Raw genomic sequence first — 46,751 nt, forward strand, 5'->3', positions numbered from 1 at the left:
CGAGATTCCGCTGTGGGAGTTGCTGGGACACACCGATTCGTGGGAGCTGACCGTCACCGAGCGAGACCCGTTCGCGGCCGAGGTCCTGGTCCGACTCCCCGACGCCGAGGAGTCGTTGCTGGTTGGCCTCGACGCCACGCTGGACGTCGAGATTCTGGACGACTCGCGGGGACTATCTCGGGACCCGGCTCAGGCGGGCACATCGAGTCAACTCGATGACTAAAACGTGGTTTAGTTACTGTTCTGTTATAATATCAATTCTATGATAATACTTATCCCCGGTGGCGGCGCAGTGCCGGTATGGCAGCGATAGAGACGACGAACCTCACGAAGCGATACGGCGAGTCCGTCGTCGCGGTCGACGACCTCGACCTGACCGTCGAGGAGGGCGAAGTGTTCGGCTTCCTCGGCCCGAACGGGGCCGGGAAGTCGACGACCATCGACATGCTCATGGACTACGTCCGGCCCTCGGGCGGGTCGGCGACGGTCCTCGGGTACGACGCACAGACCGAGACGCAGGCGGTCCACGAGCGCGTCGGCATCCTCCCCGACGGGTACGGGCTCTACGACCGGCTCTCGGCCCGGCGGCACCTCGAGTTCGCCATCGACCTGAAGGGAGCCGACGACGACCCCGACGACCTGCTCGACCGGGTCAAGCTCGACGCCGCGGCCGCCGAGCGACCCGTCGGCGGCTACTCGAAGGGGATGACCCAGCGCATCGCGCTCGCGCTCGCCCTCGTGGGCGACCCCGACCTCCTCGTGCTCGACGAACCCTCCAGCGGCCTCGACCCGAACGGGGTCCGGCTCGTCAGGAACATCGCCCAGGAGCACGCCGCCTCGGGCGGCACGGTGTTCTTCTCCAGTCACATCCTCCCGCAGGTCGAGGCGGTCTGTGATCGCGTCGGCATCCTCAACAGGGGGAAACTCGTCGCCGTCGACACCATCGACGGGTTGCGGGATACGCTGGAGACGGGCTCGGTCATCAGCGTCACCCTCGACCGGTTCCCAGACGGGCTCGACCTCTCGTCCATCGAGGGCGTGACCACGGTCAACACCGACGGCCAGACGATTGAGGCCAACTGCCGGACTCCGGAGGCGAAGCTCGCGGTCCTCGACGAGGTCCGGGCGGCCGGGGCAGCTGTCCAGGACTTCGGCACCACCGAGGCCACGCTCGAGGAGCTGTTCACGACGTACACCGGCGACGCCCCACCGGTCGCCTCGGAACCCATGGAGGCACAGCGATGAACCCGAATCGCATCTCGACCATCGCCCGGAAGGAGGTCGACGACAGCGTTCGCTCCCGGTTGCTCTGGGGAATCATCGGCCTGGTGGCCGTGCTGACCTCGTTCGCGGCCGCGATGCTCCAGTTCGTCCCCGGTGTCGAGGCCGACGCCCTCGCGGGCATCAACGGCGCGACCGAGCTGGCGACCTTACTCGTGCCGATCGTGGCACTCGTCGCCGCCTACCTCGCCATCGCGGGCGAACGCGAGTCCGGGAGCGTGAAGGTCCTGCTCGGGTTCCCGCCCTCCCGCGCCGAGGTCGTCGCCGGGAAGTTCCTCGGCCGGGCGGCGCTCGTGATCGTCGGCATCTCGGCTGGCTACGCGGTCTCCGGCGTCGTCACGCTGCTCGTCTATGGGTCGCTCCCGGTGGTCGCCTTCGCGGCGACCCTGGCACTCACGGCGCTCTTGGGGGCGGTGTTCGTCGCCATCGCGGTCGGCCTCTCTGCCCTGAGCGCGACGCGCTCGCGGGCGATGACCGGCTCCATCGCGGTCTACCTCGTGCTGACGCTGTTCTGGGACTTCGTCCCGCAGGGGACCTACATGCTCGTCGAGGGGTCGTCGCCGACCGCACCGCTCCCGGGCTGGTTCCTTCTCCTGCAGAGCCTGAGTCCGACCGGCGCGTACGGGTCACTGGTGACGGCCGTGGTCAGTTCGGAGGTCGGCGTCCCCGGACTCCCCGCACTCGTGGCTGGTGCGTTCCCGTTCTACCTCGAACCGTGGTTCCTGCTCGGGCTCCTGGCCGCGTGGGCGGCGGTCCCGCTGCTCGTCGGCTACCGGGCGTTCGAGCGCGCAGACCTGGCCTGAAGCCAGTTCAGAGTTCTTCGATGTCGTCGACGACGGCCTCCTCGTCGTCGAAGTCGACCGTCGCGCCACCTTGCATGAACTCGTCCTCGTAGGTGTCTCTCCCCCACTCGGCGATGGCCTTCTGGAGGACGGTGAACCCGTTCTCGGTCCCCTCGTCGACGCTCTCGACGATGGTCCACTCCTCGGCCTCGGGCTCGAAGCCGACGGCGTGACCCTTGCCCGAGTAGATGAAGAACAGCGCGAAGACGCGGTCGATCTCGGGCACGTAGTTCCCGGGGACGACGGTCAGTTCGGCGTCCTGCTCGGCCAGCGACTGCACCTCGTCACCCGTCAGTGGCCGCGACGGCAGCGAATCGATGGTTCCCATGGCTGGTCGTGGGTGAAGCGGCGGGAAAAGTGCGGTGTTCCCCGGCGGAACTCAGTCGCGGTGACCCCAGCGGTTGCCGTCCTCGTCGTACCGGGCCGCCGAGATGCGCTCGAACTGGTCTGCGTCGAGTGTGACCTCGGTCGCACCGACGTTCTCCTCCAGCTGCTCGGTCGTCCGCGCCCCGACGATGGGGATGCAGGTGAACTCCTCCTGGTCCATCAACCAACGGAGGGCGACCTGGGCGGGGGTCGCGTCCACCTCGTCGGCGACGCCCCGGATAGCTTCGAGGACCTCCCAGCCGCGTGCCGAGAGATAGAAGTTCGAGAACCGTTCGTCGAAGCTCCCCCGGGAGCCGTCGGGTGCTTCCACCTTCGTCGGGTCGTCCGGGTCGGCCCGCTCGTACTTCCCGGTGAGGAAGCCCCCGGCGAGCGGCGAGTAGGGACAGACGGCGAGGTCCTGGTCCGCGCAGACGTCGAGGTAGTCGGCCACGTCGTCCCGGTAGGCCGCGTGGAACAGCGGCTGGGTCACCTCGAACCGTTCGAGTCCTTCGACGTCGGACTTCCAGAGCGCCTTGGTCAACTGCCAGGCGGCCATCGTCGACGCCCCGAGGTAGTTCACCGTCCCGTCTTCGACGAGCTGGGTGAGCGTCTCGAGGGTCTCCTCGATCGGTGTCTCGTCGTCCCAGCGGTGGATGTAGTACACGTCGAGGTAGTCGGTTCCGAGGCGGTCCAGCGTCCCCTCTATCTGGGTTCGGATGTGCTTCCGGCCGAGGCCGGCGTCGTTCGGCCCCGGTTCGCCCCAGCCGTCGAAGGGGAAGTAGACCTTCGAGGCGAGGACGAAGTCGTCACGGTCGCGCTCGGCCAGCCAGTCGCCGATGTACTCCTCGCTCGTCCCGTTGGGGTTCCCGTAGACGTTGGCCGTGTCGATGAAGTTCCCGCCGTGTGCTTCGAAGGTGTCGAGCAGTTCGTGTGCCTCCTCGCGGTCGGTCTCGAGGACGCCGCCGGTCTCCCGGCCGAAGCGCCAGGTGCCGAAACACAGTTCCGAAACGCTGGTCCCCGTCGAACCAAGTCGTCGGTAGTCCATACGCCCGAGTCCTCGACGGGCGACCAAAAGGGTGGGAGTAGCGGAAATCGAGCGTTACGCTACCCGCTCCAGAATCGTCGCGATACCCTGCCCGAACCCGATGCACATGGTCGAGAGCGCGGTCTGTGCGCCAGTGCGCTCCATCTCGTGGACGAGTTTCGTGATGAGTGCGGAGCCGGTCGACCCGAGCGGATGCCCGTGCGCGATTGCCCCGCCGTTGACGTTCGTCCGGTCCCACGGCGCGCCGGTCTCTTCCAGCCAGGCCGCGACGACGCTGGCGAAGGCCTCGTTCACCTCGAACAGGTCGATGTCGTCGACGGTCATGTCGGCCTTCTCGAGGACGTTCTTGGTGGCCGGAATCGGGCCAGTGAGCATCATCACGGGGTCGACCGCGCAGACCTCGGTCTGGACGATGCGGGCCATCGGTTCCCAGCCCTGTTCTTCTGCCATCTCGGCCGAGCAGACGAGCGTGGCCGAGGCCCCGTCGACGATGCCCGAGGAGTTGCCGGCGTGGACGACGCCCTCACCCTCCTCGCGGAAGGCGAGCGGGATTCCTTCGAGCGTTTCCACGTCGGTCCCGGGCCGCGGATGGCCGTCCTTCTCGACGGTGATCTCCTCGCCGTCGAGTTCGGTCTCGACGGGCGCGATCTGGGAATCGTACTTGCCCTCGTTCCACGCCTCGCCCCAGCGCGACTGCGAATCCACCGCGATCTCGTCGAGGTCCTGTCTCGTGAAACCCCACGTCTCGGCGATGCGCTCGGCGCTCTCGCCCTGGGGAATCAGCTCCTCGTACTCCTCGAAGTAGGTCTCCGTCATCGAGCCGCCGTCGGTGCCCATCGGCTCGCGCGTCATGTGCTCGACGCCGCCCGCGACGACCACGTCCTGGAAGCCCGCTCTCACCTGCCCGGCGGCGAAGTTGATCGCTTGCTGGCCGGACCCGCACATCCGGTTGAGCTGGACGCCGGGGGCTCCGTGGCGACCTTCGTAGGACGCGCCGGGGCCGGCGTCTGGGTCGACCTCGTCGCTCCAGCCGGCGACGAGTGGGGCGATTCTGGCGATGTTCGAGCCCTGGTCGCCCTTGGGGGTGACACAGCCCAGTATGACGTCCTCGACCAGGTCGGTGTCGAGGTCGTTGCGCTCGGCGAGTGCCCGCAGCGGTGCGGCCGCAAGGTCCTGTGGGTGCGTGTCGCGGAACGCGCCGTCGCGCTTGCCGAACGGCGTCCGGACCGCGTCCACGATGACTGCTTCTCGCATGGTCTCAACTAGACAACGATTTACTTGTTTCTTTCGCCCGGGATTCGGCCGCCCCGGAACCGGACGACCCCGTAAGTAATCCTACTTGAATGCAGTGCATGTTTCCCAATAACCGATAAAATTAAGATACCGGGGCAGAAACGTAGGAGTACATGACCCGGACTTACACTGTGGGCAACGAGGCCCGCACTGGCGGTGACCACCGGTACGCCGCACACGGTGACGAAGCCTCCACTGGAGTCACGGGTACGCCGCTCTCCTGCTAACGTCGGCTCCGTAACGCCGGCTGTCGTCGACTCCCTGACAGCCGGCTGTCTGCGCTGCCGTCACTCGGCCCTCACTTCCAGAGTGCCGCGTGCCGCCCGCCGCACAGATGGCCGCATCGCCTGTCGACCGCCCAGTCACACATCCACATCCACGATGACCGAATTCACGTTCGACCCGGACCCGGCACAGGCACACTACAACGTCGCCCACCTCGTCGACGACCGCACGCATCTGTACCACGAGTACGACATCGACCGCGAGTTCGATGCGGGACTGACCGACCCCCGGACCGGCAAGGAGGACGCCCCGCCCGACTACGGCCAGCGCCGCGCCGCGATGCTCGACTTCTACGGGCACCGCTGTGGGCGCTGTGCCTGCCGCGTCGGCGACAGCACGACACAGGAGCTGGAGGTCGGGTACCTCTACTCGCTCGCCATGGTGACCGGCCGCGGCGACGAGTGGGCCCTCGACAACCTTGTGGCGGTGTGCGAGCCGTGTTACGACCTGCTCACGACTGACTGCCCCGAAGACATCGGCGCGTTCGGGACGCAGTACGAGACCGCCCCGCAGTTCCCGGTGTGGACCTGTGACCCCCGCGTCGCGGTCGAGCGACTCCCGCTCACGGGCCGTGAGGTCTGGCTGCGCGAGCAGCTGGCGAGCCGGGTCGCGGTCTCCTGTGACCAGGAGACGGGTGTGAACCAGCCCGTCGCCCGGGATGCCTGTCTCGCCCGGACGACGAGTGCGGCGGTCGCGGTCGCCCTCGGCGAGGAACTCATCCTCGACGAGTACGGGTCGTGCTCCACGATGCAGCGCCGCCTCAGCCAGCGCTGGGAACTCCTGACGGCGCACGAACGAGCTACCTACCGTGACCGGGCGGTCGACGAGGACACGGTTATCGGCGGCGGCTTCGAACCGTGTGTCGACCTGCAGGAAGCCTGAGCCGGGGAGAACCCCCGCTGACGGTTCGGCCCTCCATCGGCCCCGCTGACGGTTCGGCCCTCCGCCGACGATTCGCCCCCTACGTTCTCTGCTGCACCGCCGGCAGATGCATGGTCACCGCACTTCCGCCGAGGTCGGACTCGGCGAACGTCACGCTCCCGCCCGACGCGGCGACGATGTGTCGAACGAGCCAGAGACCGAGACCGCTGGCGTGCTCGAGCTGCGTTATCTCCCGTTCACCGAGGACGACCGCGAGTTCCTGTTCGGGAATGCCGGGGCCGTCGTCGGCCACGGTCACGTCGGCCACCTCCTCCGAGAGCTCGACCTCGACGACCACCGTCGGTGTGTCGGCTCTGTTGTGCTCGACCGCGTTCTCGACGACGTTCATCAGCGCGACTTCCAGCTGCGGATGGGCGTACACGTGGGCCGTCTCCGGCCCGTGGAACCGGACGTCGACGCTGGCGTATCTGCGCTCGACCGTCTGGAGCACGGACTCGGCCGCGGACGTCACATCGACCGTCGGGCTTCCGTCGGCCTCCGAGAGTCGCTCGAGGACCTGGGCCTTCTGGGTGAGTTCGACGACGGTGTCGGCTGCGTTGAGGAGGGACTGGGCGTAGGCCCGTTCCTCGCCGTCCAGCGTCCGGGTGAGCGTCTCAGCGTACCCGCTGATGACCGTCATCTTGTTCCGGAGGTTGTGACGGAGGATGCGGTGGAGGACCTGGAGCCGGCGCTCACGGTCGACCTGTTCCGTCACGTCGGTGTAGACGCCGAACGCGAGGGTGCCATCGTCGGTTTCGCGGTACGGGACGCCACGGAAGAGGAACTGGCGTTCACCGGTCGCCGTTCGACGGACGACCCGGCGCTGGTTGACCAGCCCACGTTCGGCGCGCTCGTCGAGCTGCCGACCCACGTCTGCGTGTTCCTCGGGAAGGACGTAGTCGTTCAGCGACTCGCCGATGACGGTCTCGGCGTCCCACCCGAACGTCTCCTCGAACCCCGGGTTCACCCGACGGACGATGGGTGTCCCGTCGTCGATCTCGGCCTCCACGATGGCGTCCGGTATCGTCTCGAACAGGTGCGAGACACGGTCACGTTCGGCCGCCAGCCGTTCCTCGGTGGCCGCGAGTTCACTCAGGTCTCTGACGACACCGACCGTCCCGACGAACTCCGACCCGCTCATGCGGAGCGTGACCTCGATCTCTGCGGGGAACGTCTGGCCCTGTCTGGTCCGGAGTTTCGTACGATACTGGGCCGTATTTCGGTCGTCGGACGCGAGGAGGTCCCGTATCTCCTCGCTCCCGGTCTCGACGTTCTCGTCGGCCAGCACGACGCTGACGTGGGTCCCGACGAGCGTCTCCCGGCGGTAGCCGAGTCGCTCTAAGAGGCGGGGTGTCGCCAGTACGACCCGCCCGTCGGAATCGAGCGCGTACACCATCTCGGGGATGTGGTTCCAGATGCTGTCTTCGCGGGTCGCAACCCGCTCTCCGTCACGGGCTGGCGCGTCCTGCTGGTCGACGACGGCCGCGACGCGTTCCGTGAGTTCTGCGAGACCCTGGTCGTCGGCCCCGGTCACACAGTCGGCCGCACCGGCTCGGAACAGCGAGACAGCGCGGCTATCGCCGCTTTGCGGTGACCAGACCACGACGGGAACCTCGTCGATGACTCTCGCCGGGAGGGCGGACAGGAGCGCGTTCGGGTCGCTGGTGCCATCGTCGGGGAGGACGATTACGTCGGGAGTTGTTTCGGGTATCGAATCAGCGGGATGGACCGCCGTGTCGAAGCCTGCGGCTGTGAGGCGACGGTCGAGCATGCCCCCCGTCTCGCCCGGAGTGGAGACGACGAGGACTCGAACGTGTGACGTAGCCGCCATAGAGATGGCGAATCTTCGACGAAAGCACACAAAACCGTTTTGGGCGTTCTCTGGGCTTTCTGGCTCTACGGCCCGGTGCAGAAGAATCGTGGTCTCGTGTCTGGCGTGACTGGGTCGCCTTCAGTCCTGTGGCGGTGCCACGAGGACCGGTCGCTCGGCGTCGAGGATCACGGCCTGTGCGGTCGACCCGAACAGTGCCTTCCCGGCCGGCGAGCGCTTCCGCCCGCTCACGCAGATGCAGTCCGCGTCGATCTCCTTGGCGTGTTCGACGATCTCGATGGCTGCGTTCCCGCTCGATTCGCTGAGCTCGGCCTCGATACCGGCTTCTTCGAGTACCTCTCGAACCTGTCGTACTGTACTCAACTGCGACACGGACGCTCCCTCGGGGTTGTCTTTGAACACGTGGAACAGTGTCACCGAGACCTCGTCCTTCCCGGGCATGTCTGCGACGGCCTCTGCCTGTGCGCGTGCACGTTCCTCGTCGGAGTCGACTGCGAGCAGTACCTCGTACATATCAGGCGCTACTCCCGAAGGGGGCTTATGTTTAGGGGGTGGTCTCCAGGCACTGAGAACGGGAAGCCTCGCGATGGCGGCTGTCACGGCCCGCTAGCGCCACGCCGTCGGAAAGGGGCAACAGTTGCGTCCCGGAATACTTACTTAACAGTAACCGGCTATGACACAGATGGCTTCACGAGTTGGCGCGCGTGAGCCGATCCACTTCCACATCTGGCGCTTTTTACAACGCTACGGCTCCGAGCCGCAGCTCCGGCGTTCGACAGACGTCTCGCGCTCGTAGCCGGTGCTCGAAGAACGTGGTGAACGGTGTCGGTTGGCGGGGGCAGCCCCGCCGTGAGCGACGAAAAGGGGCCGACAGCGGTGGCAGACCGCGCCGGCCGAACTGGCACTGTTGGCAGACAGGTCGCGTCGTTGGGCCGTGGTAGAGTATGGCAGACTGGTGGCCCGGTTCGATGCTCCCTGTCGGGTGATTTCCTCACCCTCACTATCCCGTAGGTCTCCTCGGTAGATAACCTGTGCACTATCCGACCAGTTATGGCCCTACCGCTGCGTAACCCGAACCGATAGCAGGAGCGGCCTTCGGTCGGAAACGTTCTTCCGGCGAAGACGGTTCCTCCGGGTGATAACTCAGCCCTTACCCAGTATCTGCTATATGTCTACAGAGTGCTAGCTACAGGTGACCTACTGGAGTACGTGCGGGGGCATCCGCCCCCTGGCCACACCGGTCGCCAGCCCGATACCCGGGCTGGTGTCGGTGGCCGGCCGCGTCAACACCACGCGCACTGGGGGCTCCGGTCGGGGGTATCTCTCTATGACAGGACGACAGTCTCTCAACGCGACACGTATCACCGACGCAGAACGACCACTCGACGGCCCGCGCACCGACGGCGGGACGACGCCGTCGAACGTCCTCCTCGTGCTGGCGGACGAACTCGGCTACGGCCAGCTCGGCTGCTACGGGGGCGGTGCGGTGCAGGGCGCACCGACGCCGAACATGGACAGCATCGCACGCACGGGCCTGCAGCTCACCAATTTCAACGTCGAAACGAACGCGGTCGCGACGCGGTCGGCCCTGCTGACGGGCCGGCACGCGCTCCGCTCGGGCACCGCGTCGCCGGGATTCCCAGGTGAACTCGTGGGGCTGACCCAGTGGGAGCAGACCCTCGGGAACGTCCTGAAGGGGGCCGGCTACGCGACCGGCTACTTCGGGACGTGGCAACTCGGCGACGAGCAGGGTCGCTTCCCGACGGACCAGGGCTTCGACGAGTGGTTCGGCATCACGGACGGCCCCGAGGTCGCGAGCTACACGACGAACCCGGCGTTCGACGCGGACACGATGCCGACCCCGATGATACTCGAGGGGGACGCGGGCGAGACACCGAAGGAGGTGAAACCGTTCGACCGGGCGGCCCGTGCGACCATCGACGAGACCATCGCGGAACGCGTCGTCGAGTTCGTCGACTGGCATGCCGAAGCTGGGACGCCCTTCTTCGCGACGGTCGCGTTCGCCAGCCTGGCCCAGCCGGTCGTCCCGCACCCGGCCTTCGCGGACGCGTCCGGGAACGGTCCGGTGGCCGACCGCCTGCTGGAACTCGACCACCGCGTCGGGCAACTCCTGCGTGCCCTGGAGGAAGCTGGCGTCGATCAGCAGACCCTCGTCGTCGTGACGAGCGCGAGCGCCCCGACCGATGTCGATGTCGCCGAGACGGCCGTCGCCCCGTTCCGCGGAACGGCAGGCACGGCCCTCGAAGGTGCACTCAGGGCACCGTTCGTGGCCAAGTGGCCCGGCATCATCCCGCCGATGACGACCTCCAACGCGGTCGTACACGCGGTCGACGTCCCGGCGACCATCGCGGCCATCGCCGGCACTGGCCTTCCGGCCGACCGGGAGACCGACGGTCTGGACCAGCGTGCCCTCTTCACCGCGAAATCGACCGAATCGGCGAGGGAGGGGATACCCATCGTCGTCAACGAGGAGCTCACGGCCGTCAAGCTGGGACGGTACAAGTGCCACTTCTCGCATATCGACCCGGAGACGAAGACGGCCCAGCAACTCGCCAGCCCCATCATCGTCAACGTCGAGGCGGACCCGCGAGAGGAGCACGACATCTCGACCGAGGTCCGGTTCCTGCTGGACCAGTTGTTCGACGTGGCCGACGAGTTCGAGATGAGTCTCGCCCAGGAGCCACCCATCCAGCCCGGGACGCCCGACCCCTACGACCCGAACGCTCCTGGCCAGGGCCCGATGGGGCCCGGCGGTCCGATGCCACCGATGGGACAGGGCGGCCCCATCGACGACTGGCCGATGGGTGAAGGCGGCCCGATGGGCGGCGGTGGGCCGACGGGCGGCGGCAAGCCGATAGACGACGATAGACCGCGCCGGCCCGACGACGAGACGGCTAGCCGGTAACCGCGGTAACTGCGGTCACCGCAGGCTGTTCTACTCCGTGGTCGGCCGCGGCATCTCTTCGAGTTCGGTTATCTCTCCGGTCTTTTTCACCCGGGCGTACTGGCGACGCCACGCGTCCTCCGGGAACAGGTCGTTCCGGTCGAACAGGGCGCGAGCCTCGTCGGTGAGCCGGTAGAACTTGTACGGGTAGCCCCGGATACGCTCGCCCGGTTCGACGACGACTTCATCGACCACGCCGACCGACTGGAGCGTCTTCAGGTGCCGGCGGATCGCGTCGGCTTCGAGACTCGGGTTCATGTAGTCGAGTTCCTTCACGCTCGGTGCGCCTTCGGGGTGCCCGACGATGTCGGCGATGAGGTTCGCTCGCGTCTTGTCGGTCGCCTTCTGGAGCGCCGTCCACGTGTCGAACTCGTCACCGAGCCCTCGTCCTCCGCTGTCGTTCGGCTGCTGTGCTTCCGGGCGCATACTCGTCCCTACGACCTCGACCACCATCAAACACTAGGTCGTCAGATTCAACTGATAACACAAATGGTTGCCTAACCGGTTTATTGACCAGTACCTCTTTCAGTGTTGCAACTGTTCTCTCGCCTAGCATGGCCGACGACCCCACAGACCCACCCCAGCGGGAGTACCTCGAGAATGTCGACCCCGACGAACTCGTCGACGGCGACGAACTTCGACTCACGCCACAGCAGCACGAACGGTTGAAGAACGGGCTCCACGGGCAACAGTTCAAGACGCTCAAACGGTCGGACCGGCGGTACCTGGTGGTCGGTCGTGGCGGCGAGGACGGCCCGGGAGAGCGGCGACTACAGGTCTGTGCCATCCTCGGCGACCGGTCGGGGGCGACGGCGTTCCGCCTCGAAGATTTCGGCTTCACCGGCGAGGACATCGACCTCTGGGTGCCCGCGTTCGACATCCTCTCGGAGATGGCCACCCACATCGTCGGCGTCCTCGAGGACTTCGACGGCGGCCACGTCTGGGAACTCGGCTTCCTCTACCACTACCAGACGACGATTCGTGACATCCTCTGGCTCCTGAAGCGCGTCTACGGGTCGAAAGAAGCGATGCGAGAACAGTACGACAACGGGATGGCCGCCTCACACTTGGCCGCACTCGAGGAGGCCGCGGGCGAGCGTGTCCTCACCTGGGAGACACCCGAGGACCTCCCGGATGTGGTCGGTGAGATTCCCTGACCGAGTTCTGGTGTCGGCGGTGGTAAAGTGATAGATGTAGGGGGCTGGGTCTGTCGCTTCACCCAGTGTTCTGAATCAGCCTTGTCAAATGTGCCGTGCGGAATACAGAGGTTCTATGTTCCAGTCTTCTCGGGAGATAATCACATGTCCAAAGTCACTCACCACAAACGTTTAGCTATGACATGTTAATGAAAGAACAATGCGCCGCCGTCACCTCCTCACTTTGCTTGGTGCCGCAACCAGTGGCGGGTGTCTCTCGCTTGGAAAGTCATCCGATCCCACGGTACTCGGGAAAATTGACATCATCAACCACGCCTACGAACCGTACACCGTCCATGTATTCGTCGAGCGGGACGACCAGCTCATTTACTGGTCCACCCACGAAGCGACTGCGGGTGACTCTGAAAGCGCCGGGGGAGCGGAACTTCCCTGTGTGTGGGGAAATGAGCCGGGTCGATATACGGTGCGTGCCCGCCTTGAGGACCGGACGACGTGGCAGTCAATGAACGTAGCAGACGCGGAGGTTAGCCCCATCTCGATATCCTTGCAAATCGGAGATTATTACACCGAACGAGGCGAGACGCCGGACTTCGAGATCTGGCATACGATGAATCCAGTTGAACCCTGTGAAACTGGCACCACTGAAGCTCGATGAAGTGCTTACAGAAAGATTCGCGCCCTGTATCAAGCAGGAGTTACAGAACACAACAGTAATTCGTCAGACCCCAGGTGACTCACTCACAGCGCAAGTCGGTCACTCAGGGAGACGTGGGTCGCTAGACAGTGTTCGACAAATCCAAACGGGTAACGTGGAAAGACGACATACGATGCCCGACCTGACGCTCCAGAACTTCCTGAAGGAGGTAGGACTGCGGCTCGGTGCTGCAGTCGTCGTTGTCGGGACGTTCTTCGGTCTCGGGTACGTCAACCGAACCGACTTCCTCGGCCTCTCTCGTCTCCTCGACAACCGGCTCGCCTTCTTTGCTGTGGCGTTCTTACTGGTTGGTGTTGCTTCTCTGGGCTGGATCGTGTTCCAACGTGGTAAAACGTGAGTCCGCACGAACGGCGGTGCGACGATGCAACCGATCTCCTCTGCTAACGGCTTCCGCTAACTCTGGCAATGCAGCTACCGGAATCACTGAAGGGGCTCGGTTGACTGACCAGACCTGCGAGTGAATTACTGGCCAATCACTGTTACGTGCTGGACTTCTGATGAATACAGGGCGCGAAGGCTGTTGAACGAAGATTGCGTGGTCGAGTGACGTGATTCACGTCCGGCGGAAACGCCGGGACTCTCTCGCTGTCGAAAGATAGTCCACCCATGAATGATTTCCAGCATGTATGAAGACTTATGCCCCGGGTTCCGTTTTTGCTGGTATGCAGCAGTCTCGGCGTGCGTTTGTGACAGTCATTGCGGGGATTGCCGGTGGCTGTCTCGGTTCTCGCGACTCTTCTCGAACGACAACAGCGCCTGACACAGACGCCGACGGGGTTCCTGATCGCGTCGACGACTATCCAACGGATGCCCGCAGGGCGTTCGAGGAATTTCGCGCTGAGGGTACTCCAACGCTTCATCCGGGGCAGTTCTCGGCTATCGCACTCACGAACTCGCCAGAGGCCACCGGCGATGTCTTGCACTACGACATCGCTGTGGAGGGTGACACGAAAATCGATTGCCTCGTCTTTGAACGAGAGGCATACGATGCCTACGTGGACGGTGCCCGCGACGTTTCCATCGTCTCTGAATACAGTCGAATAGGCGTGACCGAGACGACCCTCACGGAGACACTCGATGAAGGCGAGTATCTCTTCTCACTGGATTACACCGACCTACTCACCGAACCCCGAGAGCAGAGCGTCACCGTCAGTCGCTTGCTCACGCTTGCTGACCAGCCCTGATGATGGAGCTAGCTGGTGCAGGCCCATTGACGATGCTTCCCTGTGGTTCCCGCTGGAGTAATCGGACTCGATTGTTACTGGGTCCTCTGTATTCAGCACGCTGGTTGTGCCAGAATCCGAGTAGGTTCCACCGATCGTGCTGATTACAGAGGTGTCGGTCTATCGCTTCATCCAGCGTTCTGAATCAAGCGAACCAGCCGGTTCCCAACAGGCCAGTGTTCGATACCCGATTCGCGCCCTGTATTCAGCACGACCGCAGATACTCCCCTGAACTTTGTCAGAAGAGGCGTGCTGCATACAGAGGATGAGTCCAGCGCTGTGAGCCCTCTCTATTCAACAGTGTTCAGTTGAGTAACCTATGGACTCGCGCCGTTAACACGAATCACGCGACATAGAACAGCACTACAAGCGCGAGAACTATGAGAAGGATTGCGACTATTACCCAGGGGCTATCCGAACCATCAGTCGACTCGTCGAGGGGAATGAGTGGTCCACTACCTCCACCGGGGATATCCATACTCGATAATATCGAGTAATTGAGCAATAAGTTTCGATGATCCACTCGCACCCTCGGTCTATTACTGCCGGTGATGCCGTTCCCACTTCGGCACCGCCCGCCGGTACAGCGCGATGCCGAGCCCGCCAGCCACGACACTCGCCACGCCGAGTGCGGCCAGCAGGGTCACATTCACCGGCGCGAGCACCAGCCCGACCACGAGCACGGGGACCAGAATCAGGGCGACTGCACCGCCGAACGCGGCGAACAGCACGGTGTCGAACAGGAACTCGTTTGGCTGGAATCCGGCGAGGTACACCGTCAGCCCGAACAGGTAGCATTCGAGGCCGAGCAGGAGCAGCAGGCCGACGACGGCCTCGTCGACGGGCGAGCCGCGCCAGGCGATGGCCCCGAGGAAGTACAACAGGCCGGTTGGCACACCGAGCACCAGGAAGGCGCGGAACTTCGCGCGGAAGACGGCCGCGACGGAGACTGGATACAACTGGTACTCCTGCACGTCGTCGAACTGCGTGACCCAGTTGTAGGTCGTGAAGGCAGTCAGCCCGAGAATCGCCCCGAAGGAGACGCCGGTCGAGGGCGACAGCCCAGTGATCGTCTCGGCGAGGTCGAGCAGGAAGGCACTCACCGCGAAGAGCACGCCGCCGGAGAACAGTACCTTGAGGAACCCGCCGGAGGAGCGATGCACGTCCAGCAGCGATTTCACGGTGAGCCCGTCGGCGTCGAAGGGGAGCGCGTCCTGCCAGGTGAGGAAGGTCCGGCCCGCGGTTCTGGCGGGGGTGACGTAGCTGGTGTCGTACACCGCGACACCGAGGGCGAGCAGGAGCGGAATCGGGGCGAGTGCGGCGACGGCCTCGACGACCGTCCCGCCGTCGAACAGCCCGTAGGGCGTGTAGGCGACGAAGTCGATGCCGGCGGCGTAGGCCAGCCCGGCGGCGGCGGCCAGTCCGAGGAGCAGGAGCTTCCCGGGTGCACCCCGCGTCGAGAGGCCGATGGCGGCGAAGGTAACGGCCACACCGAGGACGAACGTCGCGGTGGTCGTCGCCCACAGCGTGGGCAGGGCGAGCCAGCCGATGCCGGCACCGGTGAGCACGGCCGGGACGAACCCGAGCGTGATGGGCAAGAGGAACAGCAGCGCGTAGTACACCGCGTCCTTCACGAGGAAGATACCGAGCAGCTTGCGCTGGGAGATAGGGAGGGTCCGGGCCGTGAACACCACGAGCGTCATGTCGCCGAGCAGGTTCCGCATGGCGTCGCGGCCGACGAAGCCGACGCTGCCCGTATGAAGCCCGAAGAAGAACGCGAGCGCGTGGACCCCCGCCAGGACCGACCCGACGGCGGTCCCGGTCGTGGTGAGCAGGTACACCGCACCGGCCGTGATGGCCGTGACGAACACCGGGAAGCCGGCGAACCGGCCGCCGCCGAAGAGCTGGCTGTGGAGTCGCCACTCCTCGCGGAACATCTCGACGAACAGCCGGCGGTCGAGGTCAGTCGTCACCGACCACCGCCTCCGGTTCCTGCCAGTCCACGTCGTCGTCGACGTTCGCCATGAAGGTGTCCAGCAGGGACTCGCCCTCGTCCAGCTCGTCGGGCCGGCGCTCGGCGATGAGTTCGCCGCGGTAGACGATGCCCACCCGGGAACAGATCTCCTCGGCGACCTCGATGTGGTGGGTCGAGATGAAGATGGTGTTGCCCGCATCGCGGTAGTTCGTCAGGAAGCGCTTGGTGCGCTCCTGGACGATGGGGTCCAGATTGGCGAGGGGCTCGTCGATGAACACGACCTCGGGCTCGTGGAGGAACGCCTGTGTTATCATCACCTTCTGCTGCTGGCCGCGCGAGAGGTCCGTGTTGAGGGTGTCGAGCTTCTCGGCGAACGAGAGGCGATTCGCCCACGTCTCGACCCGCGAGTCGACGACCTGCTGGTCGAGGTCGCGCACCGTGCCGACGAAGTCGAAGTACTCCCGGGGGGTCATGAAACTCGGTGGGGACTCCTGTTCGGGGAGGATACCGATGTGGCGGCGCGTCTCGACCGGGTTCGAGACCGGGTCGTGGCCCAGCACCGAGGCGGTCCCCGAATCGGGCTCCAGTTGCCCGGTCAGAATCTTGATGGTCGTCGTCTTCCCCGCGCCGTTCGGCCCCAGGGCGGCGAACAGTTCGCCACGGCCGATATCAAGCGAGAGGTCGGCGAGCGCGGTGACGTCGCCGTAGGTCTTGCGGAGGTTCTCGGTTCGAATCGCGCTCATCAGTCGTCCCGTGAATCGGCCCGGGTGGTCTTGACCGTTCTGCCCGTCTGCGGGTTTGCCGGTTCGGGCGGATTGCCGGTTCGGGTGGAGGTCGCGGATGATTCCCGCGACGTGAGCACGCCCGCCAACCGTCAAGTGGCCGACGGCCCAAAGTTCAGACATGTACTCGGTGCTCCTCTCGGACCATCCGAAGCTCGACCCTGAGGTTTTTCAACGCATCCTCGGCCCCGACGCCGAAATCCACGAACGACGCCTCGGGTCGGCCGAAGCAGTCCTCGAAGCCGCCCGGGAGGTCGACGCGGACGCCGTGGTCGCCAACGTCGATACCCCGGTCCCAGCAAACGTCATCGAGGCGCTCGACCTGACGGTAATCGCGCGTTCGGCGGTCGGTGTCGATGGCATCGACCTCGACGCGGCAGCCGCGGCAGACGTGCAGGTCGTCAACTGTCCGGAGTACTGCACCGACGAGGTGGCGATCCACGCGCTCTCGCTCGCGCTCGCCTGCGTGCGGTCGATTCCAGCGTACGACCGGTCGGTCCGGGCCGGCGAGTGGGACTGGGGTGGGACCCGCGAACTCCATCGACTGCGGGGCCAGACCATCGGGCTGCTCGCGTTCGGTCCCATCGCGCGCCGGTTCACGGAGCTCGTCTCGGGGTTCGACTGCCGGCTGGTCGCCCACGACCCGTACGTCGAATCAGGGACAATGGCCGACTACGGCGTGGAAGCGGTCGATTTCGAGACGCTACTCGACGATTCGGACCTGCTTTCGGTGCATGCACCGCTGACCGACGAGACCCGGGGAATGCTCGACACCGATGCCTTCGACCGCCTCGGCCCCGGAGCCGTCCTCGTCAACACCGGTCGTGGGGCAGTCATCGACGAGGACGCGCTGGTTGCGGCGCTGGAGTCCGGACAGGTTGCGGCGGCCGGCCTCGATGTGCTCACGGAGGAACCGCCAGCGGACTCGCCGCTCGTCGGGCGGGAAGACACGGTGGTCACCCCGCACGCCGGCTGGTACTCCGAGGAGGCCAGGCGCGACGTGAACGAGACGATTGCCGCCGACGTCAAGCGGGCGCTCGACGGCGAGGAGCCGGAGAACGTCGTCCAGCAGTCGTGGTGACGTGACTGCTGGTGTCGTGGTACGGGTACAGAAGGTGTGGTGATACAGAGGGCGTCGGTCTATCCAGTCCGGAAGTCCCGGAGGAAGCGACCGACACGCGCCAGCGGGGCCGTGCCAGCGGACAGCTGTACGACGAACGATGCGACCAGGATGATGGTGAACAGCCCGGCCCAGACGGCCGTCCCGAGCAGATCGATGACCGGGAATCCGACTTCGGCGGCGAAGACGGTGACCATGGCGACCAGTCCGATAAGCAGGTAGTGCTGGTACCACGCGAGCCCGGTCGAGCTCATGACGGTGGTGTAGGGCACGAGGTCACGGGACCGTTCGGTCAGCGTGACGGTCTTCAGATTCGACTCGTAGTCGATGACCCCGAGCTTGTCGAGCATCGGCAGGTGCGTCTGGTGCAGCGACGCGTAGACGCTGTCTCTGATGTTTCGTGGCGGCGGCGACTCCCCAGTCTCGGCCTCGGCGATCGCCTCAGACAGGTCTCTGAGGGTCGATTCCCCACCGTGGCTCCGGAGGTGTTTCAGAACCTCCCGCCGACGTTCGTTACTTAATATCGAGTGTATGTCTCCCTCGTCGAGTCGATTCTCGCTCGTTGTAGGGATGATTCTACTATCTACTGATGGCGTACTTATTGACACCGGTTACTCCCCCTCCATTACGTTACTCGTTGTCTAGGAATATAGCTGTATGCCCTGATTGGCCGTCAGGTTTAAGTACTCAACCGGGATTCTCATGTCAGACCGAATCAGCCGTTAGCAAGCGGCGGTCCCACGTAACAGCAGATTAGGGCCGTGGCCGGCCGGTAAGAATCGGTCGTTTGGCCCCGTCTCGGGGCGACTCCGGGCGCTGTCGTCCCTAGTGTCACAATCATTATTCGACACGGGGCAGTCTGTTCTGTCATGCACGTACTGGCACCGATAGATGGCTCGGACTGTAGTTTCAGGGCGCTGGAGTTCGCAGTCGAGTTCACCGACCGGTACGACGGGACTCTCGACGTGGTCCACATCACGGACTACGAGGACGAATCCATCGAGCAGTTGCTCGAACGGGCCCGGACGGTCTGTCGAGCAGGTGGGTCCGACTCGACGCCAGAGCTGGCGTTCGACGTCGGAATCTACCGGATGCGGTACGCGAACAAGATCGGGAAGGACATCCTGGAACTCGTCGCGGACCGGGACATCGACCACGTCGTGATGGGCCATCACGGCGGAAACACGGTCGACCGGCTCGTCATCGGGAGCGCCACCGAGACGGTCATCCGGGCGAACAGGGTTGCCGTCTCGGTCATCCCCTGACCAGTCTGGCCCGTCTCGGTGGGTCGAGAGGGTACCGGGTCCGACTCCACTGCCCGCGGCGGTAGCGGTTTCTCGACGGGGTGCCTGTCCTCCCGTATGAACGTCGGATTGGTCGGGACCGGGAACATCGGGGAAACGCTCGCGAGACACCTTGTAGCGGCCGGCCACGACGTGATTCTCTCGAACTCCAGGGAGCCGGCGTCGCTCGCTGACCTCGTGGAGGAGCTGGGCGAGCACGCCTGTGCGGCGACGCCGGCCGAGGCCGTCGACCACGCGGAACTCGTGGTACTCGCACTGCCCTGGCGCGCTCGTGACGAGCTTCCGGACGCTGCCCTGTTCGCCGAGAAGGTGGTAATCGACGCGACGAACCCCTACTCCGCCGAGTTCGAGGTCATCGACCTCAGCGAAGAGACCGCCAGCGAGGCCATCGCCGACCAGCTCCCTGACGCCAGGCTCGTCAAGGCGTTCAACACGATGCACTGGGAGACGCTTCGCGACGAATCTCGGCCCGAGGCACCCGCAGAGGACCGGCTGGTCGTGTTCATGGCCGGTGACGACCGCCACGCCAAGGACATCGTCGCCGACCTGGTGCGCGAGATCGGGTTCGTCGCGATGGACACCGGCGGGCTGGTCGAGGGTGGCCGCCTGCAGGAACCGGGCTCGACCATCTACAACCGGCCGATGTCGCCGCCGGAGGCCCGGGAAGTACTCGCTGAACGCAGGGGATCGACCGACTGACCGCGAGGCGAGGATTCAACTCGATACGGGCCTATCTCCCCGTGTGGACGCCATCGAGATATCGACCGTGGTGTACGTCCCGAAGGAGGAGGCGTTCGAGTTCCTCTTCGACTTCACCAACCACGAGCAGTACTCGCGCTACGTCTCGGACGTGACGAAACACGGTGAGGGCGTGGGCTGCCAGTTCGACATCACCCTGCAGTGGTGGAAGCTGGAGTACACGCTCTCGCCGCGGGTGACCGGCATCGACCGGCCCGAGCGCATCGACTGGGACGTCCCGCGGGACGTACGGGCCGAGGGGTTCTGGGCGCTGGAGGACGTCCCGCCGGAATCCGAGCAGGCACAGGCAGACGGCGGCCCGGCGACACGTGTCCGCCTCCGCATCGAGTTCGACCGCGCCGCGTCGCGCCTCGCCGGGCTCCGGTTACCGCCGTTCGTCTCGCTCGACTGGGTCATCGACCGCATCAAACCCATCGCGATTCGAGAAGCTGAGACCGTCTTCGAACGGGCGATTGCGGACCTCGAAGGCCAGCGCCGCGACGTACATATCGAATTACACACCAGACCGACCACGGTCTGACTACGGTCCAGCACGGGGTCTCCTCACGCGTTCTCTCTCATCCTCGGCGCCGTCGGGGAGATGACGCCACGGACTGTTGAATCGATGGCTAGGGTTTAGGTTGGCCAAAAAATCGTAAGCGGTTTATTCCTTTAGGCGAGCCTAAATCCTATGAACGACGATACGACGAACCAGAAGGAACCGACACGGCGCAAGTATCTGCAGTACGGAAGCGCGCTCCTCGGCAGCGCCCTTCTGGCTGGCTGCGCCGGCAGCTCGGGCGAGTCCACCGCAGAGCCGACCGAGACAGCGACCGACGCCTCGACCAACACGGCCACCGCGGCCGGGACCGACGAGGCCACCGAGCAGAGCGAGTCGGAGTCGGGCTCGTACTCGGTCGCCATCGAGCCGGTCGGCGAGGTCTCGTTCGACAGCGTCCCCGAGACCTGGGTCGCGAACAACGGGAGCTGGGCCGACATGGGTATCGCACTCGGCCTCGAGCCGCCGAAGGCCGTCTGGCTGACCGGTCGCTACCACACGCAGTACTACGACGAGATTCCGGGACTCTCCGTGGACAAGAGCGACATGGTGTCGCTGTACCAGGACGGCGTCAGCAAGGAGCTGTTCTACGAACTCGACGCCGACGTCCACGTCATGGACCCGAACTTCCTGCAGAACCGCTTCCGTGGCTGGGAGCAGGCCGACGTCGAGGAGGTCTCGGCGAACATCGGGCCCATCTTCGGGAACTGCATCTACGCCCAGCACTACCCGTGGCACGAGGACTACCGCTACTACACCCTCTACGAGGGCTTCGAGAAGCTCGCACAGGTCTTCCAGCGCACCGACCGGTACGAGGCGTTCGAGCGCCTGCACGACGACTTCCAGGCGACCCTCGCCCCGCACGTTCCCACGAAGGCCGAGGCACCCGAGGCCGCGGTCCTCTGGGGTGTAGGTGACGCACCGGAGAAGTTCTATCCCTACATCATCGGCGGCGGCACCGGGTTCAAGCACCTCCGCGACCTCAACGTGCAGGACGCGCTCGCGGACACCGACGTGAAGGACTTCCACGGGAGCCGCGCCGCCATCGACGTCGAGACGCTGCTGGAAGTCGACCCCGAGGTGCTCATGCTGCGCGGGTACGAGGCCAAGAGCGAGTCCGAGTTCCAGAGCACCGTCGTCGCCTCGCTGGAGGAGCACAGCACGGCCAGCGCCCTCACCGCCGTCCAGAACGGCGACGTGTACCGCGCGGGCGGACTCTACCAGGGCCCAATCACCAACATGGTGCTGACCGAGCGCACCGCCGGTCAGCTCTACGACGTGGACGAGCAGCTGTTCGACCGCCAGCGCGTCGCAGACATCGTCAACGGGGACTTCTAATCATGAACGACGACAGCAGATTCGACGAACCAACGCGCAGAGACTACCTCACGTACGGCGCCGCCGCCGCAGTCGGGAGCCTATTCGCCGGGTGTGCCGGTCAGAGCGACTCCGAGACGACACAGACCGGCACGCCGACGGAATCCGGAACACCGTCGACGACAGAGGCAGACACCGCCGAACCGGACACCTCGTCGTACGAGGTGTGTATGGAGCCGAACGGCTGTCACACCCTCGACGCCGTCCCCGAGAAGTTCATGGTGTACCACCAGGGCCCGGTGGATATGGTGATCGCGTTGGGACAGCTAGATGGACTCGTCGCGTCGGCGTTCCCCTCGACGTTCCCGACGGCGTACTTCGACCAGCTCCCGGGTGTCTCGGTGGACATGGAAGACGTCACGGCGCTGAGCGAGGATGGCACCCCGGACAAGGAGGTGTTCTACGAACTCGACGTCGACATGCACCTCATCGGTCACCACCCCGCGATGGAGTACTTCGAGCTGGAGGAGACCGACATCGCCGAACTGGAAGAGAACGTCGCCCCGTTCCACGGAAGTTGGATGCGGCGACCAGACTACACCGACGGCCACCCGTACTACGGGCTGTACGAGGGGCTCGACAAGTACGCGGCGGTGTTCCAGAGCCAGGCCCGGGGGGAGGCGTTCCGGTCACTTCACGACGAGTTGGTCGCGGACCTCACGTCCCAGTTCCCCCCTGTCGAGGACCGGCCCACGGTGGCGTACCTGAACACCAACTACTGGGGTGACGGAAAGACCGTCTACGTTCGGGACCCGACCGTTCCTGGCTACCAGACGAAGCCACTTCGTGACCTGGAGATCCCAGAGCACGACCCGTTCGCCGGACAGTACCCCGCAGAGAGCAACTTCATCCAGGGCGACTACGAGCTCCTGCTCGAGGTCGACCCAGAGGTCATCGTCTATCACGCGGGAATGAACGTGCTACGTGACCCCGAGAAGAGCTTCGAGAACGATATCCTCGGTCCGTTGCGTGACGACCCGGTCGCCAGCGAGGTGACCGCTATCTCGGATGAACGGGTGTACCCGTACCACGAGTTCGAGCAGGGGCCGGTGATGAATCTGTTCAACACCGAACTCCTCGCGAAGGCACTGTACCCAGAGACGTTCGGCGAACCCACCGGGATGGAGGCACCAGCGGAGGAGAATCAACTGTTCGACCGCCAGCGCGTCGCAGACATCATCAACGGGGACTTCTGAAATGACCACCGAGCAAACGCACGACTTCGACGTGGTAATCGTCGGCGGCGGGCCGGCGGGCACCGCAGCGGGGATCTTCACCGCCCGGTACGGCCTCGACACTGCCGTCTTCGACCGGGGGCGCTCGTCGATACAGCGGTGTGCCCACCTGGAGAACTACCCCGGGTTCCCGGCCGGCATGGACATCGAGACGCTGTACGGCCTGCTGCACGACCACATCGAGGAGGCGGGCTGCGACCTCGTCCCCGACATGGTCGAGTCGGTCACGCGGACCGAGGACGAGGCGGGCTTCCTCGTCGACCTGCAGGAGGGCGACGCGGTCACCGCGACCAGGGTCATCGCCGCGACCCGGTACGACGGCGAGTACATGCGCCCACTCGTCGGCGACGAGGCGTTCTTCACCCACGAACACGACGGCGAGGAACACGAGCACTTCGACCGGGACTACCCCGAGATGGACGGGACGACACCGGTCGACGGCCTGTACGTCGCCTCGCCGGCCGAGGAGACCGACCGCCAGGCCATCATCGCGGCCGGGCGCGGTGCCCGGGTCGCCCTGACCGTCGTCGACGAGGTTCGCGCCGAGCAGGGCCTGTTCGACCCGGTCGTGGACCACTACGACTGGCTGCGCCAGGAGTCGAACCTCGAAGGCGAGTGGGCCGACCGCGAGCGCTGGGTCCGGTGGGCCGAGGAGAACCGGCCGGACGACCACGCTCTCGCCGACGACGAGTGGGAGGAACTGCTCGACCGCGAGATCGACCGCCGGTTCGAGACGTACATCACCGACGAGGCGGTCGAGCGCCGGGCCGAGGCTGCCCACGACCGCCTCCTCGAGCACCTCGACGACGACCGCATCCTCGAGTACGCCCGCCGGATAGAGGCCGAGCGCGAGCCACCGGCCGAACAGTCCCCGGAGGCTGACGACTGAGCATGGCGGGGGAACCGACGTCCGGGTCGCACGCTGGCTCCACCAGCGAGGGCGTGCTCGGGTGGGTCGACGGTTCGCTGGTCACGCTCTGTCTCGCGAGCCTCGTCGTCGTCGTCTTCGGCGGGCTGGTGCAGGTGAGCTTCGGCGCGTTCTCCATGACGCTCGTCGAGGCGTGGCAAGCGGTGTTCAACCCCGACGTGGTGCTGAACCCGAAGGCGTGGGAGGCGTTCATCCTCGGCGGCGAGGTCCCCGAGATGAACAAGCAGAGCCTCATCGTCTGGAACATCCGCCTGCCGCGGGTGTTCGTGGCAGTCCTCGTCGGCATGAACCTGGCCGTCTCGGGGGCCATCTTCCAGGCGGTCACCCGGAACGAGCTGGCGAGCCCGTTCATCCTCGGCGTCTCCTCGGGTGCCGGGCTGATGATACTGCTCACGCTCGTCGTCTTCTCCGGGCTCACGACGTTCCTGCCCCTCATCGCCGCGGTCGGCGGTGCCGTCGCGTTCCTCATCGTCTACGCCATCGCCTGGAAGAACGGGACCTCGCCGGTCCGGCTGGTGCTCGCTGGCGTCATCGTCGGGACCGTCTTCAACAGCCTCCAGACCGGCCTGTTCTTCTTCGCGGACGACATCGGTGTCGTCCAGTCCGCCATCGCGTGGACCACCGGCTCGCTCACCGGTACCGACTGGGAGCAGGTCCGGATGGCGCTGCCGTGGACCGTCCTTGCGCTGTTCCTGGCGCTGGTCGGCTCTCGGCAGTTGAACGTCCTCCTGCTCGGTGAGAGCACCGCGAAGTCGCTCGGGATGAACGTCGAGAAGGTGCGGTTCGCGCTCTCCGGCGTCGCGGTCCTCGCGGCGGCCGCGAGCATCGCCGTCGCCGGCATCGTCGGGTTCGTCGGCCTCATCGTCCCGCACATGGTCCGCACCTTCGTCGGCAGCGACTACAAGAAACTCATCGTCGGCTGCGTCTTCGCCGGCCCCGCACTGATGGTCGCCGCGGACGTGGGCGCGAGACTCGCGTTGAACCCCGTCCAGATCCCGGTCGGTATCGTGACCGGCCTCGTCGGCGGGCCGTACTTCCTCTACCTGATGCGCAAACAGGAGAACCTGGGTGACGTCTGATGGTCGAGAACCAGCCACCACGAGAACCACGAGCGGACTCGGCACGTGAAACCGGTCGGTCCGACGCGGCACAGGGCCGCGACGCGAGAGCCCAGCAATCGTCGGAGCTGACGGGGAACGACCTCGTCATCGGCTACCCGGCGACCGAGGACCCCGTCGTCGAGGTCGACACCGTCGTCCTCCCCGAGGGGGAGGTCACGGCGCTCGTCGGCCCGAACGGGAGCGGGAAGAGTACGCTCCTGAAATCGATGGCGAACCAGCTCGACCCCTGGCACGGCCGCGTGCTCCTCGACGGCGAGGAGATACAGTCGGTCGACGCGAAGACGCTCGCCCAGCGGCTGGGCCTGCTCTCGCAGGAGAACGAATCGCCCGGGAGCCTCACGGTCGAGAAACTGGTCTACCACGGGCGCTACCCACACCGGGGCTTCTTCGAGTCGGTCACCGAGGAGGACGAGGCCGCGGTCGAACGCGCCATCGACCTCGCGGGGGTCGACCACCTCCGGGAAAAGTCGATGAACAACCTCAGCGGCGGCCAGAAGCAACTCGCCTGGATCGCGATGGTGCTCGCACAGGACACAGACGTCCTGTTGCTCGACGAGCCGACGACGTACCTCGACCTGCACCACCAGCTCCGCGTGATGGAGGTCGTCCAGACGCTCAACCGCGAGCAGGGCGTGACCGTCGGCGTCGTCCTCCACGACATCGGGCAGGCGGCCCGGTTCGCGGACAACCTCGTCGCGATGAAAGACGGCGAACTGTACGACTGGGGCCCGCCCAAGGAGGTCGTCACCGAGGAACTCCTCGCGGACGTCTTCGAGGTGGATGCGACCGTCGACAGCGAGAGCCCGACCGGGCCGCACATCTCGCCACACGCCGCACTCGACGGCGACTCGGAATGACGGACTCTGGCCTGCTACCCGGACCGGCGCGCACCGCCCGCCTCGCATCCTACCTGCTCGCGGCCGGGTTCCTGACGCTGGTCGGGGTCGCGGTCCTGCCTGCCGACGCGCTGCGACTCGGCGCGTTACCGGGGGGACCGTCTTCCGGACGCGATGGCTTCCTCGCCTCTGTTCCGGTGTTCGTGCTCGCCACGGGGGCACTCTGGGCGACGCTCGTCGCCCGGGCGGTCTGGTCTGACAGTTCGGCCGACACTGCTCTGGCCGTGTTCGCGACGCCGTGCCTGCTCGTCTCGGGCTGGGGACTCTACGAGTCCTACGCCGTCCAGTCGGGCGTCCGCTGGGGCGGACTGGTTTCGTTCCTCGTCGGGACGCTCCTCTCGGTCGTCGTCGTTGCCGACGCGGTGGTCGCTCGCGTCTCGTCGGACCTGTAGACCGTTCTCCAGCCGACTCTTGGTCCATCTATCCGACCCGCCATTGTTTTTAGGCCGACCTAAAAATCGAAGCGGTTATGAATCTTTAGGCGAGCCTAAAATTATGTCCGAAGACGAAACCGGTCCGAACGACCCAACGAGAAGAGCGTATCTCAAGTACGGCACAGCCCTCGTCGGCGGCAGCCTCCTTGCTGGCTGTGCCGGGCAGAGCGATACCGGTGACTCCGAACCGACCAGCACACAGACCGCAACGGCGACGGACGAACCCGCGGCGACCGAGTCCGGGGCGACGGACGAGTCGGCCGAGGAGACAGAGACTCCAGAGTCGTGGACGGTCTCGATGAAGCCACGGACCGAGGTGACCTTCGAATCGGTTCCGGACTCGGTCGTCGTCTACCGGGCGGACTACGCGGACATGCTCATCGCGCTCGGCCAGGGTGACGCTCTCGTCGGCATGCAGGACACCCAGAGCCTCCCGATGGACATGCTCGCGGAACTGCCGGGCGTCTCCGTCGACCCCGCCCAGATTACGCCGCTCCGGCAGGAGGGCGAGTACGACAAGGAGATATTCTACGATATCGACCCGGACCTGCTCCTCATCGACCCGAACAACGCGAAGAACTACTTCGAGTTCGACGAGGCGGACATCTCCGAACTGGAGAATACCGTCGCACCGTGGCTCGGGAGCTTCATCCGCCGTCCGCAGGAGTCTATCGGCCCGAACTACCCGCACTACACACTGTACGAGGCGTTCGAGCGGGTCGCCACCGCGTTCCGGGCAGAGGACCGGTTTGCCGCGTTCAAATCCGTCCACGACGAGATGCTCTCGACCATCTCCGAGCGAGTGCCGCCGGAATCCGAGCGGCCCTCCGTCGGACTCGCGTTCCTGATTCCCGGTGACCAGTTCGTCGGCTCAGGCGTGTTCTACCTCACCGACCCGACGCAGCCGGGGATGGCGAAGAAGCAGTACCGCGACCTGGGCGTCGACAACGTCTGGGCCGAGGCCGGCGTGAGCATGGACGGGCAGGTCAACTACGAGGCGCTGCTCGAGGCGGACCCGGACGTGCTCATCTCGCACAACGCGTTCGGGTTCACCGACTCCGTCGAGGACTTCCAGACCCGCGTCGTCGATGTGATGCGCGAGGACGACCTCGGGAAGGAACTGACCGCGGTGAAGAACGGGCGCGTCTACCGCGGCGGGAAGAACGTCCAGGGACCGATTATCAACCTGTTCCAGACCGAGATCGCGGCCAAGCAGCTCTACCCCGAGACGTTTGGGGCGTGGAAGGGACTCGGTGAGACGCCGGCCGACGAGCAGCTGTTCGACCGCCAGCGCGTTGCCGATATCATAAACGGAGACTTCTGACGATGCGCGAAAACACGACCCACGACGGACCGACGCGGCGCGACTACCTGAAAATCGGTGGTGCGACGGCCCTGGGTGGGCTGGTAGCTGGCTGTGCCGGACAGGACGGCGGTGGCGCGGAGCCAACAACGACAGAGTCGGGCGGTAATACTGGGTCGACCCAGACCGAACAGACGACGACTGAAGACACCCCGTACTCGGTCACGATGGCACCCGTCGGCGAGGTCACGTTCGAGTCGGTCCCCGAGCAGTGGGTCGCCTACGACGGCGGCTACGCCGACATGGGCGTTGCCCTCGGCAAGGGCGACGGTATGACCGGTATCGGCGGTTCCGGTCGGTACTACACCTACGTCTACGACGAACTCCCGGGCGTGAGCGTCGACCGCGAGTCAATCGAAGCGAACGACCTCGGCGAAGCGGGCATGTCCAAGGAGATATTCTACGAACTCGACAACGACGTCCACCTGATGGACCCCCAGATGCTCGTCAACTGGTTCGACTGGAGCGAAGGGGACGTCGAGGAGATAATCGAGAACGTCGGGCCCTTCGTCGGCAACCTGCACTTCCGCCGGGAGGACCAGTGGCACGACTACCGCTACTACACCCTCTACGAGGCGTTCGAGAAGGTCGCGACGGTCTTCGGCGAACAGGAGCGCTACGAGGCCTTCGAGGCGCTCCACGACAAGTTCATCGCGGACGTCCAGCGCAGACTCCCACCGGCGGACGAGCGCCCCAACGTCCTGCTCGTCTACGCCGGCAGCGACGAACCCGAGAAGTTCTCGCCGTACCGCCTCAACGACAAGGGAACGAGCAAGAAGCAGTGGCACGACCTCGGCGTCAGTGACGCGCTCGCCGGGTCGGGTATCGAGGGGCTGAGCACCACCGACCGCGGGAAGATCGACTACGAGACGATGCTCGAGGTCGACCCCGACGTCATCATGCTGCGGGCCCACGAGCGCAAGTCGGCACAGGAGTTCCGGGACACGGTGCTCTCGTTCATGCGGTACCACCCTGTCGCCAGCGAACTCTCTGCGGTCCAGGAGGGACGTGTCTACCGCGGTGGCTACCTCTTCCAGGGACCGATACAGAACCTGTTCCTGACTGAACGTGGCGCACAGCAGCTCTACCCGGAGGTGTTCGGCGAGGTGACCAGCGACGAACAGCTGTTCGACCGCCAGCGCGTCGCCGACATCGTCGACGGGACCGTTTGAGACCGTTCCAGGTCGACGACCGGGCTACCAGTCGAGGCTCCCGCCGCTCCGGTACTCCGTGACCTGCGTCTCGAAGAAGTTCTTCTCCTTGTTGAGGTCGACCTGCTCGGACATCCATGGGAACGGGTTCTCGGTGCCGTACTGTTCCGGCAGGTCGAGCTGCCCGAGCCGACGGTCGGCGACGTGTTCGACGTACTCGGCGAACTGGTCTGGACTCATCCCCAGGATATCGTCGGGGCAGGCTTCGTAGGCGTATATCCGCTCCAGTTCGACCGCCTCGGTGATGAGGTCGATTACCTCGTCCCCGAAGTCGTCGGTCCAGACACCGGGGTTCTCGGCGCGAATCTGGTTGATGAGGTCGACGCCGAAGCCGAGGTGGAGCGACTCGTCGCGCATGATGTACTCGAACTGCTGGCCGACACCGACCATCTTGTTCTGGCGCTTGAGGCCGAGCATCATCGCGAAGCCGGCGTAGAAGAAGACACCCTCCATGATGACGTAGAAGCCGACGAGGTCCTGGAGGAAGTCACGGAGGTCCTCGTCCGTCTCGATGGTGAAGTCGTCCTGATTGATGACCCGCGTCAGGTCGACGACGAACTCGTCTTTCTCCTCGATAGAGGGCACGCGGTCGTACATCCCGTAGAGGTACTCGGGGTCGAACCCGAGGGAGTCACAGCAGTAGATGAACGTGTCGGTGTGGATGGCCTCCTCGTAGGCCTGTCGGAGCAGGTACTGACGACATTCGGGGGCGGTCACGTGGTCGTACACCGCGAGCACGATGTTGTTCGCGGTGAGGGACTCCGCCGTCGAGAAGAACCCGAGGTTCCACTCGACGAGCTGGCGCTCGGCGTCGGAGAGCGCGTCCCCGTTCCACTGGGAGATGTCCTCTTGCATCGGAATCTCCTGGGGCACCCAGTTGTTGTTCACACCCGCTTCGTAGTACTCGCGGGCCCAGTCGTAGTCTATCGGCAGTATCTTGTTCGGGTCGTGTTCCGTGTCGTCGTTGAGTATCGGCATCGGTGAGAGACTGTGAAGTGGTGGTCGGCAAGCGTTACTGGCAGGCGTCACAGGTCGGGTCCTCAACCCGACAGAGGTCGCCTTCCTGGGCGGGTTCGCCACCGTCTGACTGGACGGTCTTCGACGAGCCACCGCCGCGGTGCTGTGTCTTCCCGTACTCGGCCATATCGAGCGTAGACTTCTCTATCTGGGAGGCACCGAGTGTCCGGAGGTAGTAGGTCGTCTTCAGGCCGAGTTCCCACGCGGTCTCGTACACGTCGGCGAGCAGGGAACCGTCGGTCGACGGGAAGAAGACGTTGTGCGAGATGGACTGGTCCAGCCACGTCTGGCGGTGTGCGGTCAACCGGAGCTGGTGGCGCGGGTCGATCTCGAACGCGCCGCGGTACAGCTCCTGCAGGTCGTCGGGGATGTCGTCTATCTCCTGAATCGACCCGTCGTGGTACTTGATGCGGTCGACCATCTCGTCGTCCCAGAGGTCGCGTTCCCGGAGGGCCGCGACGAGCTGGTCGTTGACGACCGTGAAGTCGCCGGACATGTTCGACTTGACGTAGAGGTTCGAGTACAGCGGTTCGATAGAGGGCGTCGTCCCGTTGATGGTCGAGACGGTCGCCGTGGGCGCGATGGCCATGGTGTTCGAGTTCCGCATCCCGTGTTCCTCGACGTGTTCGCGGACGACGTACCAGTCAAGCGTCTCCTCGCGGTCGGTCGGAATCTCCCGGCGGCGCTCGTCCTCGAGAAGGTCGACGGTGTCCTGCGGGAGCAGCCCGCGGTCCCACTTCGACCCCTCGTAGGAGGGGTAGGGCTCGCGCTCGGCGGCCAGCTTCGAGGAGTTCAGGATGGCGTGGTAGGAGACGAACTCCTGCCAACGGTTCGCCTTCTCGACGGCCGCCTCGGACGCCATCGGCACGTCCAGCCGCAGCAGGGCGTCGTGGAACCCCATCGTCCCGAGCCCGATGGGGCGGTGGCGCATGTTCGAAAGCTCTGCTTCCTCGGTCGGGTAGAAGCAGAGGTCGACGACGTTGTCGAGCATCCGCATCGCCGTCTCGATGGTGTCCGCGAGGTGCTCGCGGTCCAGCTCGCCGCCCGACACGTGCGTCGCGTAGTTGACGCTCCCGAGGTTGCAGACGGCGTGCTCGTCCTGGCTGGTGTTGAGCGTGATCTCGGTGCAGAGGTTCGAGGAGTGGACCGTGCCGACGTGGTCCTGCGGCGACCGGACGTTGCAGGGGTCCTTGAACGTCACCCACGGGTGGCCAGTCTCGAACAGGCGCGTGAGCAGCTGCCGCCAGAGATCGGTGGCGTCGACGCGCTCGTACTGCCGGAGCTCGCCGTCCTCGGCCTGCTGTTCGTACTCTTGGTAGCGTTCTTCGAACGCCTCGCCGGACAACTCGTGGAGGTCTGGCACCTCGTCCGGGCTGAACAGGGTCCACTTCTCGTCGGCTCGGACCCGCTTCATGAACAGGTCCGGTATCCAGGCCGCCGTGTTCATGTCCGGGGTCCGCCGGCGCTCGTCGCCGGTGTTGCGCTTCAGGTCTATGAACGCCGGGAAGTCGAGGTGCCAGCAGGCGAGGTAGGCACACGCCGCGCCGCGGCGCTTGCCCGAGCGGTTGATGGCCGCGGTCACGTCGTTGCTGATGCGGAGGAAGGGGACCACGCCGGTCGATTCGACACCGGTCGACTGGATGAGCGACCCGGCGGCCCGGAGGTTGGTCCAGTCGTTGCCGAGGCCACCGCTCCACTTCGAGAGCTGTGCGTGGTGCTTGTAGGCGTCGAAGATACCCTCGAGGTCGTCCTCGACCGTGGTCAGGTAACAGGAGGAGAGCTGTGGATGGGCCGTCCCGCTGTGGAACAGGGTCGGCGAGGAGGGCGTGAACTCCAGCTTCGAGAGCACGTCGTAGAACTCCTTCGCCCGCTGCTGGGGGTCGTCTTCCTCGATGGCGAGCCCCATCGCGACGCGCATCCAGAACGCCTGCGGGAGTTCGAGGCGCTCGCCGTGTTGCTCGGTCTTGAGGAAGTAGCGCTGGTACAGCGTCTCCATCGCCATGTACTCGAACTCCTCGTCGCGGTCGAGTTCGAGGTATTCGGCGAGGTCGGCGAGGTCGAAGCGGTCGAGGAGACGGTCATCGAGCAGCCCGAGGTCGACACCGCGTTCGACGTTCGTGACGAACGTCGCGCGGTACGCCTGGTCGAGGTCGAACCCGGTCAGGTCCTCGCCGATGACCTCGCGGTAGTACTGCTGGCGGAAGACAGCCGCGGCGACCCGCTTGAGTTCGGGGTCGCGCTCGACCCGGGCGGTGAGCGACTGCAGGATCGCCTCGTACACCTCGTCGGTGGTCGCGCCGTCGTAGAGGCTGCGCTCGATATCGGTGTGGATGTCCTCCCACGCCGTCTCGGGGAGGTCGGTCTCGTGGCCTGTGCGTGCCCGGTCGAGGATGGACCGGACGTCGGTGGTCGGTGCGGTAGATTGCTTGCTCATGGATGCTGTGAAGCGAACGACTCGATGCGACCGTCCCGCTACCGGGTGTGTGGGTGATGACGCCCACCGCGCCGACACGTCTCGTGCCCGAAGGACCGGGGCGTGTCGAGACGCGTGGCTGTCCGGTTCCGTCGCCAGAGATGCCTCTCGTCGGCCAGGCACTCGTGGCAAACCGCACGTCGGGAGGGTGGTCGCCGGCCGCAGTATTCCCTGTGCTACGGAGCCGTGATAAATGCTTCCCAATCAGATTGAAGTAGATAAAGTAGAGTTGAATTACTGTCTGTGTGTGTCGGTTTCGTCGGCACCGCCGACGCCATCACTCTCGTCGAATTCGCCAGCGCCACTCCCGCCATCCCCCTCCTCGTCGTCTGCACGGACGGCCGAGCGCTGTTCCGGCACCGGGTCGAGGTCGGGAGCTACGTCGCCGAGGACGAGCATGGCGTAGTACCGGAGGTAGGTCTGGACCGGGACCTGCACAACCGCGGCCACAGCCACCAGACACACCACGAACAGCACCGCGGCGACGGCCATGACGAGGATGCCGAGCGCCTCGACGGCTGAGAACAGCAGGAAGCCCCCGCCGAACAGCGCGCCGAACGGGACCAGCAGGACCAGGGCCGCGACACCGGCCACGATGCCGACGACCGCCCCGCCGACCATCGACAGGATGGCCCCGGCGACGGCGTACGCGAGGTACTGCGTCCAGTTCGCCGGAATCGTCCCCCAGAGCCGTCGCCAGCCCGCGAGCACGCCGACCTCCTCGACGAGCATGATGGGGACGACGAACACGGTCGTGAACCCGTTGACGACCCCGACGATCACGGCCAGGACGAGGAACAGTGGCACCAGCACGAGCGCCACCGCGAACACCGCGAACACCGACCGGGGCGGTCCACCGCCCAGCATGGTCAGCACGAACAACCCGGCGAACAGGGCCACCGAGCCGAACACCAGCAGCCCGAGGACGAGCCGGAAGCCGAACAGGCCCAGGCCAGCCCGCCAGTGCTCGCGCCAGTAGCGCCGAATCGCGACGGTCTCCTGGCGCAGGGATTCGACGAAGACGAACTCCATGATGGACCCGACGAGCAGCAGGGCGACGACGAAGGCAGCGACGGCGGCCACGAGGGCCGCGATGAGCCAGATGTCGGGGACGGTGAGCTGGCCGACATCGACGGGCGGGACCCCACCGCCGTCGGAGTTTGCGGGGACGCTGTACTGGAACGAGGCGAAGTTCGCGCCCGGGCCGCCGACGAACAGGACGACCAGGGCGAGCTTCAGCCAGTCGGACCGCCCGAGGGAGCCGAGGAACGAGCGCGTCACGGTGTACGCGTCGTCGAGGTCCTCTACCGCGTGGAGTGGCATACGTGAAGAGACGCGGGCATCGCTGATGAAAGTGTGCTGTCAGTGAGGTGTCGCCTGGATTCAAGTACCGCCGGGTGCCAGACCCGGGTATGCGAGATGCCCTCCTTCGTGCAGCCGGCGAGCGATACACGTGGCGGACAGTGGTCTCGTTCTGCCTCTCGGTTGCCGTCCTGTCAGTCCTCATCGACGACGAATCGGTCGTCCTCGCGTTCTTCGCCGCGGTGCTCGTGCTCGAGGGCGCGGCAGTTGCGCGTACGGCGCGAGGGGTCGATGGTCGGTGGGTGAAGGCCGGGCTCGGCGCGCTCGCCGTCCTTCTCGGCGTCGTGTGGGTCGGGCTGGAGCTTCGCGAGGTCGGGACCGGGGACCCGCTCTTCGTCCCCGTTCTCGCCGCCGTCGCTGGTCTCTGGGTGCTGCTCGACACTCGTCGCGATTTCGTCGAGGGGCGGCGAGACGAGCCCTCCCGGGAGGAGGTGGACGCCGACGACGTGCTGCTGGTCATGAACCACATGCACCTGGTCGCCGAGGAACTCGAATCGGGACCGAAGACCGTCCCGGAACTGGCCGCGGCCTGTGACCTGACGGAGTCACGGGTCCGCGAGGCGCTCGACGCAGCGAGTGCCAACGATATCGTCTACCACGTCGACGAGGCCGAAGGAACGCCACGATACGCCCTCGACGAGTCGAAGGTCGGGGCGGTCGCGTTCGTCAGGGAGAACGGGCTTCGGGTCGCCCGCCGACTCGTGCGGCCCCTGCGGTGGTGAGACGGAGAGGCCACGCCGGACCCGAATCCAGCAGATATTTCCACGCGACCCACCAGCCGTCTGCGTATGGACGCAGCGCTCGGACCGCCGGAGAAGATGGCCGAGCAGGCCGACGAGCTGACGCCGATGATGCGCCAGTACTACGAACTGACCGAGCGCTACGACGACGCGCTCGTGCTCTTCCAGGTCGGTGACTTCTACGAGACCTTTTGTGCCGCCGCCGAGGCGACCTCGCGCATCTGCGAGGTGACCCTGACCAAGCGCGAGGACTCGACGGGCAGATACCCGATGGCCGGGGTTCCAATCGCGAACGCCGAGAGCTACATCGAATCGCTGCTGAATGCGGGCTACCGGGTCGCGGTCGCGGACCAGGTGCAGGACCCCGACGAGGCCAGCGGCGTGGTCGACCGGGCCGTCACTCGCATCGTCACACCAGGGACGCTGACCGAGGCCGAACTGCTCGCGACCGACGACAACAACTTCGTCGCCTGCCTCACGAAGACGGGCGACCCCGACGACCCGACCGGCGAGGGCGGCGAGTACGGTTTCTCCGTGCTCGACGTGTCGACGGGCGACTTCTACGCCACGGCCCCGCCGAACGCCCCGACCGTCGCGGACGAAATCGGCCGGTTCGACCCCGCCGAGGCCATCGTCGGGCCCGACGCCAGCGCCGATACCTTCCCTGCCGACTGCATGGTCTCGCCCTACGACCGGACCGCGTTTACCACCGAGAAGGCCCGCGCGAAGGTCACCGAGTACTTCGGCGACCCCGACGCCTTGCTGGCGGGCGACGCCGAGGTCCGCGCTTGCGGTGCATTGCTCGCCTACGCCGAGTACACCCGCGGCGGCGAAGAGGGCTATCTTGACTACCTGAACCACCTCACGCGGTACGACCCGCGGGAGTACGTGGTCCTCGACCCGACCGCCATCGCCAGCCTCGAACTGTTCGAGCGTCGCTCCGTCAGAAGCGTCGAGGGCGCGACCCTCGTCGAGGTGCTGGACGAGACTGCCTGCGCGATGGGTCGCCGCGAACTCACGGACTGGCTCCGCCGCCCACTCGTCGACCAGGACCGAATCGAGGGCCGCCTCGACGCGGTCGGCGAACTCGCCCACGACCCGGTGGCACGCGAGCGACTCCACGAACTGCTCCGGGACGTGTACGACGTGGAACGGCTCATCACCCGGGTCTCCCGCGGCCGCGCCAACGCCCGGGACCTGCGCTCGCTGAAGGACACGCTCGACGTGGTTCCCGAGCTCAAGGAGACGATGGCGGACCTCGAAACGGACCGCCTCGCCACCCTCCGAGACGGCCTCGACGAACTCGAAGACGTGCGCGACCTCATCGGCCGGGCCATCCGAGAGGAACCCCCCATCGAGGTGACCGAGGGCGGCGTCATCGAGTCGGGGTACGACGAGACACTGGACGACCTCAGAGAGACCGAACGCTCGGGCAAGAACTGGATCGACTCCCTCGAGGCGAAAGAGCGCGAGCGAACGGGTATCGACTCGCTCAAGGTCGGGAAGAACCAGGTCCACGGCTACTACATCGAGGTCACGAACCCGAACCTCGACCGGGTGCCCGACGACTACAACCGTCGCCAGACGCTGAAGAACTCCGAGCGGTTCTACACGCCGGAGCTGAAGTCCCGCGAGGACGAGATTCTGCGGGCCGAACAGCGGGCCGACGACCTCGAATACGACCTGTTTCGGGAGGTCCGGTCCTCCGTCGCGGCCGAGACCGAGCGCGTGCAGGCGCTGGCGGACCGCATCGCTGCCCTCGACGTGCTCGTGTCGTTCGGGACCGTCGCGGCCGAGAACGACTACACGCGGCCCGAGTTCTCCGAGACCGGCATCGACATCGAGGCGGGCCGCCACCCCGTCGTCGAGCAGACCCAGGACTCGTTCGTCCCCAACGGCGCACAGTTCGACGCCGACGAGTTCTTTGCGGTCATCACTGGCCCGAACATGAGCGGGAAGTCGACGTACATGCGCCAGGTCGCGACCATCTGCCTGCTCGCACAGGCTGGCTGTTTCGTCCCCGCCGCGTCCGCGGACCTGCGAATCCTGGACCGCATCTTCACCCGGGTCGGCGCGAGTGACGACATCGCCGGTGGGCAGTCGACGTTCATGGTCGAGATGACCGAACTCGCGGACATCCTCCGGGACGCGACCGAGGATTCGCTCGTGTTGCTCGACGAGGTCGGACGTGGTACCTCGACCGCTGACGGGCTCGCGCTCGCGAAGGCCGTCACGGAGTACGTCCACGACGAACTCGGCGCGACCACGCTGTTCGCCACGCACCACCACGAACTCACCGCGGTCGCCGACGACCTCGCCGGCGTGTTCAACCTCCACTTCGACGCGACCGAGGTCGACGGCGAGGTGCAGTTCAACCACGACGTGGGCCGTGGCGCGGCGACCGCCTCCTACGGTGTCGAGGTCGCCCAGGCCGCGGGCGTGCCCGACGCGGTGCTGGAGAGAGCGCACGAACTGCTGGCGGAAGAGACAGGTGCCGACCCGGCAGCGTCGGTCGACGGTGTTGCAAAGCCGGGAGTCGACGGTGCTGAAGAAGCAGCCACCGCGGATGGCGGGTCTGTCGACCGTTCGCCCGAACTCGACGGTGTCCGTGCGCGTCTCGCCGGCCTGAACGTCGCGGATACGACGCCGATGGAGGCGCTTCGCATCCTCGACGACCTCAAGCGCGAACTCGACTGAGTCCCGGTTTCAGATGTCCTTCGTCATGCCACATTCGGGACAGCGGAGCTGTTCGCCGTCCTCGCCCATGATGAACTGCAGCGAGTCGCTCTCGCCGCACTCGCGACAGCCCATCGGGACCCGGACGTCCTCGCTGCCTTTCGGGGCACCGAGCGCGAGCCCGACGACCTGCTCGTCGGATTCGTTCGTCCCCTGCTGGTACTCGCCGCGGGCAAACCGGATGGCCTCGTGGGGCCCGACCTCGACGGACTCGTCGGGAGTCTCGAACGTGGCCGTCCCTTGGATGACGTAGAAGACCTCCTCCTGGTCCAGATGGGTGTGCATCCCACCCGAGAAGGACTCTCCCGGTTCCAGCGAGTAGTAGTTGATGGCGAGGTCGCTGGTCCCAAGCGGGTCCGAGAGGCCGCGTCGGTCGAGGTCGGAGTCTCCGAGGAACTGGCTCTCGATGTCGTCGATGTCGACGTGTTCCATGCTCGGAACCCACTGGCTCCTGCGTGAAAAGAGCGAGTCTGTCGGCGCTGACTGCCGGTGGATATCGACAGCCCGCAGGGATTCGAGTTTCTTCAGTCCAGCCAGAGTGGCCGTTCACCGGTTCACGAGACGAATCAGTATCCAGCCAACATGTTGACCGGACGTTTTTTGTGCCGGCACGGTGTAGACCATGGTATGTCTGCACATACCAGGCGTGGTGCGAGCGCGTTCGACCGCCTCACGACGCATTACGACGTCGACCTCGTCTGCCCGAAGTGTGGCAACGAGGACGCGGACGGCCACTGGAAGGCTCAGACGGACGGCGGAACCGTGCGCTACACGCACCTCTGTCCGAGCTGTGGCGAGATTCGTCAACGGACCCTTCGGCTCGGCAGTCACCAGTAACGCCTCGGTACCGTCTTCTCTCGTGCACACCGGGAGCCGCAGCTAGGGCGACGGCGGCTCCAGCGCGACGAACTCCAGTCCGTTCTCCGCCAGGAGCCGACGCGCCCGGTCGGTGATGGAGGGTGCGACCAGGATTCCCCGTATCGTCGCGCCAGCGTGCAGATCCCTGCGGAGTGCCTCGACGTAGCGGTTCAGCTGGCTTGCAGCGTCGGGACCGACACGTTTGCGCTTCAGTTCGAGGACGAGGACGTTCCCGTCGGTGTCGCGGCCGTAGATGTCGACCGCCCCGGCGGCGGTCTCACGCTCGGTCGCAAGCGGGACGAACCCCGACTCGACGAGGTCCGGTTCGTCGAGAATGCGCTGTCTGAGGTCCTCCTCCGAGCCGGCGAGAGTCAGTTGCTCGTCGTCCATCACGGAGAAGACCGAGACCTGCCGGATGCGCTCGAAGGTGACCAGCAGTTCTTCTGTCGGCGAGTCCCGCGTGCTGAATAGCTCCAGGGTCCCCTCCTCAGAGAGCCGTGCCTCCTGCCGGCAGCCCGGCGGCTGCCAGTTCACCGGTTTCTGTCCCTCGTCGGTGTGGACCAGCACGGTCCCGTCGGGCTTGCACATGACGTGGCGGTCGCCGAGGCCGAGCTGGCTCGTCGCCCGGCCGTCGTAGCTGACGGTGCAGCGGCCGAACACCGTCACGAGCTGACCGTCGGCGAGGCCGTCGTCGACGACGGACCTGGCTGTCTCGTGGTCCGGCGTGACGACTGTCCTGTCGCCGTCTGCCGTTCCCTGTCGCGTCACGATTCTCCCTACCGGCGCGAGCGTATAAAAACGGCCCGCGACAGGGTCAGCCCACGTACACCTCGCGGCCGTCCGCTGCCCACTCGCGGCAGCGCTCGCGGAGATGGACGTGCACAGCATCGTCGGTCAGAGCCCCTCGCTCTTGCATCGCTACCATGGTATCGGCGACGCCCCGGAACCAGGCCGTGAGCCGAGCTGCGTCCTCGACCGGGTCGCGATCGCGCCGAAGTGAGACGAGTGCGCCGTCTCCGACAGGGTCGGCGTCCGGCAGGGCCCGCGCGAACCAGAGTGGCTGGAATCCACGAACGTCGACCGACCGGGAAACCACGTAACACGCCTCGTATTCTAGGAAGTCGAACTGGCCGGTGAGGTCGTCGAGGTCGGCGACCACGGTCCGGGGGTTGGGGTCGACAGGTGTGTCCGGCTCGGTCGGTGGGTCTGGTTCCTCACCGTCGACGATGGCTTCGTGACACTGTGCTTCCCAGTCGTTATTCGCGCCGAACGGGCTGTTCGGTCGGCAGGTGGTGAGCAACTGCCAGCCGAGTGCGCCCCACTGGGAGTGATGTATCGAGAGTCGACCATCGGCTCGTTGGTACGCCACGAGTGCACGGTGGCCCACGTTCATCGCCTCCGCCGTTTCGAGTAGTTGGTACACATAACGGCGACTCTGGCCTCGGCTTGGCAGATAAACCGTTGGAATGAGTTATTACTGGACCGACTGGACCACCTCTTTTCGAGCGACAAATCAGCCAGAATTGGTGTATAGTAAAAAACATAACAGCCAAGAAAACTTTATATTCTAATGAGTGCTTATTCCAGCAAGGACTACGGGGTCGCCCCCGAAGCAGCGAAACCCGCCGAGATTCTCAGCGCGTAGTCGTCGCTCTGGTGCCCTGTATCCGGGGAGTATACAGATGAAACTCAAACAGCTATTCACGGAAGAGCGTGCAGTCTCGCCGGTCATCGGCGTCATCCTCATGGTCGCCATCACAGTCATCCTCGCGGCCGTCATCGGCGCGTTCGTGCTGAACATCGGCGGGAACCAGGAGAAGGTGCCGCAGGCGAGCTTCTCGTTTGCGGACAACGGTGCAGCCACCAACAACATAGAAGTCACTCACGAGGGTGGGGAAGGTGTCGCAACTGGCCAGATTACCTTCACCGTAAACGGAGCTGACCAGACGTCGCCCTTCGGGACGGATACCTCTTGGACCGCCGGGGAGACCTTCCCCGTGACTGCTGCGTCCGGTCAGACCGTCAACATCGTCTGGGGCGCATCTAGTGGCTCGTCAAGCAACATCATCGGGACGTACACTGTCCCCTGAAGACCACTCTCTGTAGAGAGACAGATTTTTCACTTTCGTTGTTCTCTTGATTTGACTCGCGGGCACCATCAGCTACTCAAGCCTCGTGTTGAACTATCGACTTCAACATCCTTCACTAGCCACACTATCAACGTGGCATGACCGTCAGGTATCCGTTCCTGACCGACCCTCCAACAGTACGCCCACATTTTCCGTGTATCGGGCGGCGTAGAAAATATCAGTCAATCGGGAGTTGCACACGCGCGACTTCGACTGTGTCACCCGCTGCGGTGCTCGTGAACACGAGATCCGGGCCGGCTTCGGCGACCCTGAGAGTCGAGGTGCTTTCGACGGTGCCTCTGGAGACGTCGATGTACCCGGTGTCCCCGGTGGCATCGGCGGTGGGGTTCTGGCCTTCGCGCTCGTACAGCCGGTCCTGCCCGTCGACCCGCTCGTGCCGGAGGTACTCGTCGTGCCAGCGCACCGGCTGTGCGGCGGTCCGCGAGCCGGTCGTTCCGGCGTGGACCACGGGAAGCCCGACCTCCTCGCGCACGTCGTGCGAGAGCCATTCCCCGCCGGTCGCCACCGAGAGGACCGCGACGTAGGGGCGCTCTGCCGGGGAGACGACGATGACGTCGATGACGTCACCAGAGAGGTCCTCGCCGGGGTCGCTGGCGAACAGTTCGAGGTGTGCGGATCGCCCGTCGCGCATCTCGGCGAGCATCGAAGGTCGCGGGACGCCGGCGGGGTCCGCGAACACGTGGCAGTGAGCGATGGGCTGGTCGCCGTCGTCGGTCAGCACCTCTGCACCTGACGCGACGCGTCGGTCTCCGCCCGCCGCCTCGACGGCGTCCTGCCACAGGCCTTCCGCGGGGGCGAACGCCCACCTGGCTTTTGTCGCGTAATCGACCGTCACGGCCTCGTGGACGGTGAGTTCTGTCGTCGAATCCAACGCCCAGCTATCGGGTTCGCGCGTCAGGCGCGCCCCGACGCGGTACCCAGGGCGGAGTCGGTCGACCTGTCGCTGGAACCGGACCGGGTAGTCAGTCGCGCGAAGGAGGAACGTGCCGCCGAGTTGCGAGTCGAGTGCGGCGAGGGGGTCTTCAGCATTTCTGGTCGCGTCCCAGTCCGGGCCGTCGGCGAGGTCACGCACGAGCAGGCCGTCTGCGCGGCGGGCGAGGACTCGGACGTCTTCGGTGGTCTCGTCCGTCGGCGTGTCGCTCGCATCGGCGGCCATCGTCTGAACGTCGGGCGAGGAAGTGGAAACGTCTTGCGGGGATTTCTACCGGACAGGGGTAGCCCCTCCGTGAATCTTAGCCAATGAACTGTTGGACGAGTTCCGCCGAGAGCGTTCTTCGCGATACGGCGGTGTCTCTCCGTCCGGTGGTCGCTGTCGGCCCACCGTCTGCGATACCGGGAATTGTTGCTGGTTATTGGGCAGGTCTGGAGAGGCAGGCCGCTTCTCCCTTCGAGATCCTCGCACAGACCGAAGGATGTTAATCCTACCAGGACAGACGCTCGGACAGACACAGGAGCGTCGAGGACCATCTCGGTTTCATCGACGACCGACATTACGTCAGCGTCGTCATCATCTTCGACCACGACCGCGGAAAAAGTATCCGCTACCTCGGAGGGACGCCAACCACGCGACAGCCAACCACCGACATGTCATCAACAGAACCCACATCCGTAAGCGAGATACTCTTGCACCGCTGGGCAACCATCGACCGAGGTTGGAAAGCCGTGGGCGTCGGTATCGCCGTCACTCTGCTGGTCGAGATCGGCGCGACGGTTCCCTGGTGACCAGCGGTGACAGAAGGCAGTGGCGCTGACGTGGCTGATTCCCCCACTCTCGTGGGGAGCCTGCGGTCGTACCTCCCCGGCGTCGCTGCACTCGTCTGCATCGGTTTCGTGGCTCGCTTTCTGAGCGACGTTGTTCCGCACGTCAACGCCCTCATCGCGGCGGTCGCCATCGGCATTCTGCTGCGGAATCTCGTCGGCGTCCCCGACCGGCTATCACCCGGCGCCGAGACGCACAAGCTCTGGCTCGAGGCTGGCATCGTCCTGATGGGTGCGCGGATCTCCATCGAGACGTTGCTCGACGCTGGCGCTGAACTCGCGCTCGTGGTCGCCCTCGGCGTCGTCGCGACCATTCTCCTCGTCGAACTCCTCGCCGCCTTCCTCTTCGACGTGCCCCAGAAACTCGGCTCGCTGCTGGCCGCCGGCGCAGGAATCTGTGGTGTCTCGGCGGTCGTCGGCGTCGCGGGGAGCATCCGCGCGAACGAGGAACAGATCGCCTACGCCGCTGGCACCATCCTCCTGTTCGACGTCGTCACCTTGTTCGTCTACCCGGCCATCGGCGAGTGGCTCGGCCTCGCAGACCGCGTCTTTGGCGTCTGGGCCGGCCTGACGATGTACAGCACGGGCCCCGTCACGGCCGCCGGCTTCGCAGTCTCGGAGACGGCCGGCCAGTGGGCCACCGTCACGAAGCTCACACGAAACCTGTTGCTCGGCGGCCTCGTCGCGGTCTACTCCGTGCGGTACGCAAGGCGTGGAGAAGACCGAGAATCGACCGTCTCTCCTGCGGCCCTCTGGGCCTCCTTCCCGAAGTTCGTCATCGGTTTCTTCGCCGTCATGGTCCTCACATCGACCGCGCTCGTCTCGTCCGCCGATACGACCCAGCTGACCAACGCCTACCGCTGGCTGTTCCTGTTCGCGTTCGCCGGTCTGGGCCTGAGCGTCGACGTGGCGGACCTCCGAGAGACGGGGGTCCGCCCCGTTGCACTAGTACTCACCGCGCTGGTGCTCGTCAGCGTCGCCTCGCTGGTCGTGATACAGGCACTGCTGGGGTAGGTGATAGGAGGGGACCTGCACGACCCTTTCAACGTAGAGAAGGCGAGTGCAGAGTCGACCAGTCGTCGGCGTATTCACAGATACGGCACGACCGCGTCGAACAGTTTGCGCTCTGCGATTCGCAGGTGTTCCTCTGCGGTCCGGCGGTCGATGTCGAATACTTCGGCGATGTCGGTCATGGCGGTCCCGCGCGGAATCTCGTAGTAGCCGGCCTCGTGGGCAGCCAGGAGTATCTCGCGCTGGCGTTCGCTCAGCGTGGGAAGCACCGCGTCGAGTCCCGACGAGGGCGACCGACGGGCCGGCGAGGCGACCTCGCGTTTGGATTCGACGGTCACGTTGAAATCGGCGACGAGGTCGCGGAAGAAGGCGGTGAGGCGCTCGGCATCGAGTGCGAGCACGCGGACGACCTTCTCGCCGTCTTCGTATCGAATCGGCGGGAGCAACAGGCAGTCGTGGCGGGCGAGGTAGGCGTCGATGGTCGTCTCCGCGTGGTCGCGCAGGCACTCGTCGGTGATGAGGAGGCACTCGTCGTCTGCCTGTACCCGTTCTTTGACCCCCACCTCGGCAGCCGCGAGGTCCGCCACCGTCTCGACTGGGCCGACCACATGCAGGAGGTCGCAGTGGTCGTTGCACCAGAGGTCGATTCGGGCGTCGCTATCGGCGGTAGCCCGGGCGTAGGAACTATGGTCGCGGACGCGGAGGACCGCCTCTAGCATATAAAGACACCAGCACAGGCCTGCCCTTACGTCTTTGGGATGGCACCACAAGTATCAGGTATGGCGCAACAACCCGAGCCCGAGCGGAAACACGACGTCGGCGAGCCCTCCGAGCAGTGGAAGCAGTACCAGGGGGCCCCGACAGGCACGGACATCGAGTGCAAGGGGTGGCGACAGGAGGCGGCCCTGCGCATGCTGAACAACAACCTCGACCCCGAGGTCGGCGAGAAACCCGAGGAACTCGTCGTCTACGGCGGGACCGGCCGCGCCGCGCGTAGCTGGGACGCCTACGACGCCATCCTCGACGAACTCCGGAACCTCGAAGACGACGAGACGCTGCTCGTCCAGTCCGGCAAGCCGGTGGGCGTCTTCCAGACTCACGAGCGCGCCCCGCGAGTCCTCATCGCGAACTCGAATCTGGTTGGGAAATGGGACGACTGGGAGCACTTCCACGAGCTCGAGTCGAAGGGACTCATCATGTACGGCCAGATGACCGCCGGTTCCTGGGCCTACATCGGCACTCAGGGCATCATCCAGGGGACCTACGAGACGCTGGCCGAACTCGCCCGCCAGCACTACCCCGACAACGACGGTCTGCGCGGGAAGATTACGGTAACTGGTGGCCTCGGTGGCATGGGCGGTGCCCAGCCCCTCGCCGTGACGATGAACCACGGGGTCTGCATCGCCGCGGAAGTCGACGAGCACCGCATCGACCGCCGCATCGAGACGGGCTACTGCATGGAGAAGACGGACGACCTGGACGAGGCCATCGAGAAGGCCCAGGAAGCCGCCGAGGCGGGCGAACCGTACTCCATCGGCCTGCACATGAACGCGGCGGACATGTTCGAGGGGATGGAAGACCGTGGCTTCGTCCCGGACGTGGTCACCGACCAGACCTCGGCGCACGACGAACTGGAGGGCTACTACCCCTCGGGCTACACCGTCGCGGAGGCCGACGACCTGCGCGAGCGCGACCCCGAGAAGTACGTCGAGGAGAGTATCGACACGATGGAGCGTCACGTCGACGGTATCCTCGCGATGCAGGACGCGGGCGCAATCGCGTTCGAGTACGGGAACAACATCCGCGGACAGGTCAAGGAGTACAAGGGTCGCGACGACGCGTTCGACTTCCCGGGCTTCGTGCCCGCCTACATCCGGCCGCTGTTCTGCCGCGGGAAGGGCCCGTTCCGCTGGGCCGCGCTCTCAGGCGACCCCGCGGACATCCACCGGACCGACGAGGAGATACTGGAGCTGTTCCCCGAGAAGGAGCACCTCCACCGCTGGATCGACCTCGCCCAGGAGCAGGTCCACTTCCAGGGTCTCCCGAGCCGCGTGTGTTGGCTGGGCTACTCGACCGACGACGACGGCCTGACCGAGCGCGCGAAGTTCGCCCTGCGCATCAACGAACTCGTCGCCGAGGGCGAGATCTCGGCACCCGTCGTGGTCACCCGCGACCACCTCGACGCCGGCTCCGTCGCCTCCCCGAACCGCGAGACGGAAGCCATGAAAGACGGCTCCGACGCGGTCGCCGACTGGCCCATCCTGAACGCCTTGCTCAACACCGCCTCCGGCGCGGACATCGTGAGCGTCCACGACGGCGGTGGCGTCGGCATCGGGAACTCGCTGCACACCAACAACCACGTCGTCCTCGACGGCTCCGACCTCGCCGCCGAGAAGGCCAAGCGGGTGTACACCACCGACCCCGGCATGGGCGTCATCCGTCACGCCGACGCGGGCTACGAGGAAGCCCTCGACGAAGCGAAGGTTTCGAACGTCCGGGTGCCGATGCGAGAAGACGAATGACGACGTTCACAGAGCCGCCTGTCTGGCAGGGCACCTCCAGCGACCCGAACGACGTACAGTTCGGTGACGTGGTCGCACAGGCCACCCTCGACACGGCGGGCGACTACGACGCGGTCATCGTCGGCGAACCGTACGACGGCGCAGTCATCGGCCGGAAGGGCGCGGCTGACGGACCGGACGCCATCCGCGACTCCCTGGCTGGCGTCAAGACCCACCATTTCGACGCCGGCCCGGTCTCCGGAATCGCGGACCTGGGCGACGTGGCCATCCCGAGCGGGGACGTGGCGATGGTGCAGGACATCGTCGCGGACACCACCGCGGCGGTCCACGAGACCGACGCACTGCCCGTGTTCCTCGGCGGCGACAACTCGCTGACGGTCCCGAACGTCAGCCCACTCCTCGAATCCGGCTCCGTTGGCGTCCTCAACTTCGACGCTCACCTGGACTGCCGCGAGGTCCCCGACGACGGCCCGACCAGTGGCACGCCGTACCGCCAACTGTTCGAGAAGGGCCTCGAATCCTACGCCTGCGTCGGCGCGCGCCACTTCGAGACCTCGACCCGATACGACGACTTCGTCCGCGAGCACGAGGCCGAGATTCGCGTCGCCGAGGAGGTCGGCGACGACGCGGTCGACGCCGTGGACAAGGCCATCAACTCGCTGGGAGACGTGGACCACGTGTACGTTTCCGTGGACGTGGACGTCCTCGACGCGGCGTTCGCACCCGGCGCGAGCGCGCCCACACCCGGTGGCATCACGACCCGGGAACTCTACCGGATGCTCCGGTTGGCCGCGAGTGACGACCGAGTCGCCGGCTTCGAGGTCGTCGAGACCGCACCGTCGCTGGACCGCGACGGGCTGACGGTCGACGCGGCCGCCAGGGCCGTCGCGCACTTCCTCGCGGGGTGGTCGGCGTGACCGACCTCGTCGTCTACGACATCGAGGAACTCGCCGTCGGCCCCGGCACCGACGAACCGATGGAGTTCATCCACAACGCGGCCATCGCGGTCGAGGATGGCGAGATCGTCGCGGTCGGCGACACCGACGAGGTGACGGGTGACCACCCGCCGTCGGCGGCGGACGAGAGCTACGACGCGGCCGGCCAGGCGGTCTTGCCGGGCTTCGTCGACCCCCACACCCACGCGCTGTTCGCGGGGG

Annotated in this window: 45 protein-coding genes and 1 pseudogene (1 of these 46 cut by a window edge); 29 read left to right on the forward strand and 17 right to left on the reverse strand. The window is 65.6% G+C overall.

The annotated features are described in order from the left end of the window. The 3 genes from N6C22_RS20705 to N6C22_RS20715 all read left to right on the forward strand — a co-directional run. Nucleotides 1-223: the final stretch of an ArsR family transcriptional regulator gene (locus N6C22_RS20705; protein WP_261653115.1), read on the forward strand. The gene continues 704 nt to the left of window position 1, outside the view; the window shows 223 of its 927 coding nt (coding positions 705-927); its start codon lies beyond the left edge, outside the window; its stop codon occupies nt 221-223. Between the two features lie 77 nt (nt 224-300). Then, complete coding sequence (locus tag N6C22_RS20710; RefSeq protein WP_261653116.1) at nt 301-1,245, forward strand: ABC transporter ATP-binding protein; 945 nt, start codon at nt 301-303, stop codon at nt 1,243-1,245. Continuing rightward, nucleotides 1,242-2,084: an ABC transporter permease gene (locus N6C22_RS20715; RefSeq protein WP_261653117.1), complete on the forward strand. Its 843-nt coding sequence runs from the start codon at nt 1,242-1,244 to the stop codon at nt 2,082-2,084. The genes N6C22_RS20710 and N6C22_RS20715 overlap by 4 nt, the downstream gene beginning before the upstream one ends. A gap of 7 nt (nt 2,085-2,091) precedes the next feature. Here the strand turns inward: N6C22_RS20715 and N6C22_RS20720 are convergent, their stop codons facing one another. From N6C22_RS20720 to N6C22_RS20730, 3 genes are read right to left on the reverse strand one after another with little or no spacing between them, the layout of a single operon-like run. After that, nucleotides 2,092-2,451 carry a hypothetical protein gene (locus N6C22_RS20720; RefSeq protein WP_261653118.1) on the reverse strand — a complete coding sequence of 120 codons (360 nt, stop codon included), beginning with the start codon at nt 2,449-2,451 and terminating at the stop codon, nt 2,092-2,094. Nucleotides 2,452-2,502: 51 nt separating this feature from the next. Next, nucleotides 2,503-3,534, reverse strand: a complete 1,032-nt coding sequence (locus tag N6C22_RS20725) for an aldo/keto reductase (RefSeq protein ID WP_261653119.1) — start codon at nt 3,532-3,534, stop codon at nt 2,503-2,505. A gap of 54 nt (nt 3,535-3,588) precedes the next feature. Continuing rightward, entirely contained in the window at nt 3,589-4,788 is a 1,200-nt protein-coding gene (locus tag N6C22_RS20730) for a thiolase family protein (protein WP_261653120.1), read from the reverse strand. A 420-nt stretch (nt 4,789-5,208) separates the two neighbouring features. On the opposite strand from N6C22_RS20730, the gene N6C22_RS20735 reads away from it, so the two are divergent. Then, nucleotides 5,209-5,994: a hypothetical protein gene (locus N6C22_RS20735; RefSeq protein ID WP_261653121.1), complete on the forward strand. Its 786-nt coding sequence runs from the start codon at nt 5,209-5,211 to the stop codon at nt 5,992-5,994. Between the two features lie 79 nt (nt 5,995-6,073). On the opposite strand, the gene N6C22_RS20740 is transcribed toward N6C22_RS20735, so the two are convergent. Further along, on the reverse strand, nt 6,074-7,864 hold the full coding sequence (locus N6C22_RS20740; RefSeq protein WP_261653122.1) for a PAS domain-containing sensor histidine kinase: 1,791 nt from the start codon (nt 7,862-7,864) through the stop codon (nt 6,074-6,076). Nucleotides 7,865-7,984: 120 nt separating this feature from the next. Further along, nucleotides 7,985-8,377, reverse strand: a complete 393-nt coding sequence (locus N6C22_RS20745) for a universal stress protein (protein WP_261653123.1) — start codon at nt 8,375-8,377, stop codon at nt 7,985-7,987. Between the two features lie 814 nt (nt 8,378-9,191). Between N6C22_RS20745 and N6C22_RS20750 the strand changes: the two genes are divergently transcribed. Beyond that, the gene (locus N6C22_RS20750; RefSeq protein ID WP_261653124.1) at nt 9,192-10,790 is read left to right on the forward strand and encodes a sulfatase-like hydrolase/transferase; all 1,599 of its coding nucleotides are present in this window, start codon (nt 9,192-9,194) and stop codon (nt 10,788-10,790) included. Nucleotides 10,791-10,820: 30 nt separating this feature from the next. Here the strand turns inward: N6C22_RS20750 and N6C22_RS20755 are convergent, their stop codons facing one another. After that, complete coding sequence (locus tag N6C22_RS20755; RefSeq protein ID WP_261653125.1) at nt 10,821-11,255, reverse strand: ArsR family transcriptional regulator; 435 nt, start codon at nt 11,253-11,255, stop codon at nt 10,821-10,823. A 128-nt stretch (nt 11,256-11,383) separates the two neighbouring features. Between N6C22_RS20755 and N6C22_RS20760 the strand changes: the two genes are divergently transcribed. The 4 genes from N6C22_RS20760 to N6C22_RS20775 all read left to right on the forward strand — a co-directional run bounded on the left by N6C22_RS20760 (nt 11,384) and on the right by N6C22_RS20775 (nt 13,885). After that, complete coding sequence (locus N6C22_RS20760; RefSeq protein WP_261653126.1) at nt 11,384-11,986, forward strand: aminopeptidase; 603 nt, start codon at nt 11,384-11,386, stop codon at nt 11,984-11,986. A gap of 199 nt (nt 11,987-12,185) precedes the next feature. Beyond that, nucleotides 12,186-12,641, forward strand: coding sequence for a hypothetical protein (locus N6C22_RS20765; RefSeq protein WP_261653127.1), 456 nt, complete (start codon nt 12,186-12,188; stop codon nt 12,639-12,641). Between the two features lie 172 nt (nt 12,642-12,813). Further along, a complete protein-coding gene (locus N6C22_RS20770) occupies nt 12,814-13,038 on the forward strand; it encodes a hypothetical protein (RefSeq protein WP_261653128.1) in 225 nt (74 codons plus the stop codon). Between the two features lie 325 nt (nt 13,039-13,363). Beyond that, entirely contained in the window at nt 13,364-13,885 is a 522-nt protein-coding gene (locus tag N6C22_RS20775; RefSeq protein ID WP_261653129.1) for a hypothetical protein, read from the forward strand. A 578-nt stretch (nt 13,886-14,463) separates the two neighbouring features. Here N6C22_RS20775 and N6C22_RS20780 read toward each other — a convergent pair. Beyond that, a complete protein-coding gene (locus N6C22_RS20780; RefSeq protein WP_261653130.1) occupies nt 14,464-15,897 on the reverse strand; it encodes a hypothetical protein in 1,434 nt (477 codons plus the stop codon). After that, a complete protein-coding gene (locus N6C22_RS20785; protein WP_261653131.1) occupies nt 15,887-16,642 on the reverse strand; it encodes an ABC transporter ATP-binding protein in 756 nt (251 codons plus the stop codon). The genes N6C22_RS20780 and N6C22_RS20785 overlap by 11 nt, the downstream gene beginning before the upstream one ends. 160 nt (nt 16,643-16,802) lie before the next feature. Between N6C22_RS20785 and N6C22_RS20790 the strand changes: the two genes are divergently transcribed. Further along, nucleotides 16,803-17,762 (forward strand): C-terminal binding protein, encoded by a 960-nt coding sequence (locus N6C22_RS20790; protein WP_261653132.1) that lies wholly within the window; start codon nt 16,803-16,805, stop codon nt 17,760-17,762. A 59-nt stretch (nt 17,763-17,821) separates the two neighbouring features. On the opposite strand, the gene N6C22_RS20795 is transcribed toward N6C22_RS20790, so the two are convergent. After that, nucleotides 17,822-18,151 (reverse strand): hypothetical protein, encoded by a 330-nt coding sequence (locus tag N6C22_RS20795; RefSeq protein WP_261653133.1) that lies wholly within the window; start codon nt 18,149-18,151, stop codon nt 17,822-17,824. 519 nt (nt 18,152-18,670) lie between these two features. On the opposite strand from N6C22_RS20795, the gene N6C22_RS20800 reads away from it, so the two are divergent. From N6C22_RS20800 to N6C22_RS20850, 11 genes are all read left to right on the forward strand, one after another. Continuing rightward, the gene (locus tag N6C22_RS20800; protein ID WP_261653134.1) at nt 18,671-19,066 is read left to right on the forward strand and encodes a universal stress protein; all 396 of its coding nucleotides are present in this window, start codon (nt 18,671-18,673) and stop codon (nt 19,064-19,066) included. Between the two features lie 96 nt (nt 19,067-19,162). Next, nucleotides 19,163-19,804 (forward strand): NADPH-dependent F420 reductase, encoded by a 642-nt coding sequence (locus tag N6C22_RS20805; RefSeq protein ID WP_261653135.1) that lies wholly within the window; start codon nt 19,163-19,165, stop codon nt 19,802-19,804. A 43-nt stretch (nt 19,805-19,847) separates the two neighbouring features. Next, complete coding sequence (locus tag N6C22_RS20810) at nt 19,848-20,384, forward strand: SRPBCC family protein (protein ID WP_261653136.1); 537 nt, start codon at nt 19,848-19,850, stop codon at nt 20,382-20,384. Nucleotides 20,385-20,534: 150 nt separating this feature from the next. Next, nucleotides 20,535-21,740, forward strand: a complete 1,206-nt coding sequence (locus N6C22_RS20815; protein WP_261653137.1) for an ABC transporter substrate-binding protein — start codon at nt 20,535-20,537, stop codon at nt 21,738-21,740. Between the two features lie 2 nt (nt 21,741-21,742). After that, entirely contained in the window at nt 21,743-22,975 is a 1,233-nt protein-coding gene (locus N6C22_RS20820) for an ABC transporter substrate-binding protein (protein WP_261653138.1), read from the forward strand. A 1-nt stretch (nt 22,976) separates the two neighbouring features. Then, the gene (locus tag N6C22_RS20825) at nt 22,977-23,903 is read left to right on the forward strand and encodes an FAD-dependent oxidoreductase (RefSeq protein ID WP_261653139.1); all 927 of its coding nucleotides are present in this window, start codon (nt 22,977-22,979) and stop codon (nt 23,901-23,903) included. Between the two features lie 2 nt (nt 23,904-23,905). Next, nucleotides 23,906-25,021, forward strand: a complete 1,116-nt coding sequence (locus N6C22_RS20830) for an iron ABC transporter permease (protein ID WP_261653140.1) — start codon at nt 23,906-23,908, stop codon at nt 25,019-25,021. After that, nucleotides 25,021-25,920, forward strand: a complete 900-nt coding sequence (locus N6C22_RS20835; RefSeq protein WP_261653141.1) for an ABC transporter ATP-binding protein — start codon at nt 25,021-25,023, stop codon at nt 25,918-25,920. The genes N6C22_RS20830 and N6C22_RS20835 overlap by 1 nt, the downstream gene beginning before the upstream one ends. After that, a complete protein-coding gene (locus N6C22_RS20840; protein ID WP_261653142.1) occupies nt 25,917-26,351 on the forward strand; it encodes a hypothetical protein in 435 nt (144 codons plus the stop codon). Before N6C22_RS20835 ends, N6C22_RS20840 begins: the two co-directional genes overlap by 4 nt. Before the next feature lie 103 nt (nt 26,352-26,454). Then, nucleotides 26,455-27,717, forward strand: a complete 1,263-nt coding sequence (locus N6C22_RS20845; protein ID WP_261653143.1) for an ABC transporter substrate-binding protein — start codon at nt 26,455-26,457, stop codon at nt 27,715-27,717. A 2-nt stretch (nt 27,718-27,719) separates the two neighbouring features. Then, nucleotides 27,720-28,928, forward strand: a complete 1,209-nt coding sequence (locus N6C22_RS20850) for an ABC transporter substrate-binding protein (protein WP_261653144.1) — start codon at nt 27,720-27,722, stop codon at nt 28,926-28,928. Nucleotides 28,929-28,952: 24 nt separating this feature from the next. On the opposite strand, the gene N6C22_RS20855 is transcribed toward N6C22_RS20850, so the two are convergent. The 3 genes from N6C22_RS20855 to N6C22_RS20865 form a co-directional block, all read right to left on the reverse strand. Continuing rightward, nucleotides 28,953-29,945, reverse strand: coding sequence for a ribonucleotide-diphosphate reductase subunit beta (locus N6C22_RS20855; protein ID WP_261653145.1), 993 nt, complete (start codon nt 29,943-29,945; stop codon nt 28,953-28,955). A 34-nt stretch (nt 29,946-29,979) separates the two neighbouring features. After that, entirely contained in the window at nt 29,980-32,580 is a 2,601-nt protein-coding gene (locus N6C22_RS20860) for a ribonucleoside-diphosphate reductase subunit alpha (protein WP_261653146.1), read from the reverse strand. Between the two features lie 111 nt (nt 32,581-32,691). Further along, nucleotides 32,692-33,780, reverse strand: a complete 1,089-nt coding sequence (locus tag N6C22_RS20865; RefSeq protein WP_261653147.1) for a hypothetical protein — start codon at nt 33,778-33,780, stop codon at nt 32,692-32,694. 89 nt (nt 33,781-33,869) lie between these two features. On the opposite strand from N6C22_RS20865, the gene N6C22_RS20870 reads away from it, so the two are divergent. Both N6C22_RS20870 and mutS read left to right on the forward strand, forming a co-directional pair. Then, the gene (locus N6C22_RS20870) at nt 33,870-34,541 is read left to right on the forward strand and encodes a hypothetical protein (protein ID WP_261653148.1); all 672 of its coding nucleotides are present in this window, start codon (nt 33,870-33,872) and stop codon (nt 34,539-34,541) included. A gap of 66 nt (nt 34,542-34,607) precedes the next feature. Next, nucleotides 34,608-37,256 carry a DNA mismatch repair protein MutS gene (gene mutS / locus N6C22_RS20875; protein WP_261653149.1) on the forward strand — a complete coding sequence of 883 codons (2,649 nt, stop codon included), beginning with the start codon at nt 34,608-34,610 and terminating at the stop codon, nt 37,254-37,256. Nucleotides 37,257-37,265: 9 nt separating this feature from the next. On the opposite strand, the gene N6C22_RS20880 is transcribed toward mutS, so the two are convergent. Then, nucleotides 37,266-37,727: a cupin domain-containing protein gene (locus tag N6C22_RS20880; protein ID WP_261653150.1), complete on the reverse strand. Its 462-nt coding sequence runs from the start codon at nt 37,725-37,727 to the stop codon at nt 37,266-37,268. A 195-nt stretch (nt 37,728-37,922) separates the two neighbouring features. Between N6C22_RS20880 and N6C22_RS20885 the strand changes: the two genes are divergently transcribed. Then, nucleotides 37,923-38,132: an HVO_0649 family zinc finger protein gene (locus N6C22_RS20885; RefSeq protein WP_261653151.1), complete on the forward strand. Its 210-nt coding sequence runs from the start codon at nt 37,923-37,925 to the stop codon at nt 38,130-38,132. 42 nt (nt 38,133-38,174) lie between these two features. Here the strand turns inward: N6C22_RS20885 and nucS are convergent, their stop codons facing one another. Beyond that, nucleotides 38,175-38,921 (reverse strand): endonuclease NucS, encoded by a 747-nt coding sequence (gene nucS, locus N6C22_RS20890; protein ID WP_261653152.1) that lies wholly within the window; start codon nt 38,919-38,921, stop codon nt 38,175-38,177. A gap of 46 nt (nt 38,922-38,967) precedes the next feature. Further along, entirely contained in the window at nt 38,968-39,576 is a 609-nt protein-coding gene (locus N6C22_RS20895) for a DUF6735 family protein (RefSeq protein ID WP_261653153.1), read from the reverse strand. Between the two features lie 259 nt (nt 39,577-39,835). Between N6C22_RS20895 and N6C22_RS20900 the strand changes: the two genes are divergently transcribed. Further along, nucleotides 39,836-40,243: a type IV pilin N-terminal domain-containing protein gene (locus N6C22_RS20900; protein ID WP_261653154.1), complete on the forward strand. Its 408-nt coding sequence runs from the start codon at nt 39,836-39,838 to the stop codon at nt 40,241-40,243. A gap of 217 nt (nt 40,244-40,460) precedes the next feature. On the opposite strand, the gene N6C22_RS20905 is transcribed toward N6C22_RS20900, so the two are convergent. After that, nucleotides 40,461-41,459 (reverse strand): hypothetical protein, encoded by a 999-nt coding sequence (locus N6C22_RS20905; RefSeq protein ID WP_261653155.1) that lies wholly within the window; start codon nt 41,457-41,459, stop codon nt 40,461-40,463. 572 nt (nt 41,460-42,031) lie between these two features. On the opposite strand from N6C22_RS20905, the gene N6C22_RS20910 reads away from it, so the two are divergent. Continuing rightward, the gene (locus tag N6C22_RS20910) at nt 42,032-43,075 is read left to right on the forward strand and encodes a YeiH family protein (protein ID WP_261653156.1); all 1,044 of its coding nucleotides are present in this window, start codon (nt 42,032-42,034) and stop codon (nt 43,073-43,075) included. Nucleotides 43,076-43,149: 74 nt separating this feature from the next. Here N6C22_RS20910 and N6C22_RS20915 read toward each other — a convergent pair whose 3' ends face one another. Then, complete coding sequence (locus N6C22_RS20915; RefSeq protein WP_261653157.1) at nt 43,150-43,791, reverse strand: helix-turn-helix domain-containing protein; 642 nt, start codon at nt 43,789-43,791, stop codon at nt 43,150-43,152. Between the two features lie 60 nt (nt 43,792-43,851). Here N6C22_RS20915 and hutU point away from each other — a divergent pair, with 60 nt between their 5' ends. From hutU to N6C22_RS20930, 3 genes and pseudogenes are all read left to right on the forward strand, one after another. After that, on the forward strand, nt 43,852-45,594 hold the full coding sequence (gene hutU / locus N6C22_RS20920; protein ID WP_261653158.1) for a urocanate hydratase: 1,743 nt from the start codon (nt 43,852-43,854) through the stop codon (nt 45,592-45,594). Further along, nucleotides 45,591-46,511 (forward strand): formimidoylglutamase, encoded by a 921-nt coding sequence (gene hutG / locus N6C22_RS20925; RefSeq protein WP_261653159.1) that lies wholly within the window; start codon nt 45,591-45,593, stop codon nt 46,509-46,511. Before hutU ends, hutG begins: the two co-directional genes overlap by 4 nt. Then, nucleotides 46,508-46,751: pseudogene (locus tag N6C22_RS20930) on the forward strand (imidazolonepropionase); the annotation flags it as partial. The gene hutG and the pseudogene N6C22_RS20930, both read left to right, overlap by 4 nt.

It is taken from the genome of Haloarchaeobius sp. HME9146, assembly GCF_025399835.1.
Classification (GTDB): domain Archaea; phylum Halobacteriota; class Halobacteria; order Halobacteriales; family Natrialbaceae; genus Haloarchaeobius.

Coding starts and splice junctions, on each gene's coding strand:
- N6C22_RS20880 (WP_261653150.1), bottom strand. CDS start 37,727: ATGGAACACGTCGACATCGACGACATCGAGAGCCAGTTCCTCGGAGAC.
- N6C22_RS20740 (WP_261653122.1), bottom strand. CDS start 7,864: ATGGCGGCTACGTCACACGTTCGAGTCCTCGTCGTCTCCACTCCGGGC.
- N6C22_RS20855 (WP_261653145.1), bottom strand. CDS start 29,945: ATGCCGATACTCAACGACGACACGGAACACGACCCGAACAAGATACTG.
- N6C22_RS20830 (WP_261653140.1), top strand. CDS start 23,906: ATGGCGGGGGAACCGACGTCCGGGTCGCACGCTGGCTCCACCAGCGAG.
- N6C22_RS20725 (WP_261653119.1), bottom strand. CDS start 3,534: ATGGACTACCGACGACTTGGTTCGACGGGGACCAGCGTTTCGGAACTG.
- N6C22_RS20765 (WP_261653127.1), top strand. CDS start 12,186: ATGCGCCGCCGTCACCTCCTCACTTTGCTTGGTGCCGCAACCAGTGGC.
- N6C22_RS20715 (WP_261653117.1), top strand. CDS start 1,242: ATGAACCCGAATCGCATCTCGACCATCGCCCGGAAGGAGGTCGACGAC.
- N6C22_RS20735 (WP_261653121.1), top strand. CDS start 5,209: ATGACCGAATTCACGTTCGACCCGGACCCGGCACAGGCACACTACAAC.
- N6C22_RS20820 (WP_261653138.1), top strand. CDS start 21,743: ATGAACGACGACAGCAGATTCGACGAACCAACGCGCAGAGACTACCTC.
- N6C22_RS20720 (WP_261653118.1), bottom strand. CDS start 2,451: ATGGGAACCATCGATTCGCTGCCGTCGCGGCCACTGACGGGTGACGAG.
- N6C22_RS20850 (WP_261653144.1), top strand. CDS start 27,720: ATGCGCGAAAACACGACCCACGACGGACCGACGCGGCGCGACTACCTG.
- mutS (WP_261653149.1), top strand. CDS start 34,608: ATGGACGCAGCGCTCGGACCGCCGGAGAAGATGGCCGAGCAGGCCGAC.
- N6C22_RS20870 (WP_261653148.1), top strand. CDS start 33,870: ATGCGAGATGCCCTCCTTCGTGCAGCCGGCGAGCGATACACGTGGCGG.
- N6C22_RS20915 (WP_261653157.1), bottom strand. CDS start 43,791: ATGCTAGAGGCGGTCCTCCGCGTCCGCGACCATAGTTCCTACGCCCGG.
- N6C22_RS20900 (WP_261653154.1), top strand. CDS start 39,836: ATGAAACTCAAACAGCTATTCACGGAAGAGCGTGCAGTCTCGCCGGTC.
- N6C22_RS20755 (WP_261653125.1), bottom strand. CDS start 11,255: ATGCGCCCGGAAGCACAGCAGCCGAACGACAGCGGAGGACGAGGGCTC.
- N6C22_RS20790 (WP_261653132.1), top strand. CDS start 16,803: ATGTACTCGGTGCTCCTCTCGGACCATCCGAAGCTCGACCCTGAGGTT.
- N6C22_RS20805 (WP_261653135.1), top strand. CDS start 19,163: ATGAACGTCGGATTGGTCGGGACCGGGAACATCGGGGAAACGCTCGCG.
- N6C22_RS20760 (WP_261653126.1), top strand. CDS start 11,384: ATGGCCGACGACCCCACAGACCCACCCCAGCGGGAGTACCTCGAGAAT.
- N6C22_RS20795 (WP_261653133.1), bottom strand. CDS start 18,151: ATGCTCGACAAGCTCGGGGTCATCGACTACGAGTCGAATCTGAAGACC.
- N6C22_RS20905 (WP_261653155.1), bottom strand. CDS start 41,459: ATGGCCGCCGATGCGAGCGACACGCCGACGGACGAGACCACCGAAGAC.
- N6C22_RS20835 (WP_261653141.1), top strand. CDS start 25,021: ATGGTCGAGAACCAGCCACCACGAGAACCACGAGCGGACTCGGCACGT.
- hutU (WP_261653158.1), top strand. CDS start 43,852: ATGGCGCAACAACCCGAGCCCGAGCGGAAACACGACGTCGGCGAGCCC.
- N6C22_RS20770 (WP_261653128.1), top strand. CDS start 12,814: ATGCCCGACCTGACGCTCCAGAACTTCCTGAAGGAGGTAGGACTGCGG.
- N6C22_RS20885 (WP_261653151.1), top strand. CDS start 37,923: ATGTCTGCACATACCAGGCGTGGTGCGAGCGCGTTCGACCGCCTCACG.
- N6C22_RS20750 (WP_261653124.1), top strand. CDS start 9,192: ATGACAGGACGACAGTCTCTCAACGCGACACGTATCACCGACGCAGAA.
- N6C22_RS20745 (WP_261653123.1), bottom strand. CDS start 8,377: ATGTACGAGGTACTGCTCGCAGTCGACTCCGACGAGGAACGTGCACGC.
- hutG (WP_261653159.1), top strand. CDS start 45,591: ATGACGACGTTCACAGAGCCGCCTGTCTGGCAGGGCACCTCCAGCGAC.
- N6C22_RS20710 (WP_261653116.1), top strand. CDS start 301: ATGGCAGCGATAGAGACGACGAACCTCACGAAGCGATACGGCGAGTCC.
- N6C22_RS20785 (WP_261653131.1), bottom strand. CDS start 16,642: ATGAGCGCGATTCGAACCGAGAACCTCCGCAAGACCTACGGCGACGTC.
- N6C22_RS20865 (WP_261653147.1), bottom strand. CDS start 33,780: ATGCCACTCCACGCGGTAGAGGACCTCGACGACGCGTACACCGTGACG.
- N6C22_RS20825 (WP_261653139.1), top strand. CDS start 22,977: ATGACCACCGAGCAAACGCACGACTTCGACGTGGTAATCGTCGGCGGC.
- N6C22_RS20840 (WP_261653142.1), top strand. CDS start 25,917: ATGACGGACTCTGGCCTGCTACCCGGACCGGCGCGCACCGCCCGCCTC.
- N6C22_RS20730 (WP_261653120.1), bottom strand. CDS start 4,788: ATGCGAGAAGCAGTCATCGTGGACGCGGTCCGGACGCCGTTCGGCAAG.
- N6C22_RS20845 (WP_261653143.1), top strand. CDS start 26,455: ATGTCCGAAGACGAAACCGGTCCGAACGACCCAACGAGAAGAGCGTAT.
- N6C22_RS20815 (WP_261653137.1), top strand. CDS start 20,535: ATGAACGACGATACGACGAACCAGAAGGAACCGACACGGCGCAAGTAT.
- N6C22_RS20800 (WP_261653134.1), top strand. CDS start 18,671: ATGCACGTACTGGCACCGATAGATGGCTCGGACTGTAGTTTCAGGGCG.
- N6C22_RS20775 (WP_261653129.1), top strand. CDS start 13,364: ATGCAGCAGTCTCGGCGTGCGTTTGTGACAGTCATTGCGGGGATTGCC.